62 protein-coding genes and 2 pseudogenes are annotated in these 50985 nt (G+C 43.7%); 51 read left to right on the top strand and 13 right to left on the bottom strand.

Annotated features, from left to right (window positions below):
- The first annotated feature begins 104 nt into the window (after nucleotides 1-104).
- The 5 genes from V7K30_RS08855 to V7K30_RS08835 all read left to right on the top strand — a co-directional run bounded on the left by V7K30_RS08855 (nucleotide 105) and on the right by V7K30_RS08835 (nucleotide 6148).
- Complete coding sequence (locus tag V7K30_RS08855; RefSeq protein ID WP_334998706.1) at nucleotides 105-539, top strand: hypothetical protein; 435 nt, start codon at nucleotides 105-107, stop codon at nucleotides 537-539.
- A 337-nt stretch (nucleotides 540-876) separates the two neighbouring features.
- Nucleotides 877-2166, top strand: a complete 1290-nt coding sequence (locus tag V7K30_RS08850) for a cation:proton antiporter (protein WP_334998705.1) — start codon at nucleotides 877-879, stop codon at nucleotides 2164-2166.
- 340 nt (nucleotides 2167-2506) lie between these two features.
- Nucleotides 2507-4717 carry a cation:proton antiporter gene (locus tag V7K30_RS08845; protein ID WP_334998704.1) on the top strand — a complete coding sequence of 737 codons (2211 nt, stop codon included), beginning with the start codon at nucleotides 2507-2509 and terminating at the stop codon, nucleotides 4715-4717.
- Nucleotides 4718-4721: 4 nt separating this feature from the next.
- Nucleotides 4722-5222 (top strand): hypothetical protein, encoded by a 501-nt coding sequence (locus V7K30_RS08840; RefSeq protein WP_334998703.1) that lies wholly within the window; start codon nucleotides 4722-4724, stop codon nucleotides 5220-5222.
- Nucleotides 5223-5302: 80 nt separating this feature from the next.
- The gene (locus V7K30_RS08835) at nucleotides 5303-6148 is read left to right on the top strand and encodes an AMIN domain-containing protein (protein ID WP_334998702.1); all 846 of its coding nucleotides are present in this window, start codon (nucleotides 5303-5305) and stop codon (nucleotides 6146-6148) included.
- 195 nt (nucleotides 6149-6343) lie between these two features.
- Here V7K30_RS08835 and V7K30_RS08830 read toward each other — a convergent pair whose 3' ends face one another.
- Both V7K30_RS08830 and V7K30_RS08825 read right to left on the bottom strand, forming a co-directional pair.
- Nucleotides 6344-6514, bottom strand: coding sequence for a hypothetical protein (locus V7K30_RS08830; RefSeq protein ID WP_334998701.1), 171 nt, complete (start codon nucleotides 6512-6514; stop codon nucleotides 6344-6346).
- A 212-nt stretch (nucleotides 6515-6726) separates the two neighbouring features.
- Nucleotides 6727-8646: a transketolase C-terminal domain-containing protein gene (locus tag V7K30_RS08825; RefSeq protein WP_334998700.1), complete on the bottom strand. Its 1920-nt coding sequence runs from the start codon at nucleotides 8644-8646 to the stop codon at nucleotides 6727-6729.
- 410 nt (nucleotides 8647-9056) lie between these two features.
- On the opposite strand from V7K30_RS08825, the gene V7K30_RS08820 reads away from it, so the two are divergent.
- The gene (locus tag V7K30_RS08820) at nucleotides 9057-9821 is read left to right on the top strand and encodes a DeoR/GlpR family DNA-binding transcription regulator (protein ID WP_334998699.1); all 765 of its coding nucleotides are present in this window, start codon (nucleotides 9057-9059) and stop codon (nucleotides 9819-9821) included.
- A 116-nt stretch (nucleotides 9822-9937) separates the two neighbouring features.
- Here V7K30_RS08820 and V7K30_RS08815 read toward each other — a convergent pair whose 3' ends face one another.
- Nucleotides 9938-10477, bottom strand: a complete 540-nt coding sequence (locus V7K30_RS08815) for a DUF3172 domain-containing protein (RefSeq protein WP_334998698.1) — start codon at nucleotides 10475-10477, stop codon at nucleotides 9938-9940.
- A 594-nt stretch (nucleotides 10478-11071) separates the two neighbouring features.
- Here V7K30_RS08815 and V7K30_RS08810 point away from each other — a divergent pair.
- The gene (locus V7K30_RS08810) at nucleotides 11072-11899 is read left to right on the top strand and encodes an ABC transporter permease (RefSeq protein WP_334998697.1); all 828 of its coding nucleotides are present in this window, start codon (nucleotides 11072-11074) and stop codon (nucleotides 11897-11899) included.
- Nucleotides 11900-11960: 61 nt separating this feature from the next.
- Here the strand turns inward: V7K30_RS08810 and V7K30_RS08805 are convergent, their stop codons facing one another.
- Complete coding sequence (locus V7K30_RS08805; RefSeq protein WP_334998696.1) at nucleotides 11961-12491, bottom strand: hypothetical protein; 531 nt, start codon at nucleotides 12489-12491, stop codon at nucleotides 11961-11963.
- Nucleotides 12492-12537: 46 nt separating this feature from the next.
- On the opposite strand from V7K30_RS08805, the gene V7K30_RS08800 reads away from it, so the two are divergent.
- A complete protein-coding gene (locus V7K30_RS08800) occupies nucleotides 12538-13029 on the top strand; it encodes a GNAT family N-acetyltransferase (protein ID WP_334998695.1) in 492 nt (163 codons plus the stop codon).
- Between the two features lie 55 nt (nucleotides 13030-13084).
- Here the strand turns inward: V7K30_RS08800 and V7K30_RS08795 are convergent, their stop codons facing one another.
- Both V7K30_RS08795 and V7K30_RS08790 read right to left on the bottom strand, forming a co-directional pair.
- Nucleotides 13085-13561 (bottom strand): NAD(P)H-quinone oxidoreductase subunit N, encoded by a 477-nt coding sequence (locus V7K30_RS08795; RefSeq protein WP_334998694.1) that lies wholly within the window; start codon nucleotides 13559-13561, stop codon nucleotides 13085-13087.
- Nucleotides 13562-14072: 511 nt separating this feature from the next.
- Nucleotides 14073-14264, bottom strand: coding sequence for a hypothetical protein (locus V7K30_RS08790; RefSeq protein ID WP_334998693.1), 192 nt, complete (start codon nucleotides 14262-14264; stop codon nucleotides 14073-14075).
- 245 nt (nucleotides 14265-14509) lie between these two features.
- On the opposite strand from V7K30_RS08790, the gene rplC reads away from it, so the two are divergent.
- From rplC to prfA, 32 genes are all read left to right on the top strand, one after another.
- Nucleotides 14510-15142 carry a 50S ribosomal protein L3 gene (gene rplC, locus V7K30_RS08785; RefSeq protein WP_334998692.1) on the top strand — a complete coding sequence of 211 codons (633 nt, stop codon included), beginning with the start codon at nucleotides 14510-14512 and terminating at the stop codon, nucleotides 15140-15142.
- Nucleotides 15143-15347: 205 nt separating this feature from the next.
- Nucleotides 15348-15986, top strand: coding sequence for a 50S ribosomal protein L4 (gene rplD, locus V7K30_RS08780; protein WP_334998719.1), 639 nt, complete (start codon nucleotides 15348-15350; stop codon nucleotides 15984-15986).
- A complete protein-coding gene (locus tag V7K30_RS08775; protein ID WP_179068331.1) occupies nucleotides 15979-16293 on the top strand; it encodes a 50S ribosomal protein L23 in 315 nt (104 codons plus the stop codon). Before rplD ends, V7K30_RS08775 begins: the two co-directional genes overlap by 8 nt.
- A 155-nt stretch (nucleotides 16294-16448) precedes the next feature.
- Entirely contained in the window at nucleotides 16449-17312 is an 864-nt protein-coding gene (rplB, locus tag V7K30_RS08770; RefSeq protein ID WP_334998691.1) for a 50S ribosomal protein L2, read from the top strand.
- Between the two features lie 143 nt (nucleotides 17313-17455).
- A complete protein-coding gene (rpsS, locus tag V7K30_RS08765) occupies nucleotides 17456-17734 on the top strand; it encodes a 30S ribosomal protein S19 (RefSeq protein ID WP_012410721.1) in 279 nt (92 codons plus the stop codon).
- An 81-nt stretch (nucleotides 17735-17815) separates the two neighbouring features.
- Nucleotides 17816-18172, top strand: coding sequence for a 50S ribosomal protein L22 (gene rplV, locus V7K30_RS08760; protein ID WP_196518347.1), 357 nt, complete (start codon nucleotides 17816-17818; stop codon nucleotides 18170-18172).
- Between the two features lie 53 nt (nucleotides 18173-18225).
- Nucleotides 18226-19008 carry a 30S ribosomal protein S3 gene (gene rpsC / locus V7K30_RS08755; protein WP_104906403.1) on the top strand — a complete coding sequence of 261 codons (783 nt, stop codon included), beginning with the start codon at nucleotides 18226-18228 and terminating at the stop codon, nucleotides 19006-19008.
- Between the two features lie 104 nt (nucleotides 19009-19112).
- On the top strand, nucleotides 19113-19538 hold the full coding sequence (gene rplP, locus V7K30_RS08750) for a 50S ribosomal protein L16 (protein ID WP_114081985.1): 426 nt from the start codon (nucleotides 19113-19115) through the stop codon (nucleotides 19536-19538).
- 3 nt (nucleotides 19539-19541) lie between these two features.
- Nucleotides 19542-19769: a 50S ribosomal protein L29 gene (rpmC, locus tag V7K30_RS08745; RefSeq protein WP_334998690.1), complete on the top strand. Its 228-nt coding sequence runs from the start codon at nucleotides 19542-19544 to the stop codon at nucleotides 19767-19769.
- Nucleotides 19770-19775: 6 nt separating this feature from the next.
- Nucleotides 19776-20024, top strand: a complete 249-nt coding sequence (gene rpsQ / locus V7K30_RS08740; protein WP_100901244.1) for a 30S ribosomal protein S17 — start codon at nucleotides 19776-19778, stop codon at nucleotides 20022-20024.
- Between the two features lie 46 nt (nucleotides 20025-20070).
- On the top strand, nucleotides 20071-20439 hold the full coding sequence (gene rplN, locus V7K30_RS08735) for a 50S ribosomal protein L14 (RefSeq protein ID WP_069070772.1): 369 nt from the start codon (nucleotides 20071-20073) through the stop codon (nucleotides 20437-20439).
- Complete coding sequence (gene rplX, locus V7K30_RS08730) at nucleotides 20439-20792, top strand: 50S ribosomal protein L24 (protein ID WP_334998689.1); 354 nt, start codon at nucleotides 20439-20441, stop codon at nucleotides 20790-20792. Before rplN ends, rplX begins: the two co-directional genes overlap by 1 nt.
- Before the next feature lie 110 nt (nucleotides 20793-20902).
- Nucleotides 20903-21451, top strand: coding sequence for a 50S ribosomal protein L5 (gene rplE / locus V7K30_RS08725; protein ID WP_012410713.1), 549 nt, complete (start codon nucleotides 20903-20905; stop codon nucleotides 21449-21451).
- A 20-nt stretch (nucleotides 21452-21471) separates the two neighbouring features.
- Nucleotides 21472-21873 carry a 30S ribosomal protein S8 gene (gene rpsH / locus V7K30_RS08720; RefSeq protein ID WP_012410712.1) on the top strand — a complete coding sequence of 134 codons (402 nt, stop codon included), beginning with the start codon at nucleotides 21472-21474 and terminating at the stop codon, nucleotides 21871-21873.
- Between the two features lie 99 nt (nucleotides 21874-21972).
- The gene (gene rplF, locus V7K30_RS08715) at nucleotides 21973-22521 is read left to right on the top strand and encodes a 50S ribosomal protein L6 (protein WP_334998688.1); all 549 of its coding nucleotides are present in this window, start codon (nucleotides 21973-21975) and stop codon (nucleotides 22519-22521) included.
- A 2-nt stretch (nucleotides 22522-22523) separates the two neighbouring features.
- Complete coding sequence (gene rplR / locus V7K30_RS08710; protein WP_334998687.1) at nucleotides 22524-22886, top strand: 50S ribosomal protein L18; 363 nt, start codon at nucleotides 22524-22526, stop codon at nucleotides 22884-22886.
- A gap of 107 nt (nucleotides 22887-22993) precedes the next feature.
- Nucleotides 22994-23521 carry a 30S ribosomal protein S5 gene (gene rpsE / locus V7K30_RS08705; RefSeq protein ID WP_094349099.1) on the top strand — a complete coding sequence of 176 codons (528 nt, stop codon included), beginning with the start codon at nucleotides 22994-22996 and terminating at the stop codon, nucleotides 23519-23521.
- Nucleotides 23522-23569: 48 nt separating this feature from the next.
- Nucleotides 23570-24013 (top strand): 50S ribosomal protein L15, encoded by a 444-nt coding sequence (gene rplO, locus V7K30_RS08700; RefSeq protein WP_190727939.1) that lies wholly within the window; start codon nucleotides 23570-23572, stop codon nucleotides 24011-24013.
- A gap of 74 nt (nucleotides 24014-24087) precedes the next feature.
- A complete protein-coding gene (gene secY / locus V7K30_RS08695) occupies nucleotides 24088-25401 on the top strand; it encodes a preprotein translocase subunit SecY (RefSeq protein WP_334998686.1) in 1314 nt (437 codons plus the stop codon).
- A complete protein-coding gene (locus V7K30_RS08690) occupies nucleotides 25401-25952 on the top strand; it encodes an adenylate kinase (protein ID WP_334998685.1) in 552 nt (183 codons plus the stop codon). The genes secY and V7K30_RS08690 overlap by 1 nt, the downstream gene beginning before the upstream one ends.
- A 214-nt stretch (nucleotides 25953-26166) precedes the next feature.
- On the top strand, nucleotides 26167-26391 hold the full coding sequence (gene infA / locus V7K30_RS08685; protein ID WP_006276978.1) for a translation initiation factor IF-1: 225 nt from the start codon (nucleotides 26167-26169) through the stop codon (nucleotides 26389-26391).
- A gap of 36 nt (nucleotides 26392-26427) precedes the next feature.
- Nucleotides 26428-26691 carry a translation initiation factor IF-1 gene (infA, locus tag V7K30_RS08680; RefSeq protein ID WP_334998684.1) on the top strand — a complete coding sequence of 88 codons (264 nt, stop codon included), beginning with the start codon at nucleotides 26428-26430 and terminating at the stop codon, nucleotides 26689-26691.
- A gap of 117 nt (nucleotides 26692-26808) precedes the next feature.
- A complete protein-coding gene (gene rpmJ, locus V7K30_RS08675) occupies nucleotides 26809-26922 on the top strand; it encodes a 50S ribosomal protein L36 (RefSeq protein ID WP_015129703.1) in 114 nt (37 codons plus the stop codon).
- A 116-nt stretch (nucleotides 26923-27038) separates the two neighbouring features.
- A complete protein-coding gene (gene rpsM / locus V7K30_RS08670; protein WP_334998683.1) occupies nucleotides 27039-27419 on the top strand; it encodes a 30S ribosomal protein S13 in 381 nt (126 codons plus the stop codon).
- Between the two features lie 54 nt (nucleotides 27420-27473).
- A complete protein-coding gene (gene rpsK, locus V7K30_RS08665; RefSeq protein WP_010998331.1) occupies nucleotides 27474-27869 on the top strand; it encodes a 30S ribosomal protein S11 in 396 nt (131 codons plus the stop codon).
- 462 nt (nucleotides 27870-28331) lie between these two features.
- Nucleotides 28332-29279, top strand: a complete 948-nt coding sequence (locus V7K30_RS08660; protein ID WP_334784398.1) for a DNA-directed RNA polymerase subunit alpha — start codon at nucleotides 28332-28334, stop codon at nucleotides 29277-29279.
- Between the two features lie 32 nt (nucleotides 29280-29311).
- Complete coding sequence (rplQ, locus tag V7K30_RS08655; protein ID WP_273765772.1) at nucleotides 29312-29662, top strand: 50S ribosomal protein L17; 351 nt, start codon at nucleotides 29312-29314, stop codon at nucleotides 29660-29662.
- A gap of 103 nt (nucleotides 29663-29765) precedes the next feature.
- Complete coding sequence (gene truA, locus V7K30_RS08650; protein WP_334998718.1) at nucleotides 29766-30614, top strand: tRNA pseudouridine(38-40) synthase TruA; 849 nt, start codon at nucleotides 29766-29768, stop codon at nucleotides 30612-30614.
- A gap of 65 nt (nucleotides 30615-30679) precedes the next feature.
- The gene (gene rplM, locus V7K30_RS08645) at nucleotides 30680-31141 is read left to right on the top strand and encodes a 50S ribosomal protein L13 (RefSeq protein ID WP_334998682.1); all 462 of its coding nucleotides are present in this window, start codon (nucleotides 30680-30682) and stop codon (nucleotides 31139-31141) included.
- Nucleotides 31141-31557, top strand: a complete 417-nt coding sequence (gene rpsI, locus V7K30_RS08640; RefSeq protein ID WP_012410698.1) for a 30S ribosomal protein S9 — start codon at nucleotides 31141-31143, stop codon at nucleotides 31555-31557. The genes rplM and rpsI overlap by 1 nt, the downstream gene beginning before the upstream one ends.
- Nucleotides 31558-31799: 242 nt before the next feature.
- A complete protein-coding gene (gene rpmE, locus V7K30_RS08635; RefSeq protein ID WP_292848128.1) occupies nucleotides 31800-32042 on the top strand; it encodes a 50S ribosomal protein L31 in 243 nt (80 codons plus the stop codon).
- Nucleotides 32043-32146: 104 nt separating this feature from the next.
- Nucleotides 32147-33244 (top strand): peptide chain release factor 1, encoded by a 1098-nt coding sequence (prfA, locus tag V7K30_RS08630; protein WP_334998681.1) that lies wholly within the window; start codon nucleotides 32147-32149, stop codon nucleotides 33242-33244.
- A gap of 9 nt (nucleotides 33245-33253) precedes the next feature.
- Here the strand turns inward: prfA and V7K30_RS08625 are convergent, their stop codons facing one another.
- Entirely contained in the window at nucleotides 33254-33700 is a 447-nt protein-coding gene (locus V7K30_RS08625; protein WP_334998680.1) for a hypothetical protein, read from the bottom strand.
- Nucleotides 33701-33940: 240 nt separating this feature from the next.
- Between V7K30_RS08625 and V7K30_RS08620 the strand changes: the two genes are divergently transcribed.
- The 10 genes and pseudogenes from V7K30_RS08620 to V7K30_RS08580 all read left to right on the top strand — a co-directional run bounded on the left by V7K30_RS08620 (nucleotide 33941) and on the right by V7K30_RS08580 (nucleotide 42004).
- Nucleotides 33941-34303 (top strand): helix-turn-helix domain-containing protein, encoded by a 363-nt coding sequence (locus tag V7K30_RS08620; protein WP_104906418.1) that lies wholly within the window; start codon nucleotides 33941-33943, stop codon nucleotides 34301-34303.
- Nucleotides 34304-34425: 122 nt separating this feature from the next.
- Nucleotides 34426-34809: pseudogene (locus V7K30_RS08615) on the top strand (DNA methyltransferase); the annotation flags it as partial.
- Nucleotides 34810-34856: 47 nt separating this feature from the next.
- The gene (locus V7K30_RS34200; protein ID WP_442941052.1) at nucleotides 34857-34997 is read left to right on the top strand and encodes a type IIL restriction-modification enzyme MmeI; all 141 of its coding nucleotides are present in this window, start codon (nucleotides 34857-34859) and stop codon (nucleotides 34995-34997) included.
- 70 nt (nucleotides 34998-35067) lie between these two features.
- On the top strand, nucleotides 35068-35469 hold the full coding sequence (locus V7K30_RS08610) for a hypothetical protein (protein WP_334998678.1): 402 nt from the start codon (nucleotides 35068-35070) through the stop codon (nucleotides 35467-35469).
- Nucleotides 35470-35766: 297 nt separating this feature from the next.
- Nucleotides 35767-36264 (top strand): hypothetical protein, encoded by a 498-nt coding sequence (locus tag V7K30_RS08605; protein WP_334998677.1) that lies wholly within the window; start codon nucleotides 35767-35769, stop codon nucleotides 36262-36264.
- A 34-nt stretch (nucleotides 36265-36298) separates the two neighbouring features.
- Nucleotides 36299-37111, top strand: a pseudogene (locus V7K30_RS08600) (Rpn family recombination-promoting nuclease/putative transposase).
- Between the two features lie 155 nt (nucleotides 37112-37266).
- A complete protein-coding gene (locus tag V7K30_RS08595; protein WP_334998676.1) occupies nucleotides 37267-38952 on the top strand; it encodes an ABC-F family ATP-binding cassette domain-containing protein in 1686 nt (561 codons plus the stop codon).
- Nucleotides 38953-39174: 222 nt separating this feature from the next.
- Nucleotides 39175-40773: a 2,3-bisphosphoglycerate-independent phosphoglycerate mutase gene (gene gpmI, locus V7K30_RS08590; protein ID WP_334998675.1), complete on the top strand. Its 1599-nt coding sequence runs from the start codon at nucleotides 39175-39177 to the stop codon at nucleotides 40771-40773.
- A 171-nt stretch (nucleotides 40774-40944) separates the two neighbouring features.
- Nucleotides 40945-41178, top strand: coding sequence for a preprotein translocase subunit SecG (secG, locus tag V7K30_RS08585; RefSeq protein ID WP_292759720.1), 234 nt, complete (start codon nucleotides 40945-40947; stop codon nucleotides 41176-41178).
- Between the two features lie 10 nt (nucleotides 41179-41188).
- Nucleotides 41189-42004 carry a peptidase gene (locus V7K30_RS08580; RefSeq protein WP_334998674.1) on the top strand — a complete coding sequence of 272 codons (816 nt, stop codon included), beginning with the start codon at nucleotides 41189-41191 and terminating at the stop codon, nucleotides 42002-42004.
- 12 nt (nucleotides 42005-42016) lie between these two features.
- On the opposite strand, the gene V7K30_RS08575 is transcribed toward V7K30_RS08580, so the two are convergent.
- The 6 genes from V7K30_RS08575 to V7K30_RS08550 all read right to left on the bottom strand — a co-directional run bounded on the left by V7K30_RS08575 (nucleotide 42017) and on the right by V7K30_RS08550 (nucleotide 48844).
- Nucleotides 42017-42391 carry a DUF29 domain-containing protein gene (locus V7K30_RS08575; protein ID WP_334998673.1) on the bottom strand — a complete coding sequence of 125 codons (375 nt, stop codon included), beginning with the start codon at nucleotides 42389-42391 and terminating at the stop codon, nucleotides 42017-42019.
- A 75-nt stretch (nucleotides 42392-42466) separates the two neighbouring features.
- Nucleotides 42467-43615, bottom strand: coding sequence for a glycosyltransferase family 4 protein (locus tag V7K30_RS08570; protein ID WP_334998672.1), 1149 nt, complete (start codon nucleotides 43613-43615; stop codon nucleotides 42467-42469).
- Between the two features lie 354 nt (nucleotides 43616-43969).
- Complete coding sequence (locus V7K30_RS08565) at nucleotides 43970-45622, bottom strand: MFS transporter (protein ID WP_334998717.1); 1653 nt, start codon at nucleotides 45620-45622, stop codon at nucleotides 43970-43972.
- Complete coding sequence (recO, locus tag V7K30_RS08560) at nucleotides 45609-46502, bottom strand: DNA repair protein RecO (RefSeq protein ID WP_334998671.1); 894 nt, start codon at nucleotides 46500-46502, stop codon at nucleotides 45609-45611. The genes V7K30_RS08565 and recO overlap by 14 nt, the downstream gene beginning before the upstream one ends.
- Before the next feature lie 116 nt (nucleotides 46503-46618).
- The gene (deoC, locus tag V7K30_RS08555) at nucleotides 46619-47299 is read right to left on the bottom strand and encodes a deoxyribose-phosphate aldolase (RefSeq protein ID WP_334998670.1); all 681 of its coding nucleotides are present in this window, start codon (nucleotides 47297-47299) and stop codon (nucleotides 46619-46621) included.
- Nucleotides 47300-47659: 360 nt separating this feature from the next.
- Entirely contained in the window at nucleotides 47660-48844 is a 1185-nt protein-coding gene (locus tag V7K30_RS08550) for a DNA cytosine methyltransferase (RefSeq protein WP_334998669.1), read from the bottom strand.
- Between the two features lie 286 nt (nucleotides 48845-49130).
- Here V7K30_RS08550 and V7K30_RS08545 point away from each other — a divergent pair, with 286 nt between their 5' ends.
- The gene (locus tag V7K30_RS08545) at nucleotides 49131-50402 is read left to right on the top strand and encodes a glycosyltransferase family 4 protein (protein WP_334998668.1); all 1272 of its coding nucleotides are present in this window, start codon (nucleotides 49131-49133) and stop codon (nucleotides 50400-50402) included.
- Nucleotides 50403-50985 lie beyond the last annotated feature (583 nt).

Genomic DNA, 50985 nt, shown 5'->3' with positions numbered 1-50985 from the left:
ACTCCTAACTCCTAACTCCTAACTCCTAACTCCTAACTCCTAACTCCTAACTCCTAACTCCTAACTCCTAACTCCTAACTCCTAACTCCTAACTCAGCACTCTTATGACACCAACTTTATTTGGTCGCTGGCAAACTCGATTATTATTACTTGCAACTGTCGGCGTACTTGTATCTTTACCATTTGCAATTGGTTGGATTGGTTTTAGTGCTAACTCAGTATATTTTTGGATACTTGGTTATGTCACCATCTTTGGTTTAGGCTGGGATGTACTTTATGACTATCTGCAAAAATCGCGCTGGGATAGAGATTGGCCGGCAATTTATCAACTCTTAGCTGGTATATGGGAATTGGTGTTTGTATTTTGTGGAGTCAAACTGTTTGGTTTCTTACCAATACCTTTACCAAAAGAGGAACTTTTGCCAGCAGCTTTTCTATTACACTATAGCGTCGTGTGGCTAGCAGTTTTTATTAGTTCACAAAGTCTGATGCGAATTATCTTTCCCCGTTGGCGTTTCCGGGGTGGAGAGTGGTTGTAAAACCTCAAATCCCCAAAATCTTCAATTTGTTTTTCCCTACTTACTTACAGCCTTAGCCTTTTTCATCTATTTGAACCACAATCCCCTGTAGGGGCGTACAAATGTGCGCCCCTACCTTATGCTTTAATTACCTAAAAATTACTGTAAGCAAAAATCAACAATTAAATAGCAAATTTAAAAAATCACATATGGCGGTTTTAGTTTGGATGCAATATGTTGTATTGACGTACAGTTGTGTGCGTCGCTATGAACATTGGTTGGGAGTTTAATCCCCATCAAAATTGTCCCTAATCCATAATCCCTAGTTCAATGCAGAGACGTAAATTAAGGAAGTGCAATGTCGAATTTTGATCTGGTTATTCAGCTATTTCTACAACTCACAGTTATTTTAGCCACTTGTCGCATCGTCACGATTTTAGGACGCCGCTATCTTGGTCAAACCGATGTTGTTTGCGAAATGATTGCAGGCGTAATGCTAGGGCCATCACTTTTGGGATTGATTGCACCGCATTTTCAGCAATGGTTGTTTCCTAAGCTTCCTATTTTAACTGCTTTGGGAGACAAGATTCCCAACCCATCAATGTCGATTTTATATGCTATTAGCCAGATTGGGTTGGTAATTTATATGTTTTTAATTGGTTTAGAGTTCAACACCAAACTCTTAAAACATCATATCAAAAGTGCAAGTTTGCTATCTGCTGCCGGAATTATCACTCCCTTTATTTTAGGAGCGATCGCATCTTTTTGGTTGTATCACAATGGCGATTTTTTTCAATCAAAAGTAACGCCTTGGTCAGCCGCTTTGTATCTAGGTGCGTCAATGACAATTACGGCATTTCCCATGTTAGCTCGCATTCTTTACGAACGCGGTCTTGCCCAAACCCGCTTCGGTACTTTGGCCTTAGGTGCAGCATCGGTAGATGATGCAGTTGCTTGGTGTTTGCTGGCGATTGTACTTGCTAGCGTCAAAAATTCTTTGAGCATCGCCATATTAGCAATTGGTGGTGGCATTTGCTACGTGCTATTTGCGATTTTTCTCGGTCAACCTCTACTGCAAGCGTTCACACGCATGACAAAACGCGATGCAGGTGTGAACAGACAAACCCTAACTTTAATGTTGATAATTTTGATGTTTTGTGCGTGGTTTACCGATGTCACAGGCATCTATGCAATATTCGGTGCTTTTGTGCTGGGAGCAGTGACACCACGCGGAGAATTCGCCCAACAAATTCGCCAACATACGGAGTTTTTAACTACTTCTTTTTTGTTACCGATGTTTTTTGTTTTCTCTGGACTGAACACTCAAATTGGACTGGTAAACACACCTACTTTGTGGGGAATTACGCTCTTAATTATTGCGATCGCAATTCTTGGCAAAGGTGTTGCTTGTATGTTGGCGGCAAAATTAGCCGGGGAAAATTGGCGGGAATCTGCAACTATCGGCGCTCTGATGAATGCTCGTGGTTTAATGGAGTTAATCATCCTCAATATTGGTCTTGAACAAGGTATAATTACCCCAACTTTATTCACTATCATGGTTATTATGGCAGTTATTACTACCCTTATGGCATCACCACTGATTGCCTTTTTGCTGCACGGTACAAGCTATGATAAATCTTCTGCTTAAGGATATTTAAATATAAAATTAATTACCTAGTAATTGGGTAAAATTATCTGCTTTGACTCTGCTTATAACCGCTAATTTGTTTGTAGTGGCCTTTAAACACCATTACAAACTGACTGTCTATCTATTACCTATTTTATTGATATCGGTAATTCGTAAGTTCTTCTAGATTGAGCTACTAAAATCATCAGAATTCATTTTTAACTTCTGTAACTGCGCCCTCACAGCAATTGACATAACAACGAAGCACAAATTAATCTTGGGTGTATCTAACAAGCTTGACATTTTCGAGTCTTTTAAAGAATCATCTTAGAAAAACCAGATAGTTAATTTTGAGGAAACCATGCACATAGTTATTCTCGTTCTGGTTGAAGTGCTGATTATTATTGGGCTTTCACGGCTAGTAGGGCTAGGATTCCGTTCCATTAAGCAACCGCTGGTAATTGGTGAGATTGTCGCCGGGATTATGCTCGGCCCATCCTTATTTGGTTTAGTTGCTCCTCATTTAGCAGTTTCCTTGTTTCCACCAGAAACTTTTCCTTTTCTAAATGTTTTGTCTCAGGTGGGACTAATATTTTTCATGTTTCTGATTGGGCTAGAACTAAATCCTAAATACCTCAGCGGGCAATTAGAAGTAGCGGTTTTAACTTCTCATGTAAGTATTTTGGTGCCGTTTTCTCTAGGAACATTGCTAGCGGTGCTACTTTATCCCCTAGTTTCTAATGCAAGTGTATCCTTCACCGCCTTCGCGTTGTTTTTGGGGGCGGCGATGTCGATTACTGCCTTTCCAGTGTTGGCGCGAATCATTACTGAAAACAATTTACAAGGAACGCGTTTAGGAACGTTGGCGTTAACTTGTGCAGCAGTGGATGATGTGACAGCTTGGTGTCTCTTGGCAGTAGCGATCGCTGTGGCCCGAACTGGTGACTTTGCTGGTGCGATACCCACAATTATCGCCAGTATAGTTTACATTGCCTTGATGTTGACGGCGGGACGTTGGTTCCTCCAACGCCTTGCCAAACACTACCTGCGTGCGGGACGCCTGAGCCAATTGCTGCTAGCTGGGATTTATATGGGCGTGGTTGCGTCAGCACTAATCACCGAACTAATTGGTATTCACTTAATTTTTGGGGCATTTTTATTGGGAGCAGCCATGCCCAAAAATGAAGATTTAGTGCGGGAATTGGCAGTAAAAACCGAAGATTTTGTTTTGATATTCTTGCTGCCAATATTTTTTGCCTACAGTGGTTTAAAGACGCAGATTGGCTTACTCAACCGTCCAGAATTGTGGCTTTTGTGTGCGTTGATTTTAGGAGTGGCGATCGCAGGTAAATATGTTGGCACCTATGTAGCAGCCCGTGTGAGTGGCATTAATAAACGGGAAGCCTCGGCACTCGGTTGGTTAATGAATACTCGCGGCTTAACCGAATTGATAGTGCTAAACATTGGTCTAGAGTTAGGGGTAATTTCCCCCTTAATATTTACCATGCTGGTAATTATGGCATTGGTAACTACATTCATGACCTCGCCACTGCTGGAATGGACATATCCGAAGAAGCTGATCAGGTTAGATATGGTAGAACCGGAATCGGAAGCAGAAACAGGTATAGGCATCTCTGCTGGAAGTGAAGCTTCCCCTCATCCTTTCCGAATTTTGGTGCCAGTGGCTAATCCAACTACCCAAAAAGGTTTAGTACAGTTGGCAGTAGCGTTGGCGCAGCCCGCCGTCGGTATTGCTCTCAATTACCGATATCCTGCCGTTGTTAACCCCCTCAGTCTGATTGAATTTGAAGAAGATTATGCCTTTGAAAGTACGCCAGTTGAAGCAGACAGATTAATCGCCCAGCGCCGCCACCAACTAGAAGAATTGATTAATACTCTCGAACCGCCAGAAACTCGTTCTTGTGTGCATCCTATCGTTCGCATATCCAGCAACGTTGCCCGCGAAACAGCACAAATTGCCACATTAGAACAAGTTGATTTAATTCTCGTGGGCTGGCATCGGCCGGCTTTTAGTAGTAATCGTTTAGGTGGACGAGTCGGACAAATGCTTACCACTGCACCAGTGGATGTGGCAGTGTTTGTAGATAAAGGCAAAGAGCGATTAGAGAGTTTATTAGTACCTTATTCTGCAAATATTCATGATGATTTAGCACTAATACTAGCTCTGAGACTGCTAATCAATCGTGAGACTTGTATGTTGCAGATATTACAGATAGTAGCAAATAATACCAAGGAAGAATTGAATTATGAACTACACACGATGATGGAGCAATTACCCACCAGTGTACGCGATCGCATTGAAATCAAAATTGTCGAAGCCCCAGAACCAATCCAAGCCGTAATTAAAGCCTCACAAAGTGTTGACCTAACTATTGCTGGTACCAGCCGCGCTTGGGGTATCGAGCGCCAAACCTTGGGAAGATATACAGATCAATTAGCTATCCAATGTCGTTCCTCCCTGCTGATTACCCGCCGCTACAGTCAAGTCACCGCTCACCTTGCCTCTATGCTTCCTGAGGTTAGTAGTCAAGAGCCAACATTAAGGAGTTGAAATCATGAATCATTTCAACTTCAAATCTTTGGCTTTTTACGGAGTAGCAATAATTTCAGTGCTACTGTTGTTTAAAACCGTAAGTGTTTATGGGGAAAACAATCTCAAGGCTCCTCCTCCAGTTAACGGCCGCTATCGTCTAACCCTGGCTGAGAATTTGCCTAACTGTGAAAAATCGGATACTCTGACGTTAAACATTGAGCAGTCGGGTATTTACTTAAATGCCTCTGTATTACCAGCAAACGCTAACGCCGATACTGACGAAAAGCACTCTCTGGCAGGCATCTTCAGAAATCAACAGTTAAATTTATCTGGAAAAGTTGGCAGATCAATCCTTTGTAATATTCCTCGCCCCCAAAATGATCCCCTGAATTCAGTCACAATTCAAATGCAACTTGTGGATAAAGGTAATATGACAGGTCAATTAACCGTAAATGGCATTCCCCAAACCCTGAAATTTACCGCTGTGCCCGAAAAAGCTGAGGAAAAATCTCAGAAGTTATAAATTGGGGAGTGGGGATTTAAAGCGCGAAGTAAACAGCAATGTGACCACATTGTATGGGTTTTATGGAGCAGATAAAAAGAATGGATCAGGGACTAAAGACTAGGCAATTTTGCCAATGGCGCAAGCAGGTATTTAGCATCAGTCTATTAGGCTTTTGTGCAGCGATCGCCCTCGAAACTTGCACTACTGCTGCTACACCAGTGGCAAAGCTAGATAATTGGCGTTTTTCCCCCAAAACACAGCAACTCGAAATCACCCTCTCAGCAGGCACAACCCCCCGTTATTTCTACCTGGCACAACCCCCTCGTCTGGTTGTAGATTTACCGAATACTAAGTTAGGCAAAGTTATCACCCAACAAAATTATTCTGGAGCAATCAAAAGCATTCGCGTTTCTCAACTGAACGCTAACGCCACACGCATTGTCCTAGATTTAGCACCAGGGACTGTTTTTAATCCCAAACAGGTACAACTGCAACCCGTTTCCCGAAAAAACCCAACTCGCTGGGTTTTACGTCCGGTTATTTCTGGTAAAACTACTGCCGTTAAACCAGGAAATTCCCCACCTTCACCCAAAAAACAGCCTCAAACACCCTATAAATCACAGCTGCCTAGCAACTTACCCGTAACCACTAGTAATCCACAACCGCCCTTACTCACAGTTCCGCCTCCATCCAATGAACTGCCTTCAACAATTACTAATAACTCAGGACAGCCTTTTGTCACTGTACCTCCCCTAACTCCGAATACACCCTCTCAACAAATTGATTCAACTCTTCCCCCTGCTACTTTCCCAAATCAATCAGGCAATTTGAATAGCGTTCCTCCTTTGGTTAGGTCTGACTTTCCAGTTCCAACAGTCCCTAATGTTCCCGATCCCCAGGTGATCGAGTTTGGTCAACCTTTACCCAAAACCAAATTCAAATAGGGCATGGGGCATTGGGGATTGGGCATGAAAAATCGAATCAATGCCCAATCCCCAATGCGCCATGCCCTAATAATGTTGTGCCTCTAGCTATATAGCGCTTATAGTTTGGATGCAATACACTCTGACCTCTCTCCTAAAAGGCTGCGGTGTATACACAAGTCCTAAAAACTTAGCTTGATTAGGCTTTCCTCATTCTCATGCAATGGCATTGTCAGTCCATGCATTAGCATTGCCAGTCGATGCATTAACATTGTCAGTCGATGCATTAGCATTGCCAGTCGATGCATTAGCATTGCCAGTCGATGCATTAACATTGTCAGTCGATGCATTAACATTGTCAGTCGATACATTGGCATTGCAGGTCAACAGACTAAAGGAAGAGAAGGAAGAAATGCTTAACTGAACTGTATTGAAGTCTGTATTAGACTCAACTGAGAACCGCTATATATAGCGTTTCCTAATGACATGAAGTACATCATAGCCCCCTCCTCGCTTGCGGGGAGGGGGTTGGGGGTGGGGTTCTTGTACTTCACTCAACTGAGAACCGCTATATGTAGCTTGATGAAAGCAAAATGATATTACCTTCCTCCAACTAACTCCTTCACCTTGTTAATAATGCTGACTGGATCGATACCTTGATATGGGTACTGTTCCCATAAACCACCGCAACCTTCTTTATGAGTTCCAAGATGGGCATATTTAGGAGTCAACCCGCGCTCTAGCAGCCAAGAACCGAAACGGCTGCCTAAGCCTGTCCGCCGGTTGAAGGCTTCTACTACAAGGACAAAAGGAGCGTTACCAATTTTGGTAATCATTTCTTCATCAATGATGTTTAAAGTTGGTTTGTTAATTAAACCAATGTCTAGCCCTTCTTGCTTAAGACGCTCTACAGCGTCAACGGCACGGTAGAGAGCATCACCAAAACTGATGATATAACCTTGCGTCCCCTCTCGGACAACCTCATCTTTACCAGGAACAAACTTGTAGCCACTTCCAAATAAATCATTGCCGTTGCTGTCTTGAATATTGGGCACTTTGGAACGGGTGGAGAAAATAAACCGCAGTCCAGGCTCATGGAACACAGCTTCTACACAAGCTGTCATTTGATTAACATCTGCGGGGAAGTACAACTGTGTTTCGTAGCCATCATCCAAGCCATTGTCCGCAAACATATTGTTCAAACCGAAGTGGCAGGTGTTATCTGCCATGTCATCTATACCCGCATGGGAAAAGTGGCACAGGACATTGGAATAGTTCAGCCTTGCCATCGTAATTTCTGAGATACACATTTCTAAGAAGGCGCTGAAAGTCCCAAAAATACCTTGCTTACCCTCTTCCATCCCGAATCCAGCAGCAGCAGAAAAGTTGCTCCGTTCCATGATGCCAGAGGAAATAAATATCTCAGGGTAGGTATCGTGAATTTTCTTCAAACCGCAGGAGCCTTCTAAATCGCTATCAATGACCTTGACTTTCTCTTTACGCTCCGCCTCACTCATGCGACTAAGGACAGATACCACGGCTTCACCAAACACATTCCGGTTAGCACCCCATTTGTCACTAGAACCCAGAAATGTATATGTTTGCTTGGGTTTCTTAATACTCTTCAAGTATTCGATCGCCGCAGTTTGTCCACGAGATTCTAGATATTTAATTGCTAAATCTACAGAAATTACATCATGACCATGAGTGGAGCCTTCTAAACCTTCAATACCAGGACACATCGGGCGTTTATTGATGAGAGCGATCGCTCCGGGAGTATTCGCAGCTTCACAAAGCCGACGGTATAAATCGTCTAAGTCTTCCCCGTCTCCCTGAAGTACCTTCAAGCCGTGGCCTTCTAAGGTTTTGGCGACACTGAAACCAGGTAAATATTTAGAAGGATGTCCAGCGATCGTTACATCATTGTCATCAATGATCAGTTTGACGTTGAGATGTTGAGCAACAGCTAAACGAGCAGCTTCAGCGTCGTTACCTTCCTGCTGAGAGCCATCAGAACCGAGACAGAAAACAACTTTGCCTGGATTTGCGATCGCCACACCATTGATGTAAGGCCAAATATGCCCCAGCCGTCCAGAACTAAATTTCACACCAGGAGTTAGTCCTAGTTCGGGGTGTCCTGGCAAATGGGCATGTGCTTGGCGATAACGTAAAAGTTGCTCGGCAGGTAAGTCACCATGCAACGTTGCCATCAGATATTGCGTGGCGACTCGATGTCCTGCCTCATCAAAGAAAATCGGCACAAATTGCTCCGATGCCCCCCGAAAGAAGGCATCGAGGATCATCACCTCTGGTACTGTATCGTATGGGCCACCAGTATGACCACCCACTCCGCTAGCAGCGCCAGTCGCTGTAAAAAAGACGATCGCATCCCGGCAGAGTTGAATATTTGCTTTTAGAGTCTCTCGCTGTTCAGCTGTGAGACTCGAATTAGCTGGATTGAGTGCTAAAGGTTTATAAGCACCGAGATCAATTGGAAATTGGGTATCAATAATAGTCATGGCTTATTTAGTAAAGGGGACTGGGGACTGGTGATTAGGGATTAGGGATTGGGAACTCTGACAATTCAGGTCATCTGGAAAACCTCTCTCTAAATCTCTCTCCTAAAAGGAGAGAGACTTTGAATTTTCCCCCTTCCCGCCGTCGGGAAGGGGGTTAGGGGGTTAGGTTTTTCGTGGATTTTTCCACATGACCTGAATTGTCAGATTGGGAGCTAAAGCCAACCTACTCGGAACCATTGTGGAACCATTTGGTTTCATCAAATGCCAAAATCAATACATTTAACTATGCGTGAATGTGCTTGAATTCAATTTAAGTTACGGATTACCGTACACAAACCTGCATATCAATAAGTATAAACTCACAAACGTGCAATTTCAAGTTGAAAAACGCAATTTCAGGAAAATTAATTATGCTAACTGCTGAACGACGACAATTTATCTTAGAAATTCTTCGTCGTGATAAAAAGGTGCTTTCAACAGAACTTAGTGCTGTTCTGAAGGTTTCTGAGGATACGATTCGGCGGGACTTGCGAGAACTGGCAGAAACTGGACTATTGCAACGCGTTCATGGGGGAGCGCTCCTCAAATCTCCAGCCACCGCTAGTTATGCCGATCGCCAAAAGCAAGCGCCCAAAGAAAAGGAAGCGATCGCTCGGACAGCAGCAAAATTAGTTTGTACAGGACAGGTGGTGATTTTAGATGGAGGTACGACAACTCTCCAGGTGACACGTCATTTGCCCCTAGATTTGCAAGCAACAGTCATCACAAATAGTCCGCCAATTGCCCTTGCTTTAGCAGAACATCCCCATATAGAGGTTGTGATGTTAGGTGGACAACTCTACAAAAAAGCCTTGGTGAATGTAGGTACTGTCACGATTGAGACATTACGGATGATTCGTGCAGATTTGTGTATGTTGGGAGTTTGCAGTTTGCATCCAGAGATTGGGATTAGTGTACCTAACCTAGATGAAGCGCACGTCAAACGAGCCATGATTGCTGGATCGGCTGAGGTAGTAGGATTAGTGACAGCAGAAAAATTGGACACGGCTGCTCCTTATCTAGTGGAGTCCATTCGTGCCCTGACTTACCTAGTAACAGCACCTACAGTATCTAATAATATGCTGAGTGCTTACAAAGCTTTAGGTTTGACCATTATACGTGATGAGTACGCATGATCTGATTTGGCAAATGCGATCGCTGGGGACTGGGGAGAGAAGGAGAATAACTCCTAACTCCTGTACAGACGCGATTAATCGCGTCTCTCAACACTCCCCATGCCCAATGCCCAAATCTAAAATCTGTCCGTTTCTTGAGGCGTTCCAACTGCTCCTGGTTGAGCCGTGAAGAAGTTTTGAGCCGCTTCATTCTGATATATGCACCTAATATCAGGTTTGTCACTGTCCAAGTTACCTGTAAAGCCAAAGGTGTTCAGGCGATTTTTGCACTCATTTACCTGATCAGATGTCACCAACTTACGTTGCTCTAAAAGCGCCCAGTTATTTTGTCGGATCACACATCCAGGACGCATACTCGGCTGGGCAACATAGACATTAAAGGGGTTGAGAGTGACGAACAGTCTAGCGTCCATGACCATCGCGCTGGCTCCGTACTGCACACAAATTTCTGGGTTTGGTGCTTTGGTGTCAATAAATTCACGGGAAGCCACATTTGATGGGGCCAACGTGGTTGTAGAACTAAAAGCAATGCCAATTCCAATTCCCAAAATTAACACCCCTCCCATAATTGCGATTGTGAAGAGGTTAAACATAGGGGATTGGAAAATAGAGGGTTTAGAAGTAGTAGCTGATCTACCAGGGGGTTTACGTCTCATTGTTGCTTAATCACCTTCACGTCGATTTTGGAGGGAGTGGTCTAAAGTTTTCTCTCTATTTTCAGTATGCCTAGTCTTGACTGTAATTGCCTGCAATTTTCTGTGCGATATTCTTGTTAAATGAGAAAAATAGTAAATTGTCTAGATAATTTAGTATCCGTAAACAAAGTTTGTTAATAAGCAGTTCTAGCCCTTAGTCCGAACCAATATTAGTTTTACATTACTGAAAATACTTGATTTTCTTCTTGTTTGACCAAAATTTAAACCTTATCGTCTGTTGTTTATATCTTGAATAATTGGTGAGTATTTTCTTTATTAGATCGTTAACTAATTGTTATTAGTTATGACTCTTTATCCTGTTTGACTTGCTTAATCGGTTTTATATTTTGTTGGTAAATTATACCATATTTTTGATTATTGCCAGATAGTCTTAATTTAATTTTCACAATTAATGTAATCAGAATGCTTTGATTACCAGGCTTTTGTTGTTAATTTGAAATTTTTAGGATGAGATATTTTTTTACCCCTAGTAATTGATATATCAAACAATGTAAATTAATACTTAATGAAATTTTGATAAGTAATAGAAAGCACGTGACATCTCAAAGAGCGCTACTTTCGGGCAAGAGTTTCAAAACTTCGCAACTGCAAATGCTTCTAGCTGATAGTCTGACTATTTTTTGGGGAGATTGGTTAGATTTACGTGTGAGAATCGTACAAGTTGCTGCATCAGGCTTAATATCTCCACTGATATATATTTTAGCTTTTGGCTTGGGTTTGGGTAGTTCCATCAAACCCGGCTCAGGAATTAGTGGTAACTATAACAACTATTTGGAGTTCATATTACCGGGGATGGTGGCGCTATCGTCGATGACGATTAGCTTTGGTGGAACGACATTTTCGATTTGTGGAGACAGACTATTTACCAAAACCTTCGAGGAATTGTTGTTAACTCCTATACACCCCTTAGCCTTGCACATTGGAAAAATGCTGGCGGGAGTAGTGCGAGGGTTGATGACATCCGGTTCCGTGATTTTGGTAGCGCTGCTGTTGACTGGAAACTGGAATTTTCTCAACCCACTATTTCTACTGTTGGTGGTGCTGAATTGTGCGGTATTTGCTGGATTAGGGGTGATTGTGGGGTTGAGTGTGCGATCGCTCGAATCAGTTGGACTCTACAACAATTTTATAATTATCCCCATGTCATTCTTAGGAGCGACCTTCTTTGACCCTGGCACATTACCAGCTGCCCTCAAAGTCGTAGTTTACCTGTTACCGTTGACCTACGCCAGCATCGGACTGCGTGCAGCTGCCCATTTACCCTTGTCCGAGTTTCCTTGGTATAGCATACCGATTTTGCTAGTGATAGCGATCGCTCTTTCTCTGTGGGGTGGTTATAAATTCGCTCACCAACAAGATTAAAGTAATTCGTAATGACGCTCGTGGACTCGCTAACGTAATTCGTAATTCGTTAAAGCTTTCATTACAACGTCTGCTTTAACTGTTGAATTTTCTGTAAAACTTTTTCCCGATGCTGCGTCAGCTTGATCCATCGGGGCAGGCGGCTGGCAAGACTGCCATTGTGCCAGCCTAATGTGTCATCTGGCAAACGTTCTCGCAACCTTGATTGAACATAGCTTTCCAGGAAGTTCAAATGTGGTTCATTATACGCCCAAAGCACTTGACCGCAACAGGAAGTTTGTAACCACAGGGGCAAGCCAAAAAAATGGTCTAATATTCCATAGCTGGAATTGCTTTTAGCTATGTAATTCTTTTGCCACAATAGTAATGTAGCTTTTCGCTTCCTATCCTTTGACTGTTGTTTTGTATAGCTACAGTGCTGACAGGTAATTCTTTTGATTGAACCCAGACTTGATTGCTCAGAGTTCACAGTCAATATTTTGGCAGTGCGTAGGCGCAGCCCGCCGTAGGCATCGCATTGTGGACAACGAACTAAAATTTCTTGCTCAAAATCAGCCAGCCTTTTACCATAGTCTCTAAATCTTATAACCATTCCAGATACCCACTTCTACCGTTTCTGCAACAGAATTCCAGAACTTATGCTGATCCGCCCCGCCACAACAGCTGACGTACCCGCAGTTTTACCAATGGTTGCCAAAATTTGTGCTTTGCATGAGTCTTGGGATTCCGCCAAGTATAGTTTTCTGGCGCATCCAGAACAGCGTTATGAACAATGGTTGACGCGTTTGGCAAATAGCGATGGCTTTGCCGACGCTTCCAGCGTACATAGCGTATTTCTAGTATCCGAAAATGAAGGGCAACTTGTAGCTTTTCTGGTGGCGACAATTGAGCGAGAAATACCAATTTATCGGTTACAGGAATTTGCTTTTATTCATGATATCTGGGTTGAGCCGGAACATCGCCAAAACGGAATTGTGCGGCAGATGGTGATGCTAAGTGTTGAACGCTTTCATCAGATGGGCATCAAGCAAATTCGTCTAGATACAGCAGTTGCTAACGAGGCTTCACGACAGTTATTTACATCTTGTGGTTTTCGACTTAGCATTATTGAAATGCTGAGAGAGTTATGAGTGAGGAGTTAGGAGTTTGAAATTTTTAACTCCTAACTCCTAACTTTTGTAAGTGTTAGCTAGCTAACAGAGTTTTTTCTAGAGAAGTCCAACGGAAGGCGCGATTGCCACCTCTCTCGATTACTACTCTAACTCGTGGTTCTAGCTGAGGCAAATTCGCTAAATACTCAAGTTCCTCATTGGAAAGAATATGCCCTTCAATAATCCACAAGACCAGCCCCTTTGACTTTGGTGGTAGCTGTTCTAGATGAGAATTGAGAATTGGTGGCAGATAGTACACCTGACCTACTGCCGCACCGCTACCAGTACTTTTTTTACCAAGATGAGGAGGTCTGACTCCATGAATTCTTGTGAGATAGGCAGCTACGTCGCCCAGTCCCTTGGCAGTAATGTGGAGGGTGGTATAGCCAGCTGCGCGTAGTCGCCGCTGATATCGACCTTCATAACCCCCTTCCAGAGGTACATACACTCCAAGAGCGCCAAATTTTTCCAGATCGCGGATTAAACCGTTGCCAGTGGTAATTAGTGCCATAGATTTTCGTCTTATCCCACTTAGATATCTCTATTATTTACCCTGAACTGATAGATTAAAAGCGTTTTTTTGGGCATTGGGCATAGGTTATTTCCCCCCTGCTCCCTGCTCCCTGCTCCTCTGCTTCTTCCCCAGTCCCTACTCCCCAAAAATAGCTCTTTAAATTACTGGACAAATATAAATAAATAATTTATATTATTAGATTGTGACCAAACACGCAAATTAGGCTGTCTTCTTACTGTCATTCTGAGGTAGTGTTAGCATCCAAAGCTGATGATTCAATCCAAATAGGATAATCTAACTCAGATTGATCATAGACTGGTAAACTAAGAAAGCTTTCAGGTCAACATTGGAGCTTACGGACGAACAACTAAAGCTAATCCTAAGCTCCAGAGTACATTTACTCCTGTGCCTCTGAAAAAGCAGGCAAAATCTTAAACAATAGTTTAAGGTGTTTAAGGAAGTAAAACTGAGCAGCAATGTTGGTTTCATGGCATTACGTCAGTCTCAGTTAACGGATACTGGGTGGTAAAAACCGCTTAAGTCCAACTGCAACACGGCAGTAGCCAACCTCCGGGAAGCCGCCATATTGGGCGTATACAAATCGGAAAACCCGCCGACAGCGCTGCCTCCAGAAAGTGCCAGAGCAATTGCTTGGACGAAAGCATTGCTGCACACAGCTTAAAGCTGTAGCGCCTTGCATTGATTCCAGAAGTTACTCCTTCCCAACGGGAAGGGAATTGTAGCTGTTCTGGTGATCTATTGAGTGAAGCTAAACAGATTCACCAAGCAGTACGGACACGGTTTGTTGTGTCCGAAAGTCTTTGGAGCGGTTTATTTAAGCCATTCCAAATTTCGCAGGCTAATCCAGCCTAAACTGATGCGTACAAAGCGTGTCCTCTAGAGTCTAATTCCAAGGTCAGCAAGTAGAAAGGAGAACCAGTTACTGTGTCTGTAGGTATTCTCGGCACCAAGCTGGGCATGACCCAAATATTTGACGAAGCAGGAGTAGCCATTCCTGTGACTGTCATTCAAGCAGGGCCATGCACCGTTACACAAGTTAAAACAAAACAAACCGACGGTTACTTTGCCATTCAAGTTGGTTATGGCGAAGTCAAACCAAAGGCACTGAACAGACCACTACTGGGTCATTTGGCTAAATCATCTGCTCCAGCATTGCGTCACTTAAATGAATATCACACCGATAGCTCTGGTGATTATGCTTTAGGTCAGCAGATTAAAGCAGATATTTTTAGTGCAGGTCAAATTGTCGATGTCGTCGGCACAAGCATCGGTCGCGGTTTTGCAGGAAACCAGAAGCGCAACAACTTTGCTCGCGGTCCCATGTCACACGGTTCCAAAAACCACAAAGCGCCCGGTTCTATTGGTGCTGGTACAACACCAGGTCGTGTCTATCCAGGTAAGCGGATGGCAGGCCGTTTAGGTGGGAAACGCATCACAATCCGTAAGCTGACCATAGTGCGAGTTGATCCAGAACGCAACATATTGCTAATTAAGGGAGCCATTCCTGGTAAACCGGGCGCTCTGGTAAGTGTTGTGCCTGCAAAAATAGTGGGATAGTCAAAAGTCATTAGTCAAAAGTCATTAGTCATTAGTCATTGGCTAAGGACAAATGGCAAAAGACAAATGGCAAATGACGCCACGTGCTTCACTTGGGAAGACCCCAGACGCTTGCGGACTCGCTAACGCTGCGCTATCGGCCTTGGCGTCTCCCCTTGGGAGAAGACCGCAGTGGCTCACAAATGACAAAGGACAGATAACAAATATGGTTGAAAGCGTAGTTAAAAATTGGCAAGGAGAACAGGTCGGCGAGACGACCTTCGAGTTGCGCGTTGCCAAGGAAGAAACAGCGTCTCATATTGTGCACCGCGCCTTAGTACGGCAATTGACCAATGCTCGTCAAGGAAATGCCAGTACAAAAACTCGTGCTGAAGTCAGAGGTGGTGGCCGTAAACCTTGGCGGCAAAAAGGTACTGGTCGCGCTCGTGCCGGGTCTATTCGTTCACCACTGTGGCGTGGTGGTGGTGTGATCTTTGGGCCAAAGCCCAGAGACTTCAACCTCAAGTTGAACCGCAAAGAGCGACGTCTAGCACTGCGGACAGCATTTGTCAGCCGCATTGACGACTTGATAGTAGTAGAAGAATTTAGCACAGAGCTATCTCGCCCAAAGACTAAAGACTTAGTGGCAGCGCTTGCCCGTTGGGGAGTGGTACCAGAAAGCAAGTCACTGTTAATTTTGTTTGAGATTGCGGATACAGATAACGTTTATTTATCAGCCCGCAACATTGAAAATTTAAAACTAATTGCAGCCGACCAGCTAAATGTTTTTGATTTACTGCACGCTGACAAGATTGTAGTTACGGCATCAGCCCTAGAAAAAATTCAGGAGGTCTACAGTGCCTAGCTTTGACCCCCGTGACCTTGCCGACTTAGTGCGTCGCCCAATTGTTACCGAGAAGGCGACCATCTTGATGGAGCAGAATAAGTACACCTTTGAAGTAATCCCAAAGGCATCTAAGCCAGAAATCAAGGCTGCGATCGAAGACTTATTTCAGGTCAAAGTTGTAAAAGTCAACACCATCCTACCACCGCGTAAAAAACGGCGCGTTGGTAAATTTATTGGTTATAAACCCCAATATAAGCGAGCCATTATTACCGTCGCACCTGGGGATGAAGACAAGATTAGACAAGTCCTATTCCCAGAAGTCTAGGAATTTTAGATTTTAGGTTTTAGATTTTAGATTTAAGAGTTTACTGAATAAGTACCAAAGATGGTCGCAATTAGTTAAACACTCATTAAATCCAAAATCCAAAATCCAAAATTAAGTAAATCCAAAAATCCAAAATCCAAAATCCAAAATAGATTATGGGTACTCGTTCTTATCGCCCTTATACCCCCAGCACTCGCCAAGTTACAATCTCTGACTTTGCGGAAATTACAAAAACCGAGCCAGAGAAATCCCTAACCACCTCAAAGCATCGCGCTAAAGGTCGGAATAATCACGGGCGGATTACTAGTCGTCGCCGGGGTGGCGGACACAAACAACTTTACCGGATCATCGATTTTAAAAGGGATAAACATAATATTCCTGCCAAAGTCGCAGCGATTGAATACGATCCTAACCGCAATGCCCGAATTGCCCTTTTGTATTACCAAGACGGCGAAAAACGGTACATCCTCCATCCCAACGGGTTGAAAGTTGGAACAATAGTTATTTCTGGGACTGAAGCTCCCTTTGAAGATGGTAATGCCTTACCACTCTGGAAGATTCCCTTAGGTACTAGTGTTCACAACGTAGAATTGACTCCTGGTAAAGGTGGTCAAATCGTGCGGGCTGCTGGTGCTAGCGCTCAAGTTGTGGCAAAAGAAGGTAATTATGTAACTCTCAAGTTGCCTTCAGGAGAAGTCCGCTTGATTCGGCGCGAGTCCTACGCCACGATTGGGCAAGTAGGCAACACCGATGCTAGAAACCTGAGTGCAGGTAAAGCAGGACGAAATCGCTGGAAAGGTCGCCGTCCTAAGGTTAGAGGTAGCGTCATGAACCCCGTTGATCACCCACATGGTGGTGGTGAAGGTAGGGCACCTATCGGTAGATCAGGGCCTGTAACACCTTGGGGTAAACCCACATTGGGTGCGAAGACACGCAATCGCAAGAAACTTAGCAGCAAATTGATTATACGTCGTCGCCGTAAGTCTTCTAAACGCGGTCGCGGTGGTCGTGAATCATAGAATTTTAGATTTTAGATTTTGGATTTTAGATTGGCGTCTACTTGTGAACATTGAAAATTTGTGAAACTTGATTAAGACACCTAATTATCCAAAATCGGAAATTCTAAATCCTAAATCCTAAATCCTAAATCCAAAATTGAACTATGGGTCGTTCTCTAAAAAAAGGTCCTTTCGTTGCGGATCATCTCCTAAAGAAAATTGAAAAGCTCAACGACAACAACAGAAAAGAAGTTATTAAAACTTGGTCGCGAGCTTCGACAATTTTGCCCCTAATGGTAGGTCATACCATAGCTGTTCACAACGGACGCCAACACGTTCCAGTTTTTGTAAATGAACAGATGGTAGGACACAAGTTGGGTGAATTTGCCCCGACACGCACCTACAGGGGTCATGGAAAAAGCGACAAAAAAGCAGGTAGGTAGTTATTAGTCGTGAAGTCATTAGTCATTAGCTAAAGACAAGTGACAAATGACAAATGACAAATGACAAAATTGGAGAAAATTATGGCTAATGATACTACTGAAGTAAAGGCGATCGCTCGTTTTATCCGCATCTCGGCCTACAAAGTGCGTCGGGTACTCGATCAAATCCGGGGGCGCTCGTACCGAGAAGCACTAATTATCCTGGAATTCATGCCCTATCGCGCCACTGAACCCATATTGAAGGTTCTCAGAAGTGCTGCTGCCAATGCCGAACACAACGCTGGGTTAGATCGGACTCAACTAGTGATTACTCAGGCATACGCCGATCAAGGGCCGCCATTGAAGCGGTTCCAGCCAAGAGCGCAAGGTCGAGCTTACCAAATTCGCAAGCCGACGTGTCATATTACTGTGGCTGTTGCAGCCGCCCCAGAAAAATAAGCACGTTTACACGAATAAATTGCGTAAAGTAAGAAATCTTAGAGGAAGCATTCGTGGGACAGAAGATTCATCCAGTTGGTTTTCGCCTGGGTATTACACATGAACATCAATCCCGTTGGTTTGCTGTTCCTGATCGCTATCCAGAACTTTTACAAGAAGACTACAAACTCCGTCAATACATAGAACAAAAGCTGGGTAGACTGGCTCAAAACAACGCCGGAATTTCCGAGGTGCGGATTGAGCGCAAAGCCGACCAAATCGACTTAGAAGTCCGCACAGCTAGACCAGGCGTAGTAGTGGGCCGTGGTGGGCAAGGCATCGAATCCTTGCGTACCGGACTCCAAGGACTGTTGGGTAGTAATCGCCAAATTCGCATTAACGTAGTTGAAGTCCAACGAGTTGATGCTGATGCTTACCTAATTGCCGAATACATTGCTCAACAATTGGAACGCCGGGTTTCCTTTCGGCGGGTAGTGCGGCAATCGATTCAGCGGGCCCAACGCGCTGGTGTGCAAGGGATTAAAATCCAAGTCAGCGGCCGGCTCAACGGTGCAGAAATTGCCCGGACAGAGTGGACTCGTGAAGGTAGAGTGCCTTTACATACCTTACGGGCTGACATTGACTACTCTTATTGCACCGCAAAAACTGTTTACGGCATTTTGGGGATCAAAGTCTGGGTGTTTAAGGGAGAAATTATTCCTGGGCAGGAAGAAACTCCACTACCACCTGCAAGCCGTGATCGGGAACGCGATCCCCGCGATCGCGATCGTGAACCCCGTCGTCGTCAACAACAACGTCGTCGCCAGCAATTTGAAGACCGATCAAATGAAGGGTAAATGGGGACTGGGGACTGGGGACTGGGGACTGGGTAAGAATTCTCAATCCCCAATCCCTAATTCCCAATCCCTAATCCCCAGTACCTAGTACCCAGTAGCTAATCATGTTAAGCCCTAGAAGAACTAAATTCCGCAAACAACAGCGCGGACGGATGGAGGGACTAGCCACCCGTGGTAGCACCCTCAACTTCGGTGATTTTGCACTCCAAGCGCAAGAACCTGCTTGGATTACCTCCCGGCAAATCGAGGCTTCTCGTCGGGCAATGACCCGTTATATTCGTCGGGGTGGACAAATCTGGATTCGGATTTTCCCTGATAAACCTGTAACCATGCGTCCTGCTGAAACCCGGATGGGTTCTGGTAAAGGTAATCCAGAGTTTTGGGTAGCTGTAGTCAAGCCAGGGCGAATTTTGTTTGAAATCGGTGGGGTTTCTGAAGAAATCGCCCGTGAAGCTATGCGTTTGGCTTCATTTAAACTGCCTATAAAAACCAAGTTTATCGTGCGCTTTCAACCACAGGAGCAGGAGTAGCTTATGCCTCTTCCCAAGATTTCAGAAGCTAGACAATTAAGTGACGAGAAGCTCTCTGATGAAATTGTCGCTATCAAAAGACAACTATTTCAGTTGCGCTTGCAAAAAGCTACCAGACAACTAGAAAAACCCCACCAGTTTAGACAGATCCGACACCGCCTAGCCCAATTGCTGACATTAGAGACAGAACGCAAACGGGCAGCAAGTCAATCGGCTAAAGAAGAAAAGTAGGAGATTATGGCAGTTAAAGAACGAGTTGGCTTGGTAGTGAGCGATAAAATGCAAAAAACTGTGGTAGTTGCCATAGAAAACCGCGCTCCTCACCCCAAGTACGGCAAGATTGTGGTTAACACCCAACGATATAAAGTTCACGACGAAGAAAATAAGTGTAAAGTAGGCGATCGCGTTCGCATTCAGGAAACTAGACCCCTGAGTAAAACCAAGCGCTGGAAAATCACAGAAGTCCTGAACGTCAAGCCTACTTAAACCTCATCGTTGTTAGTTTCTAACAACATTACAAGGGAGAATAATTGTGATTCAACCCCAGACTTACTTGAATGTCGCTGATAATAGCGGCGCCCGCAAACTAATGTGCATCCGCATCTTAGGTGGAGGCAACCGCCGTTATGGTTTTATCGGCGATAAAATTATCGCCGTTGTCAAAGATGCTACACCTAACATGGCTGTAAAAAAGTCTGATGTTGTGGAAGCAGTAATTGTCCGCACTCGTAAAGCTGTAAGTCGTGACAGCGGCATGAGTATTCGCTTTGATGATAACGCCGCTGTGATTATCAACAAAGACGGTAATCCCAGAGGCACACGGGTTTTTGGTCCAGTTGCACGGGAACTGCGCGATAAAAACTTTACTAAAATTGTTTCTCTGGCTCCGGAGGTGCTTTAATGGCAACCAAACAGGGTACGCCCAAAGTATTCCACAAAATGCACGTCAAAACTGGCGACACTGTACAAGTGATTGCTGGCAAAGACAAAGGAAAAGTTGGCGAAATTACTCAGGCACTTCCCCAGCTGAGTAAAGTTATCGTCAAAGGTGTCAACATTAAAACCAAGCACGTCAAACCCCAGCAAGAAGGGGAATCAGGGCGGATTCTCACCCAGGAATTCCCGATTCATAGCTCCAACGTGATGCTTTATTCCACCAAGCAAAACGTTGCCAGTCGTGTTTGTTATACCTTTACCTCAGAAGGCAAAAAGGTCAGAAAACTCAAAAAAACTGGCGAGATTCTGGATAAATAAGAATTAGCCGACTTGAGATTTTAGATTTTAAATTTAATCCAAAATCCAAAATCTAAAATCCAAAATTAAAGGTTCCCTGACCAAGCCCAGGGATATCAGGACAAAAAACTATGGCGACAACAAGACTCAAAAGCTTATATCAAGAGACAATCGTCCCCAAACTGATCAATCAGTTTCAATATACCAACGTTCATCAAGTACCGAAGTTGGTAAAGGTTACTATTAACCGAGGTTTGGGTGAAGCAGCTCAAAATGCGAAGTCGCTAGAAGCATCCATCAACGAAATTGCCTTGGTAACAGGTCAAAAACCAGTGGTAACGCGAGCGAAAAAGGCGATCGCTGGCTTTAAAATTCGTCAAGGTATGCCTGTGGGGATCATGGTTACTCTCAGAGCCGAACGGATGTATGCCTTTTTCGACCGACTAGTTAGCTTATCATTGCCCAGAATTCGAGATTTTCGCGGCGTTAGCCCTAAAAGCTTTGACGGACGGGGTAACTATACTCTGGGTGTGAGAGAACAGCTAATTTTTCCAGAAGTCGAGTACGACAGTGTTGATCAAGTGCGTGGGATGGATATTTCCATCATCACCACAGCAAAAAACGACGAAGAGGGTCGCGCCTTACTTAAAGAATTAGGAATGCCCTTTCGCGATCAATAAGTTCATCTATAGAGGGAACGATGGCGGCTAACGACACAATTGCAGATATGCTGACGCGCATCCGCAATGCCAACCTGGCGCGGCATCAAACTACACAAGTGCCAGCGACAAAAATGACCCGGAGTATTGCCAAAGTACTACGGGAGGAAGGCTTTATTGCTGAAATCGAAGAAGCAGAAGAAGGGGTAAAGCACAACCTAGTGATTTCCCTGAAATACAAAGGTAAGAATCGTCAGCCTCTAATCACCGCCTTAAAGCGAGTGAGTAAGCCAGGCTTACGTGTTTACTCCAATAGAAAAGAATTACCAAGGGTACTAGGCGGTATTGGCATTGCCATTATTTCTACATCCAGTGGCATTATGACTGACCGCGAAGCGCGGCGTCAGAACTTGGGTGGTGAAGTGCTTTGCTACGTTTGGTAGTCACCAGAAGCGAGGAGTTAGGAGTGAGGAGTGAAAAGTTAGTTAGAAAAACTCATAACTCATAACTCGTAACTCATAACAGGATAAAGGACAAAAGTAATGTCTCGTATTGGTAAACGTCCAATTACTATTCCCGCCAAAGTTCAAGTGGCGATCGATGGTACGAATATTGTGGTGAAAGGCCCGAAAGGAGAACTTTCTCGCACTCTCACAGCTAATGTCTCACTCTCTCAAGAGGGAGAAATATTACACGTAACCCGTCGGGATGAAACTCGTACCTCAAAGCAACTGCACGGCTTAAGCCGCACTTTAGTTGCCAACATGGTCGAGGGGGTTTCCCAAGGTTTTCAGCGCCGTTTGGAAATTCAAGGTGTTGGTTACAGGGCACAACTTCAAGGGCGTAACCTGGTTTTAAATATGGGTTACAGCCATCAGGTACAAATTGTTCCCCCAGATGGAATTCAGTTTGCAGTCGAAGGTACGACTAATGTCATAGTTAGCGGCTATGACAAAGAAATCGTAGGTAACACAGCCGCAAAAATTCGCGCCGTTCGTCCACCAGAACCTTATAAAGGTAAAGGCATTCGCTATGCCGGTGAAGTGGTCAGACGGAAAGCTGGTAAGACTGGTAAGGGTGGTAAGAAGTAGAAATGAAACTTACTCGTAGAGAATCAAAAAACCGTCGTCATCGACGCGTTCGTGGCAAAGTTATTGGCTCCCCAGAACGTCCGCGTTTAGCGGTATTTCGTTCTAATGAGCATATTTATGCCCAGCTGATTGATGATAGTCAGCATCAAACCATAGTGGCAGCATCGACTTTAGAACCAGAGTTGAAATCTAGTTTAGCGACAGGCGCAAACCGCGACGCATCGGTGCAAGTTGGTAAGTTGATCGCAGTGCGATCGCTAGAAAAAGGCATCACCAAAGTAGTTTTCGATCGCGGTGGTAACTTATATCATGGTCGTGTCAAAGCCCTAGCTGATGCAGCACGCGAAGCTGGTTTAGATTTCTAAAGTCATTGGTCATTAGTCATTGGTCATTAGTCATTGGACAAATGACAAAAGACAAATGACAACTGACAAATGACAAAAGACAAATGACGTTCACCAGAGCATAAATTATGGCAACAGAGCGTAAAAGTAGAACAAAGCGTGCCAAAAAAGAAGAAACCACTTGGCAAGAGCGGGTAATCCAAATCCGCCGCGTGAGTAAGGTCGTCAAAGGTGGTAAAAAACTCAGCTTCCGAGCGATCGTTGTCGTCGGTAACGAACGCGGTCAAGTTGGTGTAGGAGTAGGCAAAGCCTCAGATGTAATTGGTGCCGTCAAAAAAGGCGTAGCCGATGGCAAAAAACACCTCATTGATATCCCAATCACCAAATCCAACTCCATCCCCCATCCCATTGATGGTGTCGGTGGCGGTGCGAAGGTGATGATGCGCCCAGCCTCACCTGGTACTGGGGTAATTGCTGGTGGTGCTGTGCGGACTGTGTTGGAATTGGCAGGAGTTCGTAACGTCTTAGCCAAGCAACTTGGCTCCAACAATCCGCTCAATAATGCTAGAGCCGCAGTCAATGCCTTATCTACATTGCGGACTCTTTCTGAAGTCGCCGAAGATCGCGGTATTCCTATTCAAAATCTCTACATTTAGTAGAGTCGCACTTACAGAGATTTTGTGTAAACAAGAACTAATTACATCATGAGACTCAACGATGTTAAGCCGCAAAAAGGCTCAAAGAAACGCAAGAAGCGTGTAGCCAGAGGTATTTCTGCCGGTCAAGGTGCCAGTGCTGGTCTAGGTATGCGAGGTCAAAAGTCTCGCTCTGGTAGTGGTACTCGACCCGGTTTTGAAGGTGGTCAACAGCCATTGTATCGCCGCTTACCTAAGCTGAAGGGCTTTCCGATTGTGAATCAGAAGATTTACACTACGATTAATGTAGAGAAGCTAGCCTCCCTTCCCGCTAATACGGAAGTAACTTTGACCTCCTTGAAGGCAGCAGGTATCCTGACTGCTGTGAAGGGGCCATTGAAAATTTTAGGTAACGGGGAATTGAGCACTCCGCTCAAGGTACAAGCGGCAGCTTTCACAGGTACAGCTCGTAGCAAAATTGAGGCAGCTGGTGGTAGTTGTGAAGTCTTATGAGTGAGCCGGAACAGCGCACTTAAATGGAAGTCAACTCGCTGTCAGCGCCTGGTTCACTATAAAGGTAGCACTCTATGATCAGTCGAGATAAAGCCCCAACGGCTCAAGAAACTTTTATGCAGATGGCACAAGCAGCCGGGCTGAGAGGTAGGCTGCTTGTCACCGTCGGTATTTTAATTTTGGTTCGCCTGGGCATCTTCTTGCCCATACCAGGCATTGATAGAGAGCGGTTTCACGAAGCCATATCGGGAAATAATTCTGTATTTGGTTTATTGGATATATTTTCAGGACGCGGACTTTCGACTTTGGGAGTCTTTGCGCTGGGGATTTTGCCCTTCATTAATGCGTCTATTATTATCCAATTACTTACCGCTGCAATTCCATCTTTAGAAAATTTACAGAAAAATGAAGGTGAAGCGGGGCGGCGGAAAATTTCGCAAATTACCCGATATGTCACTGTATGTTGGGCAATTATCCAAAGTACAGCTTTTTCGGCATTATTCCTCCAGCAATTTGCCTTAAAGCCAGGCCCAATCTTTGTAGCTGAAACAGCGATCGCTCTGACTGCTGGTTCCATGTTCGTAATGTGGACATCAGAACTAATTACAGAACGTGGGATTGGAAATGGAGCATCCTTGTTGATTTTTGTCAACATTGTCGCGTCATTACCAAAAGCTTTAGGGGATACGATCGATTTGGTGCAAGTCGGCGGTCGGGAAACAGTGGGTCGCGTGATAGTACTGATCTTAGTTTTCTTGGCAACCATTGTTGGTATTGTGGTTGTGCAGGAAGGAATGCGCCGCATCCCGATTATTTCGGCTCGTCGCCAAGTAGGTCGTCGAGTTTTGGCAGAGCAACGTAGCTTTTTACCCTTGCGGCTAAATCAAGGCGGCGTAATGCCAATTATTTTTGCCGCGGCCATCCTCAGTTTGCCACTGCTGATAGCCAATTTCGCCAAGAATGCCGAATTGGCAAATATAATTAACACTTATCTGAGTCCGAGCGGTTCTAGCTCATGGGTCTATGCCTTGGTGTACATGATTTCCATCGTTTTCTTCAGCTACTTCTATTCTTCGTTGATTCTCAACCCAGTAGATGTTGCACAAAACTTGAAAAAAATGGGTTCTAGCATTCCTGGCATTCGTCCCGGTAAGGCGACTAGTGAGTATATTGAGCGCGTATCAAACCGACTCACTTTTTTGGGTGCGATCTTTTTGGGACTGGTCGCTATTATTCCCACCGGTGTGGAAAGTGCTTTAGGAGTACCCACCTTTAAAGGATTGGGTGCTACCTCTCTGTTAATTCTAGTTGGTGTGGCGATTGATACGGCAAGACAAATCCAAACCTACGTGATATCTCAGCGCTATGAAGGAATGGTGAAACAATAGTGACGCGACTAATCTTCTTGGGACCACCTGGAGCTGGTAAAGGAACACAAGCTCAAACCTTGGCTGAACACTTGAATATTCCCCATGTTTCTACAGGTGAAATATTAAGACAAGCTATGAAAGAGCAAACTCTTTTGGGAATCAAGGCTCAAAACTATGTAAATAGCGGTGAGTTAGTACCCGATCAGCTAGTGCAGGACTTGGTACAGGAGCGCCTCAACCAACCAGATGCAGAAAATGGTTGGATTCTTGATGGTTTTCCCCGCAAAGTGACGCAAGCGGCTTTTCTAGAAGAATTGCTGGAAACAATACATCAGAGTGGCGAAAGGGTTGTCAATCTAGATGCACCAGATGAAGTTGTGATCGCACGTTTGCTAGCTAGAGGACGAAAAGATGATACCGAAGAGGTGATTCGTCGTCGGTTACAAGTTTACCGCGATGAAACTGCACCTTTAATTGATTATTATCGCGATCGCCAAAAACTTTTAACGGTAAATGGCAATCAGTCCCAAGAAGATGTCACTGGTGAACTCCAAAAGGTAATCGCTTGATGATTATGGAGATTATAGAGATGAGAAGGATGAGGGAGATCAGGTAATATTTTTCCCCCTGCTCCCTCATCTCCCCCATTCCCCCCTACTAAGAAGCAGAGCAATTTTAGCTAAGATATATTAATAAACTGTTGATATATTTCTTAAAATGTGTTTCTTTGCAGATGAAGCGCTGCAACTGAACACGAAATTGTTGAGTTGAGGAAAAAACAAATTGTCTAAACAAGATTTGATTGAGATGGAAGGCACGGTTACAGAGTCCTTGCCCAATGCGATGTTTCGCGTTGACTTGGACAATGGCTTTAACGTGCTGGCACACATTTCCGGTAAGATTCGCCGCAATTATATCAAGATTTTGCCTGGCGATCGCGTCAAGGTGGAGTTGACTCCCTACGACTTGACTAAAGGCAGAATCACCTATCGCTTGCGTAAGAAGTAAATGCAACTAAAATCTTCATCGGAGGTAAGTAAATTATTGACTAAGCCAGAAGGGATTCAACTGGAAGCCAGTGTTAGAGAGTTATTATCTCGTGACAGCTTTTTAGTTAAACGATACGATGGCTCAATCCTAAATGCTCACAAGTTCCGGGTTCAATTAGAGAATGGGGATTCAGTCTTGGCATATCTTCCCGTGAACCGTCAATATATCAAGATTTTACCCGGCGATCGTGTCAAGGTGGAGTTAACTGCCTACGATTTGACCAAAGGCAGAATTACCTATCGACTACGAAAGAAGTAACTATATGTAGAGAATTTTACCATAAAACCATTTTTTTGACTGTTTGCTAGTCACTTAACTGGATTAATTTCCCTAGAAATGCTATGATTTTATATTTGGAGTCAAAGAATAAAAGGCATGAAAGTTAGAGCCTCAGTCAAGAAAATCTGTGAAAAGTGTAACGTGATCAAACGTCGTGGTCGCGTCATGGTGATTTGCGTGAACCCCAAGCACAAGCAACGTCAAGGATAGCGCTCTAACCAACAGAGTGAGTTGTAACACGCATATCATCATTAAAACGAAAAGACGCGATTCAATCACGTTTTTCCAACCAACAGTAATTGCGAGAACAATAGGGAGAGTTCATTGTGGCACGTATTGCCGGAGTAGACCTTCCACGCGATAAGCGCGTCGAGATCGGTCTGACTTACATCTACGGAATTGGGTTATCACGCGCTCAAGAAATTATAGCGGCTACTGGTGTGAACCCAGACACTCGCGTTAAGGACTTAAGTGATACCGATGTGACAGCCCTGCGAGGGGAAATAGAAAGCAACTATCAAGTTGAAGGCGACTTGCGGCGCTTGGAGTCTTTGAACATCAAGCGCTTAGTTGACATTGGTACCTACAGAGGGCGTCGTCATCGTATGGGCTTACCAGTCAGAGGCCAAAGAACCCGCACAAATGCCAGAACCCGTCGAGGGAGAAGGCAGACAGTGGCTGGGAAGAAGAAAGCTCCAGGGAAATAATTTTGCAACGCTTGCTAATCAGAGCAAGTTTTACCTTAAATCAACTAAACAAGTATGGCGAGACAACCAACTAAAAAATCCGGGAGCAAGAAGCAGAAACGGAATGTACCCAATGGGATGGCCTACATCCAGTCTACTTTCAACAATAGCATTGTCACCATTACCGATCAAAATGGAGATGTCATCTCCTGGGCTAGTGCTGGTTCTAGCGGTTTTAAGGGAGCAAAAAAGGGAACTCCCTTTGCAGCGCAAACCGCTGCTGAAAGTGCAGCCCGTCGAGCCATTGATCAAGGAATGCGTCAAATTGAGGTAATGGTCAGTGGGCCAGGAGCAGGTAGAGAAACGGCTATCCGGGCACTTCAAGGAGCAGGACTGGAAATTACACTCATTCGGGATATTACCCCGATTCCTCACAATGGTTGTCGTCCACCCAAGCGCCGTCGAGTTTAAACACCAAAACTTGGGCAGTGAGGACGAGAAGTTACAGCCAAAGGAAGTAAAGTTACTTGCATGACCGCTTGGGCGCCTAACGTGCAAACTGTCATTGGGTGAAAGCTTGGGCGACCGAAGCGCGTCAGATTTTCCCGCCGGGAAAGCTGTTAAACTTCGGGCTACCCAAAATATTATCAGCGCCTGCAAGCTTAAATAGGAGCGTCAAACTATACCGTAATTTCATACTAGTAGTTTGATAGACCTATAACCTACAGGACATAAAGTCAACCAATTTTGGATTTTGGATTTCCGATAGCGTAGCGTTAGCGAGTCCGCGAGCGTCTTTTGGATTGAACCCGACCATGAGGGCACGGGGCTTGAGCCAAAAAAATCTAAAATCTAAAATCTAAAATTCTTAGTCAATTCGGGAGGCAATTGATTTGTCTGCTAGCAGCACCTTAGAAAAAGGGAGGCTCATCCGTGGCGCAGTTTCAAATTGAATGTGTAGAGTCGAATACCGAGGAAAGTCGGAACCATTACAGTAAATTTGTTTTGGAACCTCTAGATCGCGGTCAAGGAACAACTGTTGGCAACGCACTGCGGCGGGTTTTACTGTCTAATTTAGAAGGTACAGCAGTTACAGCAGTGCGGATTGCAGGCGTTTCACATGAGTTCGCCACAGTTCCGGGCGTGCGGGAAGATGTGCTGGAAATCCTCATGAAAATGAAGGAAGTTATCCTGAAAAACTATTCTTCGCAGCCCCAGATTGGGAGATTACTCGTTAGCGGCCCAGCAACAATCACTGCGGCGCATTTTGATTTGCCCAGTGAAGTAGAAGTCATCGATCCGACCCAGTATGTGGCCACCATCGCTGAGGGTGGAAAGCTGGAAATGGAATTTCGGATCGAGAAAGGCAAAGGCTATCGCACCGTCGAGCGAGGACGTGAGGAAGCCACATCGTTGGATTTTCTCCAAATCGACTCGATATTTATGCCGGTGCGAAAAGTCAACTACAGTGTTGAAGAATCTCGTGGGGAAGGCTTGATTCCAAAAGACCGACTATTGTTGGAAGTTTGGACAAATGGCAGTATTTCCCCGCAGGAAGCACTATCTTCGGCCGCTGCGATCTTGGTGGATTTATTCAACCCGTTGAAAGACATCTCCCTAGAACCAACAGACACAGGTTCGGATATTCCAGACGACCCAACTGCCCAGATACCCATCGAAGAGTTACAACTTTCTGTGCGGGCATATAACTGTCTCAAACGGGCACAAGTTAACTCTGTGGCAGATTTGTTGGATTATACCCAAGAAGACCTCTTAGAAATTAAGAACTTTGGGCAGAAGTCAGCAGAAGAAGTCGTGGAAGCTTTGCAGCGACGCTTGGGCATCACCCTGCCAATGGAAAGAGGCTCTAAACACCCTTAAGAAAAACCGTTCATAATTCATAGTGCATAATTATGCGTCACCGTTGTCGCGTCAAAAAACTCAGTAAACCAGCCGATCAACGCCGTGCTTTACTGCGATCGCTCGCCACCGAGCTGATCCGTCATGGTAAGATCACCACCACTTTAATTAGAGCGAAAGTTCTGCGAAGTGAAGTGGAAAAAATGATTACTCTAGCTAAAAATGGCTCCCTAGCAGCACGCCGCGAAGCCCTTGGCTATATCTTCGACAAACAACTGGTTCACGCTCTATTTGAGCAAGCTCCGACTCGATATGGTGCTCGTCAGGGTGGTTATACCCGCATCCTGCATACCGTACCGCGTCGGGGTGATAATGCAAAAATGGCAATAATTGAATTGGTTTAAGTCATTAGTCATTGGTCATTAATCATTGGTCATTAGTCATTGGTTATTCACACTTGGACTTTGGACAAATGACAAAAGACAAATGACAAAGGACAAAATCTGTATGTTAGAAAGCCACCAGCCTACACAAACTCATCGAGTAGCCTTGGTAATCCAATACCTGGGCACTCATTTTCATGGCTGGCAACGGCAAAAAAAACAGCGGACAGTCCAGGAAGAGATAGAAATAGCGATCGCTACTATTCTTGGGCATCATGTAACATTACACGGTGCTGGGCGAACCGATTCTGGAGTTCACGCTGCTGCTCAAGTAGCCCATTTTGAAGCTACAGGTTTAATTCCGCCTCACAAGTGGGCAACAATCCTCAACAGCTATCTGCCGCCAGATATATTAATCAGGGCTTCAGCTAGTGTAGATAACCGTTGGCACGCTCGCTTTAGTGCAGCCTATCGACGATATCGCTACACAATATACACTGAAGATAGACTTAACTTGTTTGTAAGACCCTTCAGTTGGCATTATTATTATGCACCCCTGGATGAATCCTTAATTCAAGCTGCCCTGAAACCTCTGTTGGGAAAGCATCACTTAGCTGCTTTTCACCGTGCAGGCTCAAAGCGATCGCATTCCTGGGTAGAGGTGCAAGCAGCAGAATGTCGTCGCAGTGGGCCATTTATCCATATTGAAATACAGGCAGATGGATTTTTGTATGGCATGGTACGGCTGTTGGTAGGGATGTTGGTACAAGTAGGTTCTGGACAACGGACACTTTCTAGCTTCACCGAACTCTGGAAAGAACAACGTCGAGAAGAAGTGAAACACGCCGCCCCGCCTCAAGGCTTGTGCTTGTTGCGAGTCGGCTATCCAGATTTTCCCTTTCCAAAAGAGATTTGGTACGACACCTTGCCAAAGTTCGTCACTAGTCAAGAGTCATTAGTCATCGGTTATTAGTAACGACAAATGACAAAGGACAAATGACTAATGACAAATTAAAAATGACAAAGGACAAATGACAAATGACAACGAGTAAAACATACCTTCCTTCTCAAGCGTCTCTTGAGCGTGAGTGGTACATAGTAGATGCCACCGATAAACGCCTCGGTCGCCTCGCCAGCGAAATCGCCCAGGTTTTAAGAGGCAAAAAGAAACCCGAATACACACCTCACCTAGATACAGGTGACTTCGTAATCGTCATCAATGCCGAGAAAGTAGCAGTTACAGGCAAAAAGCGCACTCAAAAGCTTTACCGTCGCCATTCTGGTCGTCCCGGTGGGATGAAAACGGAAACTTTCGCTAAACTGCAACAGCGCATACCAGAACGGATTTTAGAACAGGCTGTTAAAGGTATGCTACCTAAAAATAGCCTGGGTAAGCAGTTGTTCACCAAGCTGAAAGTCTACGCTGGGCCTACGCATCCCCACGATGCTCAACAACCTAAAGAACTAAAAATTAGTACAATTCCTGGAGAAGAAAATTAATGGTAGTAGCAGATGCCAATAGCGGTCGCGCCGTATACTGGGGTACTGGTCGTCGTAAGAACGCAGTAGCACGGGTACGCTTGGTTCCAGGCACTGGTCAACTGACCGTGAACGGTAAAGATGGAAACTTATATTTTCAATTTAACCCCAACTACCTGGGAGTGATTAAAGCACCTCTGGAAACTCTGGGATTAGAAAACGAATATGACATTTTGGTGAAAGCAGAAGGCGGCGGCTTGACCGGACAGGCTGATTCTGTTCGTTTGGGAGTTGCTCGTGCTTTGTGCCAACTAGACCCAGACAACCGCCCACCTTTGAAAACCGAAGGTTACTTGACTCGTGATCCAAGGGCAAAAGAGCGGAAGAAATATGGTTTACATAAAGCCCGGAAAGCACCTCAGTACTCTAAGCGTTAGGGCATTGGGCAATTCAATTTTGGATTTTGGATTGACGATAGCGTAGCGTAAAGCCTTCTCTACGACAGGCTGCGCCAACGGCATGGCTTCGCTTAGAGCGAGTCCGTGAGCGTCTTTTGGATTAAATTTCAATCTAAAATCCAAAATCTAAAATCTAAAATTCTTAATCCCCAGTCCCCACTGCCTAGCTTCAATTGAACTCTGAAAGTTATAATTTATATAGATTCATCCCACAAAGAACAATGGCTAAATCTGATATTCACCCCAAGTGGTATCCAGATGCTAAAGTTTACTGCAACGGTCAAGTTGTTATGACCATTGGCTCTACTAAGCCAGAATTGCACGTAGATGTTTGGTCTGGAAATCACCCATTCTATACTGGCACTCAGAAGATTATTGACACTGAGGGTCGAGTAGAGCGTTTCCTCCGCAAGTACGGTATGAGCAGCACTCAAACATCTGGCGACGAACAAACCAAAAAGTAGCGGGTTGGCTCTGCTGTTAACGACGGCCCTGCATCAGCTGGGTCGATTGTCATTTATATGCTCGAGCCAATTTGTTATTTTTTTAAGGAGCGATCGCACTCGTCATGGCTGAATCATACTTACTGGACAAACTAAAATCCGTTGAACAAACCTTTAATGAATTAACACGTCGTCTTGGCGACCCTGATACTGCTAGCAACCCTGATGAGTATCAAGAAATTGCTAAGTCTCGTTCTTCTTTGGAAGAGGTAGTTGATACCTATGAAATCTGGAAAACAGCCCAAGAAGACTTGATAGGAGCGCGTCAGGTTTACAAAGAATCCGCGAGTGACCCAGAGTTGCAAGAAATGGCAGCACTGGAAGTAAAAGAACTTGAACAAAAAATAGAATATTTAGAGTCTCGCTTGAAAGTTTTACTGCTACCACGCGACCCCAATGATGAAAAGAATATCATGTTGGAAATTCGCGCTGGTACTGGTGGCGATGAAGCGAGTATTTGGGCTGGCGATTTGATGCAGATGTACACCCGCTATGCCCAGACTCAAGGTTGGAAAGTTTCTCTAGTGAGCGAATCTCGAGGAGAAGTGGGTGGCTGGAAAGAGGTCATTCTCGAAATTAAAGGTAATGACGTTTACAGCCAGTTAAAGTTTGAAGCTGGAGTGCATCGTGTGCAACGGGTGCCGGCAACTGAATCTGGGGGACGGGTTCATACTTCCACAGCCACCGTGGCGATTATGCCAGAGGTGGATGATGTGGAAATTCACATTGACCCAAAAGATATTGAAATGACTACAGCCCGTTCTGGCGGTGCTGGTGGACAAAACGTCAACAAGGTGGAAACAGCGGTTGACTTGATGCACAAACCGACAGGGATTCGGATTTTCTGTACAGAAGAACGCAGCCAGTTGCAAAACAAAGAACGGGCAATGCAAATTCTGCGGGCGAAGTTGTATGACATCAAGTTAGGCGAACAACAAGCAGCTGTTACTTCCATGCGGCGATCGCAGGTTGGGACAGGATCGCGATCGGAAAAAATTCGCACCTATAATTATAAAGATAATCGGGCTACTGATCACCGATTAGGTCAGAATTATTCCCTTAACCCTGTTCTTGAGGGTGATTTAGAGACGCTTATCCAATCTTGTATATCTCTAGATCAACAAGAACGGCTTGCGGAGTTAGCGACTTCTGCCGCTAACTAATTTTTGCTGTTAAAATTCCTGTAAAACCACTTGTTGTACTGTTGCTTTTAACACACACAGGTGGTTTTCTAATATTGCGTGGAGTGCATCTTCTATTTCACTGGGATAATGGTAATAGGCAAATTCATACTTCATAACGTAATTTAACTTCGCCCATTCCTTCAGGGTTTGGCAGGCATAAATTAACTTTTCCGCTTCTTCTTGCCAACGCGCAAAAATTCGGTAGCTAAAAAAGCTGCTGCATATATTGCCTTTTGCATCCCAGTAGGAAATGCACACTTGATGCTTCAGAAGGTGGATTTTTTTGATTTGCTTAACATCGTAGCCTTTAACTTTTAAAGCTTCTTTGGTTTCTGTGTCAGAAATGTTCCACTGTTCTGGTTTAATTTTATTAGTGGCTATAAGATTTTTACCTTTGCGGCGATATTGGTTAATTTTGCGTGGCTTGCGAAACATGATGCACCTTCGATATTATTTCTTCGCAGCAAAGTTGAGCTACTAGCACAAGCACCGTAACAAACTAAGTTTTTTGGGTTGGTTAAAGATAGATGGGTTATTCTACTAGCTTGATGCCTGTAGTTGCCGATTTACAACCAGAGATATAGTTTAGTACTAAAACACAAGGCTGTCAATATAAAAGTAAACTTGTAATATTGAAAGTAAACTTGTAAATACAGTTGGCTAGCTATACAAGCAGTGAAGATCGAAAGCAAACAAAAACTGATTGAAATCATTAAACTAGCTCGCGGTTCAATGAGTCAGCGAGCGTTTGGTAAGCTTTTGGGAGTATCTGCTACTGCTGTTCAGATGTGGGAAAAAGGTGTGAAGGTGCCAGATACGGAAAATTTGGCTCAAATCGCATCGAAAGCAGGCTACACAATGGAAGAGTTAATCAGCTGCATAGATGGTAAGCCAATTCCAGAAACTTCCGATTTGAGTCTGATTCTGAGACAAATCCAGCACATGCCTCTGGCACAAGTGGCTCAAATTGTGCAAGCTGCGGCAGATAGATTGGCGGCTGTGGCTGAAGCATCTGGGGATGAGGCGAAGGCCAGTTGAATATTAAAATAATTCGTAATTCGTAATTCGTAATTAAGTTTTGTCACGGGGATTTAGCGCCAAATCGGATCAAACTAGCTCGTGGTTTCTTGCTGTCAAGATTCAACTCTATGGACAAACCTTTTTTGGATGTATCGGCGAAAGAAAATTGGAGTAAGGTACGTCCAGCAATTTTTGGGAATTTGTTTGAAGGTACAGTGGATAAAAAAGAGCGTCATGCGCGGGGAATTCACTTTACCTCAGAAGCGGACATTATGAAAATTGTCCGTCCAACCATTAGCCGCTATTGGGAAGAAAGAATTGAAGCAGCAAGCACAATTCCTCTCCTTTCTACATTGCAATTGGAACTGCAAAGTTATCGCGTACTTGATCCAGCTTGTGGTTCGGGTAATTTCCTGTATATGGCCTATCAGGAACTTAAGCGGATTGAAATGTTGTTATTAGATAAAATTGCACAGCGTCGTAAATCTGAAGATACTCCCATTCAAATGGGTTTTGTCACACCACAGCGCCGGGTGATAAGTCAGTTGTTCTCACAACTGATGATTTCTATATATTTGGTATAGTCTCGTCATTAGTTCATTGCACCTGGATGAATACTCAAAAATCCACTTTAAAAGCAGATATTGCTTATACCCCTACAACTTGCTTTGAGAAGTTTCCCTTTCCTCAAACCCCTGATACTAAATTATAGGACTTACGCATTGACAGAAAAGACCAAGTATGAGTGATTTGAAAAACCACATTCATCGTCGGGGCAATTCATGAATTGCCCCGACGACGCGGGTCTACTTACCATCCATGAATTGATTAATAAAAACCTGAAACGGCGTATTTACGTTCATACACAACATGATTATTTTGTACAGTGCGTAAGTCCTAAATTAGTTAATCAAATTCGCTCAAAGTCTGAGGAAATCCATCAATACCGCACACAACAAATGCAGTTAAAACAGTGGGGAATTACCATGCTGTACAACAAATTTTTTGATGAGCCAACCAGCCAGCTTTATAAACTGCATGAACAGTTAGATAAATTGGTGATGCAAGCTTATAGTTTTAATTCTAGTGACGACATTTTAGAGAAACTTTTAGAATTGAATTTAGAATTAGCTGAGAAAGAAAAACAGGGAGAATCTGTTATCGGACCTTGGGCACCAGTCTGAAATATAGCACAATACGCTTGGGTTAAGGATAATTGTAGGTTGGGTTAAACGAAGTGAAACCCAACAAACCACGACAAATGTTGGGTTTCGTTCCTCAACCCAACCTACACAGTTTAAGGTTTTTGGCTATACAAACTAAGTCCGAGTGCGCGGATTCCAAGAAGTTGAAACCCACGGAGGTGGGTTTTGTCTGTATAGCTGCGATTTCTAATGGCCAAAGCTAGGGTAATTTTACTGGCAGTTAACGAATAAATGGTTTTAAAATGGTGCAATCTGAAAATATTTAGGAGTGCAGCTATGTCGCTACGTAATGAGCCTTTAGATTGGCAAGTTGAAACGAATAATCCTTATATACCAGTTTATCATCAAGGTGATTTGGTAGGTTTTTTTAAACCAGAATATGCCAGTGAAGTTATTAAGTTTTTAAATGAGCAAGAAGTTTTAAAGAAAGCACTAAAAATGGCTTGTACTGATTTAATTAACAAAATGGGTGGCGATCCGAATAAAGTCAATTATTTAATGGGAAAATATATAATAAATAGTGAGCGTCCGAAGTATGGAACTAGAGCGATCGCAGTTTTACTTCATGATAGGCAAAAAGAGCTTGACTTAAGTAACCAGGAGTTTGCTAAATTCTGCGATACCTTTAAATTATCTCCCACTGAACTGAATAATATTTATGCTGGAGAAGCATTTGATGATAGTTTATTAGCGCCACTTTCACGGATATTAGGGATGGCAAAAGAGCAATTGCTGAAAGTGCGAGATGGTTCTGAAGAACAAAGTAACACATGAACAACAAATCAAAATCTTCAAGTGATATAAAAATGTGAAAACAGACATCATCTTTTATCGCCTGTTTCAAGAATTCCCTGATATTTTCTTTGAACTTATTGGTAATCCTCCAGAAGAAGCTAGCCTTTATCAATTTTCATCAGTTTAAATCAAACAAACAGCCTTCAGAATCGATGGTGTATTCCTGCCTATACAAGGAAGTGATAGCCAAATTTATTTTGTTGAAGTGCAATTTCAAGCCGATGGGGAAATTTATTCACGGCTAATTGAAGAAATATGTTTATACCTCCGTCAGAATCAACCATCAAATGACTGGGGTGCTGTGATTTTATACCCAAACAGGAATGTAGATACAGGCAATATCAAACATTACCGTGAGTTTTTTACAAGTGGGCGCGTTAGACGGATTTATCTTGATGAATTAGGTGAGGCTGCATCGCTTCCAATTGGCATTGCAACTGCTAAATTAGTAATTGCAACCGACGACATAGCGATGCCTACGGCGGTAAACTACGCACAAGCTAGGGTGTTGATAGATAGAACCAAGTCTGAGATAAACTCACCATCAAAACAGCAGCAATTATTACAATTTATAGAGACTATTTTGGCTTACAAGTTTCCTGCAATGAGTAGCGAGGAGATGGAGGAAATGTTTGGCTTAAGCGAGTTAAAGCAAACCAGATTTTATCAAGAAGCCTTTCAGGAAGGTGTTGAACAAGGTGAACTTAAAGGTAAACTAAAAGCAGTACCAGCAATGTTGGCAGCAGGGTTGACTGTAGAACAAGTAGCGAAAGCGTTAGATTTGAGTGTCGAAGAAGTCAGACAAGTAGCACAAAGTCATCCTTGAGATAGATGTGGTAAATTTTATCCGTGGCTCCAGCCAAATTTGGTTTGCGGCTTCCAAACTTTCTCACGACGAATTTATAGTTAATTTTTGTTAATATTAGAAGCGGTGTTAGTACTTCGTCCTCAACCACCCAGTCCCTACGTGAGAGAAACTTAATGCTGCGACTAGAACATATAAGTAAAATTTATCCCACAGGCGAAGTTCTCAAAGATATCAACTGGGAAGTTAAACCAGGCGATCGCATTGGCTTAGTCGGTGTCAATGGTGCTGGAAAATCCACCCAACTCAAAATCATCTCTGGGGAAATTGAACCCACCGCCGGCGAAATCATTCGTCCTAATAGCTTACATATAGCTTACCTTAACCAAGAGTTTGAAGTAGACCCCACCCGCACCGTTAGAGAAGAATTTTGGACTGTCTTCAAAGAAGCCAACGAAGTACAGTTATCTCTAGCGCACATACCACAAGAGATGGAAGCGGCTACCCCAGACGAACTGGATCGACTAATCGACAAATTGGATCGCTTCCAGCGCAAATTTGAAGCCTTGGATGGCTACAACTTAGATGCACGCATCGGGAAAATCTTACCAGAAATGGGGTTTGGGCTAGAAGATGGCGATCGCCTTGTCAGCGCCTTCAGTGGTGGTTGGCAAATGCGGATGAGTTTAGGTAAAATTCTTCTGCAAAAACCCGACTTGTTACTGCTGGATGAACCGACTAACCACCTAGATTTAGAAACCATTGAATGGTTGGAAAATTATCTCAGAGGGCTGGTTACGCCGATGGTAATAGTCTCTCATGACCGGGAGTTCCTTGACCGCCTCTGCACTCAAATTGTGGAAACTGAACGCGGCGTTTCCGCTAGCTACCTTGGTAACTACTCGGCATATTTGGAACAGAAAGCTGAAAGTCAATCAGCACAGCTGAGTGCTTACGAACGCCAGCAGAAAGAATTAGAGAAACAGCAAACATTTGTTGATAGATTTCGCGCCAGTGCTACCCGCAGTACCCAGGCGAAAAGCCGGGAAAAGCAACTCGACAAAATCGAGCGCATTGAAGCACCCGTTGGTGGTATGAGAACTCTACACTTCCGTTTTCCCCCTGCACCCCGCAGTGGACGCGAGGTAGTAGAAATTAAAGATTTAACTCATCTTTATGGTGAAAAAATCCTGTTTTTAGCAGCAAATCTCCTAATTGAAAGGGGCGATCGCATCGCATTTCTTGGCCCCAATGGTGCTGGAAAATCTACCCTTCTGCGCGTAATTATGGGTATGGAACCACCCACAGAAGGTAGCGTTCAATTAGGCGATCACAACGTTATTCCCGGTTACTTTGAGCAAAATCAAGCTGAAGCTTTGGATTTGAAGAAAACTGTCATGGAAACAATCCATGATGAAGTTCCAGATTGGGATAATCAAGAAGTTCGCACACTTCTAGGACGTTTCTTATTTACTGGTGACACAGTATTTAAGGCAGTTGGGGCATTAAGTGGAGGAGAAAAAGCTCGTCTGGCGTTGGCAAAAATGCTCTTACGTCCTGCGAACTTACTAATTTTAGACGAGCCGACAAACCACCTAGATATTCCAGCGAAAGAAATGCTGGAAGAAGCTCTAAAAAATTATGATGGTACGGCAATTGTAGTTTCCCACGATCGCTATTTTATTTCTGAAGTAGCTAACAAAATCGTCGAAATTCGTGATGGTGAATTCCGCGTTTACTTAGGAGATTATCATTACTATCTCCAGAAAATTGCCGAAGAAAAAGAACAAGCAAAGTTAGCTGCAATAGAAGCCCAAAAAGCGGCTAAGAAAGCTGCAAAAGCTTCCACGAAAAGGAAATAAAGGATTGAATAACGCCTTAGTAGTAGTGCTAAAACGCTACTACTAAGTAATCACTCGTTATTTAGCGTTCCAAAACATCACAGAAAAATTACTAAAATTTAAAAAATCTTTCAAAAAACTGCAAGTCCTTAATAAAAGAAGTTCATAAGCAAAAATTCACTTGCGGCGTGGATTAGCAGTGGTATCATTCGGGTATTACAAAAAGTAAAGGGCAATTTTACTATGACCAAAGCACCTGTTGCTCCTGTGGTGCTAGTCATTTTAGACGGATGGGGCTACTGCGAGGAAACGCGAGGAAACGCCATTACTGCTGCTAAAACTCCCATTGTGGACAGTTTATGGGCAGCTTATCCGCATACCCTCATCCACACATCAGGAAAAGCCGTAGGGTTGCCAGAGGGTCAAATGGGCAACTCGGAAGTTGGTCATTTGAACATTGGTGCTGGGCGAGTTGTACCGCAAGAACTGGTACGCATCTCCGATGCGGTCGAAGACGGTTCTATTGCCTCCAACCTAGCACTCGTCAAAATTTGCCAGGAAGTTCGCTCTCGGAATAGCAAGCTGCATCTAGTAGGCCTTTGTTCTGAGGGAGGGGTGCATTCGCATATCACCCATCTATTCGGACTACTTGACTTAGCCAAAGACCAGCGAATTCCAGAAGTTTGTATTCACGCCATCACCGATGGTCGTGACACCGCCCCAACTGACGGTGTAAGAGCAATCACACTGCTGCAAGATTATATAGACCGCGCAGGAATTGGGCGCATAGTCACCCTCAGCGGTCGCTACTACGCGATGGATCGCGATCACCGCTGGGATCGGGTCAAACGCGCCTACGACGTGATGACCCAAGATGGTGTAGGTGGCGATCGCAAAGCTGTGGAAGTCTTGCAAGCATCTTACGCCCAAGGGGTAAAAGATGAATTTGTCAACCCAATTAGAATTGCTCCCGGCGCAATAGAACCAGGGGATGGAGTGATATTTTTCAACTTCCGCCCCGATCGCTCCAGACAACTGACTCAAGCTTTAGTCAGTCCCAAATTTAACGGTTTTGAAAGACAGCAAATCACACCCCTGTCCTTTGTGACATTTACGCAGTATGATTCAGACTTACCCGTGGCTGTAGCCTTTGAGCCTCAGAATCTCAGTAACATTCTAGGAGAAGTCATAGCCAATCATAGTTTGAATCAGTTCCGCACTGCCGAAACAGAAAAATACGCCCACGTCACCTATTTCTTTAATGGGGGTCTGGAGGAACCTTTTGCTGGAGAAGACCGAGAACTGGTAAGCAGCCCGATGGTAGCGACTTACGACCACGCCCCAGCGATGTCAGCAGTAGCAGTTACAGATGTAGCGATCGCTGCGATTCAAAAAGGTACGTATTCTCTAGTTGTGATTAACTATGCCAACCCAGACATGGTAGGGCATACTGGTCAAATCGACGCTACCATTACAGCAGTTGAAACAGTTGATCGCTGTTTGGGACGCTTATTAGACAGCGTTATCAAAGCCGGTGGTACAACAATTATTACTGCTGATCACGGCAACGCTGAGTATATGCTAGATGAAGGGGGTAATCCCTGGACAGCCCACACCACTAATCCAGTCCCCTTCATCTTGGTAGAAGGAGAGAAAGTCAAAATCCCTGGATATGGTACAAATGTGGAACTGCGAAGCGATGGCAAGCTATCCGACATTGCCCCCACAATTCTAGAGATTTTACAGCTGCCTCAGCCACCAGAAATGACCGGGCGATCGCTGCTGAAAACAGCAGAATATGATCTGCAACGCACTCGCACCCCCGTGCAAGTAGGGCTGTAAAAGAGTTAGGAGTTAAGAGTGAGGAGTTAATAATTAAGAATTAATAGTGAAGAGTGATGAATTAAAACTTTCCTAACTCCTAACTCCTAACTCCTAACTCCCAACTCCCAACTCCCAACTCCCAACCCTGACTCCTATTTTTTGAAACTTTTTATAAATGAGATTCCTACCATGATAGCTACTAATATTGTGCAAGGCATTTGGGCGTTTTCCGCTACTGGTTTGATTATCTTGGTTTTACTGCATAGCCCCAAAGGTGATGGCATTGGAGCTATTGGCGGACAAGCCCAGCTATTTAGCAGCGCCAAAAGTGCAGAAAACACCTTAAACCGAATTACTTGGGCATTGACAGTAATTTTTCTCGGTTTAACAGTAGTTTTAAGTGCTGGTTGGCTTCCCAAATAAGGATAGGTTAATGGGGAAAAGATCCCAACATCCAATACTTAACACCCTAATAAATTTAATTTCACGGCGGTTAATTACAGCTCTTGCCTTTTTTCTTGGCACAGGGCTATTAATCGTTTTTACTAATCTCCAGTCGAGTGATGGGTTTACAATAATACCAAAATATGCATATTCAGACTTAATAATCTCTCTCCCTCCCTCATCTTCCCCAAAATCCCATCCCCTACCACCCACACTTGCACAGTGGCAAGATAATACTAACAGTGGTGACTACTTTTCCCAAGTCACTACAACTCAAGTAGGTTATTTAGTCTGGTCACAATTTCCCATTCGAGTTTACGTAGAAACACCAAAAGCCGTTAACGAAAAACAAGCTCAAGCATGGGTTAATGGTGTCTTGCAGGGTGTGCAAGAATGGAGTACTTATTTACCTTTAACAATAGTCGAACAGCCAGAAATTGCTGATATTAAGATTTTAAGAAAAGCGCCACCTCTACAAATTTCCCCTGGTAGTAATATACCCCGTGCGCGATCGGCACAAACTACTTACCAGTTATACACCAGCAACAAAGTTTTATCTCACCGCTTCACCATCTTGTTAAGTCCCAGTCAAACAGGTGAGTATCTCATTGCAGCTACCCGCCACGAATTCGGTCATGCGCTGGGAATTTGGGGTCATAGTCCGCTACAAACTGATGCTTTATACTTTTCCCAAGTTCGTCAACCGCCGCCTATTTCTCCCAGAGATGTCAATACTCTAAAGCGGGTTTATGAACAGCCAACCAGTTTAGGATGGTCTTTAGTGGATAATTCAAAGATTAATTGATCGATAGGTAGACTATGTTTTAGCTTTAACGTAATCTAAGGCATTGCTATAAATTATGGTAAACTTATCCTCTAATTGTTTGCGTAAATTGGCACTTAAATCTTCGTTTAGTTGATTACGAAAACTAATAATTTCTGCTGCCCAATGATTAGCATTTCTTGGCTTTTCTAAATCCCAATATTGATAAAGTAATAAATACCTAAGAATCTGTTCCAATAAACTTCTGACTCGCCTTTTTTCGTTTTTAGCCAAATATTCCAATTCTTCTATTAAGTTTTCATAGTCAATCTCTCCTACTTGCCTAGCTCTGAGACATTTAATAGTCTCTTCTAACCATTGCAGGTAATTGGATTCATATAATATTTTTAGATCGATAATTGCAGTCATTTGATGATATGAGGAATTTAATTGATTTTGCTCAGATATTCAAGTTAATTAGGCGATCGCACTTTTTCCCTTTCTCTAAGCTCTACGACTTAGCGGTAGAGGTCGCTGTGCTAAAACTTCCCGATAAAGTTCTTCCAGCAGAGTAATATTTTTACTAAGGGTATAGCGGTCTAATACACGCTGTCTGGCTTTTAGCCCCAGTAAAGTTGTTAACTCTGGATGGTCTTGTAACACTGGCAAGAGGGTTCTTAATTGCGATCGCGCTGTTTTGGTATTAATAACTACACCTGCGCCCTTTTCCAATACTTCTCCATCTGCACCCACGTCTGTTGCTAAACAAGCCAACCCACATGCCATTCCTTCTAACAGAGATAGGGACAAACCCTCTACCAATGAAGGTAAAACAAATACATCTGCGCCCCGCAAAATTTCGATGCGTCGGTCTTCATCAGCGACAAATCCCAACCAGATAATGCCGTATTCTGAACCAAAAAACGGCTCTAAAGAAGACTTCAAAGGTCCGTCACCAACAATCAATAACTTAGTACCAGGTTCCATTGCCGACTGCTTCCAAGCCCGGAGGAGAGCTTCAACATTTTTCTCTGGTGCTATTCGGCCCTGATAAACAAACAAGCGTTCAGCTTTAAATTCTGTTTTGACTTGAGAAAGTCCTGGTGAATACTTCGCGGTATCAACACCGTTGGGAATTACGGCAATATTTTCTTTCCTCACACCCATCCCTGCCAATAATTCTCGCTGAATTTGGGAAAATACAATCACGCGATCGTAGTTAACTAAAAAAGGTGCGTAGAGCTGATATGCCAAAAGTTGTGTTCCCGATATCAGCTTTGCCCCCTTACCAGCAAAGGGTGTATGAAAAGTAGCAATTAGGGGCAACCTCAGTTCCTCACAGATTTCCGGTAGAAAAAAGTCTAGAGGAGATAGCGTCAAGGAAGCATGGACTATATCTGGCTTGATTTTCCGCAGCGAATCGGTTAAAAGTTTGGTCGCTTTAAAAGTGGGAATTGTATAAACCTGGGACTTGTAAATGAAAGGGAGGGAAACCTCTCGAAGATTTGGCCAATTGTCAGGTTCAGACTCTTCCTGGGCAAAGTGAAGAAAGCTAACTTGATGTCCCCTATCTAGCAAGGCATTTGTAATTTCTCGACTGTAGGTAACATTGCCGCAAAAGGGCGATTTTTTTCCAATCCAGGCTATACGCATTCTTTATTTAGCTGTAAGAAAAGCGGGTTTGAGCTATTACTTGTGTGTCCTTTGTGATTTTTACTTTATCTAGCTATACTTGCTGGTTTTTTTAGTTATTACAGATTCCCACCACAATATAGTTTAAACAGCCGATTTTAAGCTGATTAAACCAGTGGATTTATGGCTTTATTTATCCTACTTATAAGTTGTTAATTTCTGATATTTAAACAACTTATTTTGACTAATGTCAGATTGATATCCCGCAAGTATGTGATAAATTTTCACTGACCACAGTTTACCATGAACACAAAAGCTTTAAGGAAATTAGTAATTACTTCAACGTAATGAATAATAACTCCTGTTAGCTGATAACTACTTATGTGAGTTATACCAGGTTAATATACCTCCTGAAAAGACGATCGCAGCTAATCCTAAAAAGACTGCCTGTAATCCCACAAAGGTTTCTGCTACACCAGCTAAAGCCAAAGGTAAGGAGAGGGCAATATTAATTACATTGTTCTGCAAGCCAAAGACTTTACCACGCATTTCTGGAGGTGTTTCTGTTTGGATCGCGGTTTGCATGGGAATTCCCACTAACGCTCCAAATATACCTAATAGCGCCACCAGTAACAACACTAGCCACAGTTGGGTTGTAAATACTGATAGACCAATCAGGGATGCTGCCATGCCCATAGAACCATACAGACTTAGTTGGGTATAGGAGAAGCGTTGACCAAATTGACCGAGAATTGTTGCCCCAGCCGCGATGCCAACACCGCCAGCTGCTAGTAAAAAGCCGAACTGGGAGGCTTTCATGTTGGGAATTATTTCTGCCATGCGAACGGCTAGAACAGTTAATGCTGCAAAGACAGAAAACAAGATAATCAGCTGAAGCAAAGCATTGCGGATGGGATGATTTGCTTTGAGGTAGCTGAAACCGTCCCGCAAGTCAGAGAATACGTGAGGAAATTCTGTATCGGGGTGGTGGTGTTTTTCGTTAGTTGCTAAGAGGAATAAAATTAGTCCAGCGATCGCATAACTACCACCTACTAAAAATTCTTTGCCCAAACTACCACTACCACCCATTTGCAACCAAAGTCCATCTGCGATCGCTAACAACGGTTCCCCAACGGCAAACCCAACAATCACCGATGCCATCATCGTTGTCGTGTAAAGCGAATTAGCTGAGAGTAAATGCTGTTCTTCTACCATTAAGGGAATTGCCGCCTGTTCTGCCGGTGCAAAAAACTGCGTCAGTGTGGAAACTAAAAAAGTCACACCCAGGATGATCAAAAAACCCACTGGCAACATTCCTATGGGTTTCCAATCATGAGTCAACCACAGCAGGAAGGGAATTGACAAAACTAAGATGCCGCGCCAAATATTCGTTGCCACCAGCACAGCCTTTTTCGACCAGCGATCGACAAACACGCCAGCAACGGAACCAAACAATACTGCTGGAATAGTAAAGGCCATCATCAAGACTGACACCCAACCACTAATACTCTGATTACTAGCTTGAAACTGAGTATTAATCAAAGCAATCATCAGCACCAAATAAACTTTATCTGCTAGTTGGGAGAAAACTTGACCGCCCCAAAGAGCCAGGAAATTAGGGTTTTTTAATACAGGCAAAAACCCCTGCTGTGTTACATTCCCCGAAACAGTTTCTCCACCTGAACCAGACCCATCTAATTTCGGTGGTTCTTTTTCTGGGATAGTGGCTACTGGCAAACTCTGCCCGTTGCGAGTGCCGTTGCTATCTACCTCAGCAACGGTTAATTTGTCCTCAGATTGTGTTTCCGATTGACTTGGAACATCAGTTTTTGGGATCTCCTCTGTCCAACTTTGATCGTTTTTAGAAACGTCTTTTGGGGATATTTCTTGGCCATTAATTTGATCAGGTGTAGACTTGGAAACTGCACTCAAGTGATTCTTAACTGGAGGATCTAATGCCCTATTCGGTTTTTTGACGAGGCTTGGTGACAAAGGCAGGATTTTTTTATCCAAATCAGACGGTTGCATCATGGTTGGCAGCAAAATAAGAGTCGATCAAGGTAGCAGAGCGAATAGGGCGACCTAATTGATACTGAGCATACTGGCGTAAAATCTGCTCAATAGATAACCAGTTATGATCTCTAGCACCATCAATTTGCATTATCTCTGGTTGTGACAGATGTTGAAGCAAAGCCAGTTCCATAGCACCCAGACGACTAGAAATCACAGGTATTTCTTGCCGATGCACAACAACTGTTTGGGTATGGGGCATGGGGGATGGGGCATTGGGAATGGGGTATTGATTTCTCTCTCCCTCTGTTCGTAGACGTTTCCAAGCTTCTAAGCAAACCGTTCCACCCGCAGGGATGCTAAATCCTACCTGCCAGTTGGGGTCTGTAAAGTCTGGCTTGAGGGAGCGCCCAGATAGGCAGCAGACTTGCACTTGCGGCGTTACTCCTGCTAAGGCTAAAAGGTGAAACACCCCATGAGCCAGATGAGCCAAAACACCAGATGCATTTGCACTAGAGGCCGCCTCCAACCGATGGAGATGTTCATTAAACAACTCATAAAGTTCTTCTTGGGGTTGTTCGCTCAAAGCTTGACACAGGACTATTTCTGCTAAATACTGGCTGGCTGCCAATTTTCCCAAATCTTTAGCTAAACCAGGATAAGTTTTTAACGTCTGTGCTTGAGTAATTTTATCAAGCGATCGCCCTTTCGCAATCAATAGTTCATTCACAACGAACATACCACTCCTGCCGCCCAGACTTGAGTTGTGCTTGCGTGCCCCTGGAGCCACGGCTCGAATTAGACCGAATTCCCGTGTCAAAATCGTCACTATTTTATCTGATTCTCCCAGCACCTGGGTTTTAAGATTAATTCCGGTTGCTTTGTAGGTTCTACTCATTAGTCATTAGTCATTAGTCATTGGTCATTGGTCATTAGTCATTGGTCATTAGGTTAGGACAAATGACTAATTGACGCGCCCGCGACTTCCCGCTGGGTAGGACGAGAAACAAATGACTATTCACCCTTTCCCAGGTTATCGCGCTGGCGGAGCAAATCGATACCATGAGATGTGCCTAATCTAGTAGCACCCGCTACGATTAAGTCTAGGGCTTGATTGATAGTGCGGATACCACCCGCAGCTTTAATTCCCACCCTTTCTTTTGCCAATTCCTGCAAAAATCGCACATCTGCCACTGTTGCACCGCCATTCCAACCTGTACTAGTTTTTAAGAAAGCCGCCCCCGCCTCCATAGCTATTTCAGCAGCTATTTTTTTCTCCGCATCTGTCAACAGATTTGTTTCCAAAACTACCTTGACAGTTTGCCCAGTTTCTTCACAGATTTCGGCAATTTCCCGGTGGACTTCTTCAGTTTTACCAGCTTTCAACCAGCCCAAGTTCATTACCACATCCAACTCAGTGGCCCCATTATCCGCCGCTTCTTGAGCCTCATACAGCTTGACTGCTGAAGTCGTCGCACCAGAGGGAAAGCCAATCACCGTACAGACTTTTGGGTTCTTGCCGTGGAGGAGTTCGACTGCTTGTTTGACATAGGCGGGGTACAAGCAAACTGCCGCAAAATTGAATCTGTATGCTTCTTCACACCACTGCTTAACCTGCTCTGGAGTAGCCGTTGGCGTTAACAGGGCGTGATCGATAAATGGCGCAATATCAATGTCTGGATAGTCTGCTGCCATCGTGTCTTCTGCCAGTGATTGATTATTAAACTTTATAAAAAATTAAAACATTTCTTATATATATATTAAACCATATTTATTACGAGTTTATCTTGAAAACAAGCTGCTGACTTCTGTTGGATGTCGGCTTTGCAAATGTCGCGGAATTACTGTAAGTGTTTAAGTTGACATTAGCCATAGTAATACCATTTCTTTGTGGAGCTGCGCCGAATTTTTTGACCTCTTCTTTCTTGTGTCCTACCCTGCCTTCAGCCACAAGTCTACGAGATGCTACGCGTAGCTTGCTTCTTTGCAGGAGTACGCGTCTATGCGTCTTTTGCGGTTCGTTTTTCTTACTTATATTTAATACTTGGGCGTATCTTAATACATAATTGGTATAAGGTTAGGAACATCAACAGCATTTGTCACGCCAGTTCCTAAGAAGTCAATAATAGTTTTAGCTAAAGCCTTCGATGCCAAGTATGGTACGCCATTACCAATAGTTTTAAACATATTTGTGAGCGACATATTCTCTGGAAGTACAAAACTTACAGGCAAAGATTGTATAGCTAAAGCTTCCGCCACAGATATTCGCCGGATTTTATAGGGATGCAAATGTACTTCATTATTTCCATAGCAAGCTGTCGGAGAGTAACGCCATCTGTGAAGACGCTTGAAAGACTTTTTAGAATCATCTCCTTCATCAATAGCAGCAAATCTTGTGATCCCTGCCCTTGGTTGAAAACAGTTTTCAGCATTAGGATGCTTCAGCACATTATTTTTTCTAAACCAGTATTCAACTGTTAATTCTTGAGGGATGCCTTCAGGACAAGGCATTAGGGAATTTTCTTGGAATGGTTCGCACTTTTGCCAAGGATAAGTAAAAACATTTTTTTGAGGATATAAAATATGATTTTTCCAAGGGAAATATGCCTCAGATCGTAACTTTTGACTACCGACTTTTATTCCTATATCCTTGAGAAAATTATTTCGGAAACCAATGAGAATAATTCTTTCTCTATCCTGGGGTACACCATATTCGATAGCATTAATTAACCGCTCTGTTAATATATAGCCTGCTTCCAGTAATTGTTGCTTGAGCGATTCAAAAAATAAACGGTGCTTTGTCGTTCTCCACAACCCCTTAACGTTCTCAAATAAAAAAAAATCTGGAAGATTGCGGCAAATTAATTCAACGTAAGAAGCGGAAAGCTTGCCATTATCTCCTAAACGTCCTCTATTTTTGCCGCCAATCGAAAAATCAGGACAGGGAGGCCCGCCAATGAAGCCCACAATATTATTAGATTTACGGCAGTCTTGTACTAATTCCCGGAGGTGTTGTGTTTGTAAACCTTCGAGAAGTTGGGTTACATCTCCTGCTTCTCCGTCATAATACCCATATTCTGGCAACGGTAGATTCAGAACCTGCCGTGAATAGCGGTATGCTGCCATGAATGAGGAAAAAATTTCATTGACGTAAACAATATTAAAACCGCTGGTTTCAAAACCTAAATCTAGGAATCCTGAACCAGCAAAAAAGGAGAAAATACAAGGGCGATCGCTCATTCAATAACTAGTATTGTGAAACAGTCTTAATTAATATCGGAAGATTTGAGGTTTATACTTACGTACCAATCAAAAATAAACAATTTGACAACTGCTTAAATAGTAAAAAAAATTCACACTTCCTCTAAGTATTTAATATCAAAGTTTACTCAATCTTTAAGGAAAACACCTGACAGAAAAAGAGTCTGAAGTCACAATTAAATATAGGGGTTTCCAAGCTCCAAATCATGTTTAAGACAAATATTTGTCATTAAATAAAAAACCGGGGTACTTCGGACTAACTTTTATGCGGATTTTAATTTACTCCTACAACTACTATCCAGAGCCAATTGGTATTGCCCCACTGATGACTGAATTAGCAGAGGGACTAGTGAAGCGTGGGCATCAAGTGCGCGTAGTCACCGCTATGCCTAACTACCCTGAGCGTCAAATTTACCAGGAATATCGGGGCAAGTGGTACCTCAACGAATACAAAAATGGCGTTCAAATTCAACGCAGTTACGTTTGGATTCGTCCACAACCCAACCTGTTAGATCGGGTGTTGCTAGATGCTAGTTTCGTTGTCACTAGTTTTGTGCCCGCCCTCATCGGTTGGCGTCCAGATGTTATTATCTCAACATCGCCATCCTTGCCAAGCTGTGTACCAGTTGCTCTTTTAGGATGGTTACGTGCTTGTCCTGTGATCTTAAATCTACAAGATATATTACCAGAAGCAGCCGTCCATGTCGGTCTACTGAAAAATAAATTGCTTATAAAGTTATTTACAGTGTTGGAAAAGTTTGCTTACCACACTGCCAGTAAAATTAGCGTCATCGCCGATGGGTTTGTGGACAATTTGCGATCTAAGGGCGTAGAAGCTGACAAAATTGTGCAAATTCCTAACTGGGTTGATGTAAATTTTATCCGCCCTTTGCCTAAAGAAAATAACCCTTTCCGCGCCGCACATAATCTTGATGGCAAATTTGTAGTACTTTATTCTGGTAACATTGCCCTAACTCAAGGCTTAGAAAGCGTCGTCAAAGCTGCTTCTGTGTTGCGCCATATCCCAGATATTGTTTTTGTCATCGTTGGAGAGGCAAAAGGTTTACAGCGATTGCAACAGGAATGTCTAGACTGCGGCGCAGATAATGTTTTGCTACTGCCATTTCAGCCCCGCAAATCTTTGCCACAAATGTTGGCAGCTGCCGATGTTGGCTTGGTAGTGCAAAAGAAAAATGTTGTATCCTTTAATATGCCGTCAAAAATTCAAGTGCTACTTGCCAGTGGAGGGGCCTTAGTTGCCTCTGTGCCTGACAATGGTACGGCAGCAAGAGCCATCAGACAAAGTGGCGGCGGAGTTATCGTTCCTCCAGAAGATCCCCAAGCTTTGGGAATGGCAATTTTAGATTTGTACCAAAACCCCGAAAAAGTCAAAACTCTGGGTTATAAAAGTCGCCAATATGCGGTTGAACATTATGCTTTTGAGCAAGCTTTAAATCAGTATGAGTCTTTGTGTTACTCATTGACGGCAGATCGTGGAGCAATTCAATCCACAAGAGTTACCAAACAAGAAGTTTAATCTCCGGCAGTAGAGTTAGATTACATACCTGCGCCTTCAGTGCAATTATACTTATGAAAGTCGCAATTCTACCCTCAGTGTCTAAATAGCAACTGATTTTGAGGGTGGTTAATTATACTCACAGGGAAAGGAGGAGAGAAAAAAGGCTTAACCCCAGCGTATTGAGCAATAGACAAGCGAGTTTTCCGGTGCGTTGTTGAACCAAAAATCCCACAACTTCACTTCATTCAATCTGTGGGAACACCAATTTTTTCCCTAGACAACAGGGGTGCTTTAGTATCCCGTAACACTAAATAGTACACTTATACTAACAAAACTTTTGGTAGACCAGGCATGAATATACTGTGTTGTATTGTAGTTTTTAGTAGATAGCCTAAAGCATAAATGTGGCGTTATCTACAAATTCTTAGTACAGCATGACGGAAATAACTATCCAGTTGAAAAAGGTAACAAAACCTTAATTTACATGCTTTTTTTGCTTCTGCTTCATTCCTCCTTGCACTAGCTTTACATGTTAGGCTATTTGATTAGTCTGCGATTATTTTCGCCGGAAATTCTTACTGGAGAGCTATTGGTTGATTTA

Source organism: Nostoc sp. (assembly GCF_036917655.1).
Classification (GTDB): domain Bacteria; phylum Cyanobacteriota; class Cyanobacteriia; order Cyanobacteriales; family Nostocaceae; genus Nostoc.
The sequence above is the reverse complement of the archived record's forward strand: the minus strand, read 5'-3'. Positions and strand labels throughout refer to the sequence as shown.

Coding starts and splice junctions, on each gene's coding strand:
- rplR (WP_334998687.1), top strand. CDS start 22,524: ATGAAACTTACTCGTAGAGAATCAAAAAACCGTCGTCATCGACGCGTT.
- V7K30_RS08805 (WP_334998696.1), bottom strand. CDS start 12,491: ATGGTTATAAGATTTAGAGACTATGGTAAAAGGCTGGCTGATTTTGAG.
- V7K30_RS08840 (WP_334998703.1), top strand. CDS start 4,722: ATGAATCATTTCAACTTCAAATCTTTGGCTTTTTACGGAGTAGCAATA.
- V7K30_RS08835 (WP_334998702.1), top strand. CDS start 5,303: ATGGATCAGGGACTAAAGACTAGGCAATTTTGCCAATGGCGCAAGCAG.
- V7K30_RS08595 (WP_334998676.1), top strand. CDS start 37,267: ATGCTGCGACTAGAACATATAAGTAAAATTTATCCCACAGGCGAAGTT.
- V7K30_RS08855 (WP_334998706.1), top strand. CDS start 105: ATGACACCAACTTTATTTGGTCGCTGGCAAACTCGATTATTATTACTT.
- rpmJ (WP_015129703.1), top strand. CDS start 26,809: ATGAAAGTTAGAGCCTCAGTCAAGAAAATCTGTGAAAAGTGTAACGTG.
- rplF (WP_334998688.1), top strand. CDS start 21,973: ATGTCTCGTATTGGTAAACGTCCAATTACTATTCCCGCCAAAGTTCAA.
- V7K30_RS08565 (WP_334998717.1), bottom strand. CDS start 45,622: ATGCAACCGTCTGATTTGGATAAAAAAATCCTGCCTTTGTCACCAAGC.
- V7K30_RS08795 (WP_334998694.1), bottom strand. CDS start 13,561: ATGGCACTAATTACCACTGGCAACGGTTTAATCCGCGATCTGGAAAAA.
- V7K30_RS08550 (WP_334998669.1), bottom strand. CDS start 48,844: ATGAGCGATCGCCCTTGTATTTTCTCCTTTTTTGCTGGTTCAGGATTC.
- secY (WP_334998686.1), top strand. CDS start 24,088: ATGATCAGTCGAGATAAAGCCCCAACGGCTCAAGAAACTTTTATGCAG.
- prfA (WP_334998681.1), top strand. CDS start 32,147: ATGGCTGAATCATACTTACTGGACAAACTAAAATCCGTTGAACAAACC.
- rplM (WP_334998682.1), top strand. CDS start 30,680: ATGACAACGAGTAAAACATACCTTCCTTCTCAAGCGTCTCTTGAGCGT.
- rplV (WP_196518347.1), top strand. CDS start 17,816: ATGGCTAATGATACTACTGAAGTAAAGGCGATCGCTCGTTTTATCCGC.
- rpmC (WP_334998690.1), top strand. CDS start 19,542: ATGCCTCTTCCCAAGATTTCAGAAGCTAGACAATTAAGTGACGAGAAG.
- rplP (WP_114081985.1), top strand. CDS start 19,113: ATGTTAAGCCCTAGAAGAACTAAATTCCGCAAACAACAGCGCGGACGG.
- rplB (WP_334998691.1), top strand. CDS start 16,449: ATGGGTACTCGTTCTTATCGCCCTTATACCCCCAGCACTCGCCAAGTT.
- recO (WP_334998671.1), bottom strand. CDS start 46,502: ATGAGTAGAACCTACAAAGCAACCGGAATTAATCTTAAAACCCAGGTG.
- V7K30_RS08580 (WP_334998674.1), top strand. CDS start 41,189: ATGGGGAAAAGATCCCAACATCCAATACTTAACACCCTAATAAATTTA.
- rpsQ (WP_100901244.1), top strand. CDS start 19,776: ATGGCAGTTAAAGAACGAGTTGGCTTGGTAGTGAGCGATAAAATGCAA.
- gpmI (WP_334998675.1), top strand. CDS start 39,175: ATGACCAAAGCACCTGTTGCTCCTGTGGTGCTAGTCATTTTAGACGGA.
- rpsI (WP_012410698.1), top strand. CDS start 31,141: ATGGTAGTAGCAGATGCCAATAGCGGTCGCGCCGTATACTGGGGTACT.
- V7K30_RS08845 (WP_334998704.1), top strand. CDS start 2,507: ATGCACATAGTTATTCTCGTTCTGGTTGAAGTGCTGATTATTATTGGG.
- V7K30_RS08825 (WP_334998700.1), bottom strand. CDS start 8,646: ATGACTATTATTGATACCCAATTTCCAATTGATCTCGGTGCTTATAAA.
- deoC (WP_334998670.1), bottom strand. CDS start 47,299: ATGGCAGCAGACTATCCAGACATTGATATTGCGCCATTTATCGATCAC.
- rpsS (WP_012410721.1), top strand. CDS start 17,456: ATGGGTCGTTCTCTAAAAAAAGGTCCTTTCGTTGCGGATCATCTCCTA.
- rplE (WP_012410713.1), top strand. CDS start 20,903: ATGGCGACAACAAGACTCAAAAGCTTATATCAAGAGACAATCGTCCCC.
- V7K30_RS08610 (WP_334998678.1), top strand. CDS start 35,068: ATGAATTGCCCCGACGACGCGGGTCTACTTACCATCCATGAATTGATT.
- V7K30_RS08575 (WP_334998673.1), bottom strand. CDS start 42,391: ATGACTGCAATTATCGATCTAAAAATATTATATGAATCCAATTACCTG.
- secG (WP_292759720.1), top strand. CDS start 40,945: ATGATAGCTACTAATATTGTGCAAGGCATTTGGGCGTTTTCCGCTACT.
- V7K30_RS08820 (WP_334998699.1), top strand. CDS start 9,057: ATGCTAACTGCTGAACGACGACAATTTATCTTAGAAATTCTTCGTCGT.
- rplQ (WP_273765772.1), top strand. CDS start 29,312: ATGCGTCACCGTTGTCGCGTCAAAAAACTCAGTAAACCAGCCGATCAA.
- rpsH (WP_012410712.1), top strand. CDS start 21,472: ATGGCGGCTAACGACACAATTGCAGATATGCTGACGCGCATCCGCAAT.
- rpsK (WP_010998331.1), top strand. CDS start 27,474: ATGGCGAGACAACCAACTAAAAAATCCGGGAGCAAGAAGCAGAAACGG.
- V7K30_RS08790 (WP_334998693.1), bottom strand. CDS start 14,264: ATGCAAGGCGCTACAGCTTTAAGCTGTGTGCAGCAATGCTTTCGTCCA.
- V7K30_RS08570 (WP_334998672.1), bottom strand. CDS start 43,615: ATGCGTATAGCCTGGATTGGAAAAAAATCGCCCTTTTGCGGCAATGTT.
- rplD (WP_334998719.1), top strand. CDS start 15,348: ATGGTTGAAAGCGTAGTTAAAAATTGGCAAGGAGAACAGGTCGGCGAG.
- rplX (WP_334998689.1), top strand. CDS start 20,439: ATGGCAACCAAACAGGGTACGCCCAAAGTATTCCACAAAATGCACGTC.
- rpsE (WP_094349099.1), top strand. CDS start 22,994: ATGGCAACAGAGCGTAAAAGTAGAACAAAGCGTGCCAAAAAAGAAGAA.
- V7K30_RS08545 (WP_334998668.1), top strand. CDS start 49,131: ATGCGGATTTTAATTTACTCCTACAACTACTATCCAGAGCCAATTGGT.
- rplO (WP_190727939.1), top strand. CDS start 23,570: ATGAGACTCAACGATGTTAAGCCGCAAAAAGGCTCAAAGAAACGCAAG.
- V7K30_RS08625 (WP_334998680.1), bottom strand. CDS start 33,700: ATGTTTCGCAAGCCACGCAAAATTAACCAATATCGCCGCAAAGGTAAA.
- V7K30_RS08850 (WP_334998705.1), top strand. CDS start 877: ATGTCGAATTTTGATCTGGTTATTCAGCTATTTCTACAACTCACAGTT.
- rpmE (WP_292848128.1), top strand. CDS start 31,800: ATGGCTAAATCTGATATTCACCCCAAGTGGTATCCAGATGCTAAAGTT.
- V7K30_RS08815 (WP_334998698.1), bottom strand. CDS start 10,477: ATGAGACGTAAACCCCCTGGTAGATCAGCTACTACTTCTAAACCCTCT.
- V7K30_RS08605 (WP_334998677.1), top strand. CDS start 35,767: ATGTCGCTACGTAATGAGCCTTTAGATTGGCAAGTTGAAACGAATAAT.
- truA (WP_334998718.1), top strand. CDS start 29,766: ATGTTAGAAAGCCACCAGCCTACACAAACTCATCGAGTAGCCTTGGTA.
- V7K30_RS08800 (WP_334998695.1), top strand. CDS start 12,538: ATGCTGATCCGCCCCGCCACAACAGCTGACGTACCCGCAGTTTTACCA.